This window comes from Streptomyces sp. NPDC102441, assembly GCF_044765585.1.
In the GTDB taxonomy this organism is placed as follows: Bacteria; Actinomycetota; Actinomycetes; order Streptomycetales; family Streptomycetaceae; genus Streptomyces.
This window is the reverse complement of the sequence record NZ_JBIWKH010000029.1, coordinates 1-57,671: the sequence shown is the minus strand read 5'-3', so window position 1 is coordinate 57,671 and position 57,671 is coordinate 1. Positions and strand designations below refer to the sequence as shown.

At 71.2% G+C, this 57,671-nt stretch carries 37 protein-coding genes (1 of these 37 running past the window's edge); 21 read left to right on the top strand and 16 right to left on the bottom strand.

Going from position 1 to position 57,671, the window contains the following annotated elements:
• The 5 genes in view from ACIREO_RS39260 to ACIREO_RS39240 are tightly spaced (at most 10 nt apart) and all read right to left on the bottom strand, a layout consistent with a single transcriptional unit that may run on beyond the window.
• Window positions 1-503 carry the 5' end (the start) of a DUF58 domain-containing protein gene (locus ACIREO_RS39260; RefSeq protein ID WP_404119776.1) on the bottom strand. It extends 811 nt beyond the left edge of the window, so 503 of the gene's 1,314 nt are visible here — the first part of the coding sequence; it begins with the start codon at window positions 501-503; its stop codon lies off the left edge, out of view.
• A gap of 10 nt (window positions 504-513) precedes the next feature.
• Window positions 514-1,533: an AAA family ATPase gene (locus tag ACIREO_RS39255; RefSeq protein ID WP_404119774.1), complete on the bottom strand. Its 1,020-nt coding sequence runs from the start codon at window positions 1,531-1,533 to the stop codon at window positions 514-516.
• Complete coding sequence (locus ACIREO_RS39250; RefSeq protein WP_404119771.1) at window positions 1,530-2,759, bottom strand: DUF4350 domain-containing protein; 1,230 nt, start codon at window positions 2,757-2,759, stop codon at window positions 1,530-1,532. Before ACIREO_RS39250 ends, ACIREO_RS39255 begins: the two co-directional genes overlap by 4 nt.
• The gene (locus ACIREO_RS39245; RefSeq protein ID WP_404119768.1) at window positions 2,756-3,448 is read right to left on the bottom strand and encodes a DUF4129 domain-containing protein; all 693 of its coding nucleotides are present in this window, start codon (window positions 3,446-3,448) and stop codon (window positions 2,756-2,758) included. Before ACIREO_RS39245 ends, ACIREO_RS39250 begins: the two co-directional genes overlap by 4 nt.
• Window positions 3,449-3,452: 4 nt before the next feature.
• A complete protein-coding gene (locus ACIREO_RS39240) occupies window positions 3,453-4,655 on the bottom strand; it encodes a glycerophosphoryl diester phosphodiesterase membrane domain-containing protein (protein WP_404119766.1) in 1,203 nt (400 codons plus the stop codon).
• Between the two features lie 140 nt (window positions 4,656-4,795).
• Between ACIREO_RS39240 and mtnA the strand changes: the two genes are divergently transcribed.
• From mtnA to ACIREO_RS39205, 7 genes are all read left to right on the top strand, one after another.
• Window positions 4,796-5,944, top strand: coding sequence for an S-methyl-5-thioribose-1-phosphate isomerase (mtnA, locus tag ACIREO_RS39235; protein ID WP_404119763.1), 1,149 nt, complete (start codon window positions 4,796-4,798; stop codon window positions 5,942-5,944).
• 4 nt (window positions 5,945-5,948) lie between these two features.
• Window positions 5,949-6,638: a two-component system response regulator MtrA gene (mtrA, locus tag ACIREO_RS39230; RefSeq protein ID WP_187281934.1), complete on the top strand. Its 690-nt coding sequence runs from the start codon at window positions 5,949-5,951 to the stop codon at window positions 6,636-6,638.
• A 1-nt stretch (window position 6,639) separates the two neighbouring features.
• Window positions 6,640-8,658, top strand: a complete 2,019-nt coding sequence (gene mtrB / locus ACIREO_RS39225) for an MtrAB system histidine kinase MtrB (RefSeq protein ID WP_404119760.1) — start codon at window positions 6,640-6,642, stop codon at window positions 8,656-8,658.
• A gap of 22 nt (window positions 8,659-8,680) precedes the next feature.
• On the top strand, window positions 8,681-10,510 hold the full coding sequence (locus ACIREO_RS39220; protein WP_404119778.1) for an LpqB family beta-propeller domain-containing protein: 1,830 nt from the start codon (window positions 8,681-8,683) through the stop codon (window positions 10,508-10,510).
• Window positions 10,511-10,699: 189 nt separating this feature from the next.
• Window positions 10,700-11,419, top strand: coding sequence for a ComF family protein (locus tag ACIREO_RS39215; protein ID WP_404119757.1), 720 nt, complete (start codon window positions 10,700-10,702; stop codon window positions 11,417-11,419).
• A 329-nt stretch (window positions 11,420-11,748) separates the two neighbouring features.
• Window positions 11,749-12,438 carry a ribosome hibernation-promoting factor, HPF/YfiA family gene (gene hpf, locus ACIREO_RS39210; RefSeq protein ID WP_404119755.1) on the top strand — a complete coding sequence of 230 codons (690 nt, stop codon included), beginning with the start codon at window positions 11,749-11,751 and terminating at the stop codon, window positions 12,436-12,438.
• Between the two features lie 194 nt (window positions 12,439-12,632).
• Window positions 12,633-13,385 (top strand): response regulator, encoded by a 753-nt coding sequence (locus ACIREO_RS39205; RefSeq protein ID WP_404119752.1) that lies wholly within the window; start codon window positions 12,633-12,635, stop codon window positions 13,383-13,385.
• On the opposite strand, the gene ACIREO_RS39200 is transcribed toward ACIREO_RS39205, so the two are convergent.
• Window positions 13,378-14,586 (bottom strand): winged helix-turn-helix domain-containing protein, encoded by a 1,209-nt coding sequence (locus tag ACIREO_RS39200; RefSeq protein ID WP_404119749.1) that lies wholly within the window; start codon window positions 14,584-14,586, stop codon window positions 13,378-13,380. The genes ACIREO_RS39205 and ACIREO_RS39200 overlap by 8 nt on opposite strands.
• A gap of 10 nt (window positions 14,587-14,596) precedes the next feature.
• Window positions 14,597-15,187 (bottom strand): GNAT family N-acetyltransferase, encoded by a 591-nt coding sequence (locus ACIREO_RS39195; RefSeq protein ID WP_404119746.1) that lies wholly within the window; start codon window positions 15,185-15,187, stop codon window positions 14,597-14,599.
• A gap of 241 nt (window positions 15,188-15,428) precedes the next feature.
• Between ACIREO_RS39195 and secA the strand changes: the two genes are divergently transcribed.
• The gene (secA, locus tag ACIREO_RS39190) at window positions 15,429-18,257 is read left to right on the top strand and encodes a preprotein translocase subunit SecA (RefSeq protein WP_404119743.1); all 2,829 of its coding nucleotides are present in this window, start codon (window positions 15,429-15,431) and stop codon (window positions 18,255-18,257) included.
• Between the two features lie 277 nt (window positions 18,258-18,534).
• Here the strand turns inward: secA and ACIREO_RS39185 are convergent, their stop codons facing one another.
• Entirely contained in the window at window positions 18,535-18,951 is a 417-nt protein-coding gene (locus ACIREO_RS39185) for an Rv3235 family protein (RefSeq protein WP_404119740.1), read from the bottom strand.
• A 280-nt stretch (window positions 18,952-19,231) separates the two neighbouring features.
• Here ACIREO_RS39185 and ACIREO_RS39180 point away from each other — a divergent pair, with 280 nt between their 5' ends.
• The 3 genes from ACIREO_RS39180 (at window position 19,232) to ACIREO_RS39170 (ending at window position 25,892) form a co-directional block, all read left to right on the top strand.
• Window positions 19,232-19,738: a DUF6912 family protein gene (locus ACIREO_RS39180; protein ID WP_404119737.1), complete on the top strand. Its 507-nt coding sequence runs from the start codon at window positions 19,232-19,234 to the stop codon at window positions 19,736-19,738.
• Between the two features lie 64 nt (window positions 19,739-19,802).
• Window positions 19,803-20,474, top strand: a complete 672-nt coding sequence (locus tag ACIREO_RS39175; protein WP_404119734.1) for an HAD family hydrolase — start codon at window positions 19,803-19,805, stop codon at window positions 20,472-20,474.
• 384 nt (window positions 20,475-20,858) lie between these two features.
• Entirely contained in the window at window positions 20,859-25,892 is a 5,034-nt protein-coding gene (locus ACIREO_RS39170) for an NAD-glutamate dehydrogenase (protein WP_404119731.1), read from the top strand.
• A 96-nt stretch (window positions 25,893-25,988) separates the two neighbouring features.
• Here the strand turns inward: ACIREO_RS39170 and ACIREO_RS39165 are convergent, their stop codons facing one another.
• Together ACIREO_RS39165 and ACIREO_RS39160 are read right to left on the bottom strand one after the other, a co-directional pair.
• A complete protein-coding gene (locus tag ACIREO_RS39165) occupies window positions 25,989-26,789 on the bottom strand; it encodes an ABC transporter ATP-binding protein (protein WP_404119728.1) in 801 nt (266 codons plus the stop codon).
• Window positions 26,782-27,723: an ABC transporter permease gene (locus tag ACIREO_RS39160; RefSeq protein ID WP_404119726.1), complete on the bottom strand. Its 942-nt coding sequence runs from the start codon at window positions 27,721-27,723 to the stop codon at window positions 26,782-26,784. Before ACIREO_RS39160 ends, ACIREO_RS39165 begins: the two co-directional genes overlap by 8 nt.
• Window positions 27,724-27,865: 142 nt before the next feature.
• Here ACIREO_RS39160 and ACIREO_RS39155 point away from each other — a divergent pair, with 142 nt between their 5' ends.
• Window positions 27,866-28,471 carry a TetR/AcrR family transcriptional regulator gene (locus tag ACIREO_RS39155; protein WP_404119723.1) on the top strand — a complete coding sequence of 202 codons (606 nt, stop codon included), beginning with the start codon at window positions 27,866-27,868 and terminating at the stop codon, window positions 28,469-28,471.
• Here ACIREO_RS39155 and ACIREO_RS39150 read toward each other — a convergent pair.
• Window positions 28,461-31,859, bottom strand: a complete 3,399-nt coding sequence (locus ACIREO_RS39150) for a CDP-glycerol glycerophosphotransferase family protein (protein ID WP_404119721.1) — start codon at window positions 31,857-31,859, stop codon at window positions 28,461-28,463. The genes ACIREO_RS39155 and ACIREO_RS39150 overlap by 11 nt on opposite strands.
• Before the next feature lie 100 nt (window positions 31,860-31,959).
• Between ACIREO_RS39150 and ACIREO_RS39145 the strand changes: the two genes are divergently transcribed.
• The 6 genes from ACIREO_RS39145 to ACIREO_RS39120 all read left to right on the top strand — a co-directional run bounded on the left by ACIREO_RS39145 (window position 31,960) and on the right by ACIREO_RS39120 (window position 43,296).
• On the top strand, window positions 31,960-33,969 hold the full coding sequence (locus ACIREO_RS39145) for a CDP-glycerol glycerophosphotransferase family protein (RefSeq protein WP_404119719.1): 2,010 nt from the start codon (window positions 31,960-31,962) through the stop codon (window positions 33,967-33,969).
• Between the two features lie 91 nt (window positions 33,970-34,060).
• Window positions 34,061-34,795, top strand: a complete 735-nt coding sequence (locus ACIREO_RS39140) for a methyltransferase domain-containing protein (RefSeq protein ID WP_404119716.1) — start codon at window positions 34,061-34,063, stop codon at window positions 34,793-34,795.
• A gap of 11 nt (window positions 34,796-34,806) precedes the next feature.
• The gene (locus ACIREO_RS39135; RefSeq protein ID WP_404119714.1) at window positions 34,807-35,730 is read left to right on the top strand and encodes a TylF/MycF/NovP-related O-methyltransferase; all 924 of its coding nucleotides are present in this window, start codon (window positions 34,807-34,809) and stop codon (window positions 35,728-35,730) included.
• A gap of 126 nt (window positions 35,731-35,856) precedes the next feature.
• Window positions 35,857-39,309, top strand: coding sequence for a CDP-glycerol glycerophosphotransferase family protein (locus ACIREO_RS39130; RefSeq protein ID WP_404119712.1), 3,453 nt, complete (start codon window positions 35,857-35,859; stop codon window positions 39,307-39,309).
• Entirely contained in the window at window positions 39,306-42,164 is a 2,859-nt protein-coding gene (locus ACIREO_RS39125) for a CDP-glycerol glycerophosphotransferase family protein (protein ID WP_404119709.1), read from the top strand. Before ACIREO_RS39130 ends, ACIREO_RS39125 begins: the two co-directional genes overlap by 4 nt.
• Window positions 42,148-43,296, top strand: a complete 1,149-nt coding sequence (locus tag ACIREO_RS39120) for a glycosyltransferase (RefSeq protein ID WP_404119706.1) — start codon at window positions 42,148-42,150, stop codon at window positions 43,294-43,296. The genes ACIREO_RS39125 and ACIREO_RS39120 overlap by 17 nt, the downstream gene beginning before the upstream one ends.
• Before the next feature lie 50 nt (window positions 43,297-43,346).
• On the opposite strand, the gene ACIREO_RS39115 is transcribed toward ACIREO_RS39120, so the two are convergent.
• The 5 genes from ACIREO_RS39115 to ACIREO_RS39095 all read right to left on the bottom strand — a co-directional run bounded on the left by ACIREO_RS39115 (window position 43,347) and on the right by ACIREO_RS39095 (window position 52,908).
• Complete coding sequence (locus ACIREO_RS39115; protein ID WP_404119703.1) at window positions 43,347-45,581, bottom strand: CDP-glycerol glycerophosphotransferase family protein; 2,235 nt, start codon at window positions 45,579-45,581, stop codon at window positions 43,347-43,349.
• A 180-nt stretch (window positions 45,582-45,761) separates the two neighbouring features.
• The gene (locus tag ACIREO_RS39110; RefSeq protein ID WP_404119700.1) at window positions 45,762-46,640 is read right to left on the bottom strand and encodes a carbohydrate ABC transporter permease; all 879 of its coding nucleotides are present in this window, start codon (window positions 46,638-46,640) and stop codon (window positions 45,762-45,764) included.
• Complete coding sequence (locus ACIREO_RS39105) at window positions 46,637-48,004, bottom strand: carbohydrate ABC transporter permease (protein WP_404119697.1); 1,368 nt, start codon at window positions 48,002-48,004, stop codon at window positions 46,637-46,639. Before ACIREO_RS39105 ends, ACIREO_RS39110 begins: the two co-directional genes overlap by 4 nt.
• Window positions 48,005-48,009: 5 nt before the next feature.
• A complete protein-coding gene (locus ACIREO_RS39100; RefSeq protein WP_404119694.1) occupies window positions 48,010-49,371 on the bottom strand; it encodes an ABC transporter substrate-binding protein in 1,362 nt (453 codons plus the stop codon).
• 204 nt (window positions 49,372-49,575) lie between these two features.
• The gene (locus ACIREO_RS39095) at window positions 49,576-52,908 is read right to left on the bottom strand and encodes an FHA domain-containing protein (RefSeq protein WP_404119691.1); all 3,333 of its coding nucleotides are present in this window, start codon (window positions 52,906-52,908) and stop codon (window positions 49,576-49,578) included.
• 419 nt (window positions 52,909-53,327) lie between these two features.
• Here ACIREO_RS39095 and ACIREO_RS39090 point away from each other — a divergent pair, with 419 nt between their 5' ends.
• The 3 genes from ACIREO_RS39090 to prfB all read left to right on the top strand — a co-directional run bounded on the left by ACIREO_RS39090 (window position 53,328) and on the right by prfB (window position 57,541).
• Window positions 53,328-54,980 (top strand): serine/threonine-protein kinase, encoded by a 1,653-nt coding sequence (locus tag ACIREO_RS39090; protein ID WP_404119688.1) that lies wholly within the window; start codon window positions 53,328-53,330, stop codon window positions 54,978-54,980.
• A 146-nt stretch (window positions 54,981-55,126) separates the two neighbouring features.
• Window positions 55,127-56,365 (top strand): serine/threonine-protein kinase, encoded by a 1,239-nt coding sequence (locus ACIREO_RS39085; RefSeq protein WP_404119685.1) that lies wholly within the window; start codon window positions 55,127-55,129, stop codon window positions 56,363-56,365.
• Between the two features lie 69 nt (window positions 56,366-56,434).
• Entirely contained in the window at window positions 56,435-57,541 is a 1,107-nt protein-coding gene (gene prfB / locus ACIREO_RS39080; RefSeq protein ID WP_404119682.1) for a peptide chain release factor 2, read from the top strand.
• Window positions 57,542-57,671: the final 130 nt, after the last annotated feature.

Below are 57,671 nucleotides of genomic sequence, written 5' to 3'. Positions count from 1 at the left end.
TTCCTGCTGGTGAAGGGGGGCAGCGTCCGGACCGTCCAGGGCACTCGGTGAGCTCCCTGGCGGGCCACGAGACCGAGAGGGCCGTACGACCGGACTGTGACGCGGTCGGCCTGGCGGTCCCCACGTCGCGACGGCCGTAGGAGCGTGGTGAGGCGGCGACTTTCCCCGGCAGGTACGGCGAGCTGGTGCCGTGACGAGATCTGTTCGGTCTCCGAGGTCCAGCTGCTGGGAGGCCAGGCGTCGCGGAGTTGGGCGCGGAGCCGGCGCCGAGACGGATTGGTCACTGTGAGTTGTACCGCTGCCGTCTCGCCGAGTCGAACGGATGTATCACCGGATCGGGTGAACTGCAGCGTACGCACTGGCGCGGCCAGGGCGTAGTCGCACAGAATTGCCAGTGAGAGCGGGACTTCGACCGCGAGCATGCCCGTCCAGCTCGGGGCCAGGATGCCTACGGGGAGTGACCCCAAAGCCGCCACGAGGGCGGCCCGTCCGGTGAGGGCCATGGTCACCGCCTCACCGGGGGACGGGGACGTGGGCGAGGACAGAGGTGATGACGGAGTCCGGTGTGACTCCCTCCATCTCCGCCTCCGGCCTCAGCTGGATGCGATGACGGAGTGTGGGCAGAGCGAGGGCTTTCACATCGTCGGGGATGACGTAATCGCGGCCGGTGAGCCAGGCCCATGCCCGCGCGGTGGAGAGCAGTGCGGTGGCGCCTCGAGGGGAGGCGCCGAGGGTGAGTGAGGGGGATTCACGCGTGGCACGACAGATATCCACGACATAGGCGGCGATCTCGGGGGAGACCGAGGTCTTGGCGACGGCGGCGCGCGCCGCTTCGAGGTCGGCGGGGCCGGCCACCGGCCGTATGCCTGCTGCCTTGAGGTCGCGAGGGTTGAACCCGTCCGCGTGTCGGGTGAGCACGTTGATCTCGTCCTCGCGTGAGGGAAGGGGGACTGTCAGCTTGAGGAGGAAGCGGTCCAACTGGGCCTCGGGCAGTGGGTAGGTGCCCTCGTATTCGACAGGGTTCTGGGTGGCTGCAACGAGGAAGGGGTCGGGCAGCGGCCGGGGGGTCCCGTCGATGGTGACCTGACGTTCCTCCATGGCTTCCAGCAAGGAGGACTGCGTCTTGGGAGGGGTCCGGTTGATCTCGTCGGCGAGCAGCAGGTTGGTGAAGACCGGCCCGGGCTGGAAGGAGAACTCGGCGGTGCGGGCGTCGTAGACGAGTGAACCAGTGACGTCGCTCGGCATCAGGTCGGGGGTGAACTGGACGCGCTTGGTGTCCAGTTCGAGGGAGGCGGCAAGTGCGCGGACCAGGAGGGTCTTCGCTACGCCGGGCACGCCCTCGAGGAGGACATGGCCCCGGCAGAGAAGGGCGACGACCAGTCCGGTGACAGCCGGGTCCTGGCCGACCACGGCCTTGGCGATCTCGGCACGCAGAGCTTCCAGGGATGCGCGGGCGCTGTCGGCGTCCGCCGGGGCAGCAGGGACTCCTGCGGTTGCCGCAAGCTCGGCGGTCTCCGGGGTCGGGGCGCTCATGACGTGCGTACCTCTCTTTCGAGGGCGTCGAGTTGATCGGTCAGAAGGACAAGCGCGGCGTCGTCGGCCGGCGCCGGGCCGAAGAGGAGGGTGCCGAGGTCGCTGCGCGGGTTGCTGAGGCGGGAGGCGACGGCGGGCAGGAGCACAGCGCGGGAGTCGGCGTCACGGGGGGACACACCGAGCAGGGGGGAGATGCGGTTCCGTGTGGCGGAGCGCAATGCGGCAGCCGCGCGGTCGCGGGCGTCGGCCTTGCGGTAGAGGCGGGCCCGCCCTTCGGTGGATTCGGAGGCCCGGATGGCCACCGGCAGCCGCTCGGTGACCAGCGGGCCGAATCGGCGGCCGCGCCAGACGGCGGCGAGGACTGCGGCGAGGGCCAGTTGGAGGGTGCCCCAGAGCCAGCCCGAGGGGATGAGATCGGTGAAGCCGCTCTCCCCTTCGGCTCCGGCACCACCGTTGTCGTCCCCGTCGGCTGAGTCGCCGTCGGTCGCGGAGGGATCGTCGAGCGAGGGGAGGTACCAGACGAGATGCGGGCGGGAACCGAGGAGTTGCAGGCCCAGCGAGGCGTTGCCCTGCTGGTCGATTCGGTCGTTGTGGAGGAAGTCGGGGGAGCCGAGCAGCACGGTGTCGCCGTCGCCTTGTCCCGGCAGGACGAGGAGAGGGGCGAATCCGGTGTCCGGGTAGCAGGCGGTGGCGTCGTCCGCGTCCGTCGCGTAGTGGATGCCGCCCATGTCGGCGGTTCCCGCGGCGCGGGCTGCGGGGAGGTCGCAGCGTGGAGGGCGGGCGGTCACCGGTCCCCGCGATTCCGGGTGCGCTCCGGGGGCGAGCCGGGCCGCGGAGGAGCTGTCAGGGGTGATGAGGACGGTACGGCCTGTGGAGCCGGTGGTCGCCTCGTGGAGGATCTGCTGCTGGTGAGCGGTGAGCATGTTGGGTGCGGCGACGAGCAGCGTGGTGCCTGGGCCCGCCTCGCCGGCGGCCTCGTCGAGGGTGGTGGCGACATCGACGGAGATACCGCGGTCCTTGAGGAGCTGAGCGACGGCCCGGCTGCCGTTCGGGTCCGAGGAGCGGGGATCGAGCCGGCCGTGCTCGCCGCCGGAGCGCACGGCGGCGAGGGCGACCCCGGCGACGACGAGGATGAGGAGGGCGAGCAGCAGTCCGCGGACGCGCTGCCAGATCTGGTGGGGGCCCTGGGATTCCGACGTGGTGGGAGTGGCCGCGGTGGCGGTCATCCGGCTCCCCCTCGGGCCGTGCCGGCGGTCAGCGAGGGCTTGGCGGCCTCGAGATCCAGGTCGAGCGTGCACAGTGTCAGGTATGCGGCTTCGTCGGCGGTGCGGCCGCCGTATGTGATGTCGTCGAAGACGCGGGCGGCGGCGCGGAGCCGGTCTGCCTGTGCGGGCATCAGCCGGCCCGCCTCGGCGGCCGCCTCGTCTGCGGTGCGGCCCGGGCGTGGGTCGAGTACGGCCCGGTCCTCCAGGGACCGTACGAGGGCGCGCATCCGTTCCTGGACGGCTTCGGTCCAGCGTCGGGCTTCGGCGTGTGCGGCAGCCGTGGTGCGGTGGTCGGGGGCGCTGCGGGTGGTGCCTCCGAGGAGCGTTTCCTCGGAGCGGGCGGTGCGCTGCGGTGTCCCGAGCCTCCACCACAGGGCGGTGCCCAGGCCGAGGACGGCCAGGACGAGCACGACGAGCCCCAGCGGGCCGCCGGGAGCGGCTCCGGCGGCGTCGGCGAAGAGGTCTCCGACCCAGTCCCAGAAGCGGTCGATGCCGCGTTCGATGAGGTTCGGGTCATGCTCGTGGTACATCGGGTCGGACAGTTCGTCCTGCGCCGCTTCACGGGCCGGCACCCGTGAGCTGTCCACGGGTATGTCCTCGCCTGCCCGGATGAGTCGTGCCGCTGCGGTGCTGCCCCCCGCCCCCGTCACCGCATCAGCTCCTGGGGGTGTCGTAGCCGGGGATGCCCGCGGCGCGGGCGAGTTCCAGGTCGAGGGCCTCGCGGCGGATGCGCTGGTCGACGTAGAGCAGGGCCATCACGCCGGCGGTGAAGGGGTAGGCGAGTGTCGAGACGATCACTTCGCCGATGCCCGTGATGATGAGGAAGGGCCAGCCGAAGTCCGTCGAGCTGCTGCTGAGGAACTCGCTCAGGCCGTCGCTGTCCACGGTCACGGCGATGATGCCGAACGGGATCGCGATGATCAGGGTCAGGACGATGACCAGCAGGTAGGTGAGCGCCAGGATGCCGAATGTGCGCCACCAGTTGCCTTTGACCAGCTTGGCGGACCGGCGCAGCGAGGCGAGTACGGACTGGCGTTCCAGCATCAGCGCCGGCGCGGCGAGCATGAAGCGGATCATCAGCCAGAGCACGACGCCACAGGAGGCGAGGAAGCCGAGGAAGGTCAGGGCGATCCCGCCCGCACCGCCGCCCAGGGCCAGGCCGGGAAGCAGGCCCACAGCCATGATCGCGGCGCTCATCAGGCTCAGCAGGAGGGTCAGCCCGAGCAGCGGAAGAAGCCGGGGCCGGGCTTCGGACCATGCTTCGGAGAGCGTGACGCGCCGTCCCAGCACGGAGCGGCTGATCACCACGGTGAGGACCGATGTGGTGATGAGTGTGGCGATCATCGCGACGAGGGTGCTGGGGCCGCTGTTGATCAGCTGGGACTGCGCGGAGTCCGTGGCCTGGCGGAGTGCCTCCGCCCCGGTCGCGTTCGGGTCGACCGATTCCTGATCGGGCAGGAGGTAGCGCTGCACGAGGATGATCACGATCTCGGCGATCACGGAGACGGTGAGACTGACGCCCAGCACCGTGCGCCAGTGGGTGCGCATGGTGGACACCGCGCCGTCGAGGATCTCGCCGACTCCCAGGGGGCGGAGCGGGATGACGCCGGGCTTCGCTGCCATGGGCGGGCGGCCCCGTCCGGGTCCCTGCGGCATGCCGCCCCAGCCCGGGGCGGGCGGTGGCGCGCCTGGACCGGTGCCGGGGGCGCTCGGCGGGGACCACTGCCCCGGAGGCGGCTGTGCGGGAGACCACTGTCCGGCGCTTCCGTCGACGGGGGCGGAGGGTTTGGGAATACCCGTCGCCTGGTCGTCGGAGGGGGCGGATCCGGGCGTAGCCCAGCCCGGAGAGTCGTTCATCGTCGCTCCTTCACAGTCCTGCCCGCTCATCGGGGCGGCAGGTTGCCAGCCATCGTGCCACGCGGCGGCCCGGTGCGGGCCAGGCGCTCTATCTCCCTCTTGCCTTCGTGCGCGGGCGGTTCAGCGGGCAGACTGGGCAGATGGCTGATCAGGACGCGCAATCGCCGGTGGGCATCGAGCCTCCGGCCCTCTCCGTACTCCGCTGGGACGAGCCTCCGGAAGGCCCTGCGGTGGTGCTCCTCGACCAGACACGGCTGCCGGCCGAGGAGACCGAGCTGGTGTGCGTCGATGTGCCCGCGCTGGTGCGGGCGATCCGGACTCTCGCGGTGCGCGGGGCGCCTCTGCTGGGTATCGCCGGGGGGTACGGGGTGGCGCTGGCCGCTGCCCGGGGTGAGGACGTGGCGCGCGCCGCGGAGCTGCTGGAACAGGCGCGGCCCACCGCGGTGAACCTCGGGTACGGAGCGCTGAGGGTGGCGCGGGTGTACCAGGCGGCTGTCGGGAGCGGTTCCGGCCCCGAGGCGGCTGCCGGGGCGGCCCTGGCCGAGGCACGGGCTCTGCATCAGGAGGACGCGGCGGCCAGTGAGCGGATGGCGCAGTACGGTCTGGAGCTGCTCGCGGAACTCCTGCCGGGGAATGGCGGGCATCGGCTGCTGACCCACTGCAACACCGGGGCTCTCGTGTCCGGTGGCGCGGGGACGGCCTTCGCCGTGGCTCTGAGGTCCCACCGGAAGGGCAGCCTGCGGCAGTTGTGGGTGGACGAGACCCGGCCGTTGCTGCAGGGTGCCCGGCTGACGGCGTACGAGGCGGGGCGGAACGGGATGCCGTACAGCTTGCTCACGGACAGTGCGGCGGGTTCGCTGTTTGCGGCGGGGGAGGTGGATGCCGTAATCATCGGGGCGGACCGTATCGCCGCGGACGGCTCGGTGGCCAACAAGGTGGGGAGCTATCCGTTGGCGGTGCTCGCGAAGTACCACCATGTGCCGTTCCTCGTCGTGGCGCCGACGACCACGGTCGATCTGGAGACGGCGGACGGCACATCGATCGTCGTGGAGCAGCGTTCCGCGGCGGAAGTGACAGAGTTCACATCGAAGCCGGGTGCTCCGGCCCAAGGTGAAGGCGGCAGGACGGTCGTCGCGCCTCCGGGAACCCAGGCGTACAACCCCGCATTCGACATCACGCCGCCCGAACTGGTCACGGCGATCGTCACGGAGGAGGGCGTCATTTCCCCGGTCACGGGGGTCGGACTGGCAGAGCTGTGTGCCAGGTCATCGCAGGTAACGATTAGCTAATGGGATGATGTCGTTTATGAAGGGACGCGTCCTTGTCGTCGACGACGACACCGCACTGGCCGAGATGCTCGGCATTGTGCTGCGTGGAGAAGGTTTCGAGCCGTCGTTCGTAGCGGACGGCGACAAGGCACTGGCCGCATTTCGTGAGGCCAAGCCGGACCTGGTGCTGCTGGATCTCATGCTGCCCGGACGGGACGGCATCGAGGTCTGCAGGCTGATCAGAGCCGAGTCAGGTGTGCCGATCGTCATGCTCACTGCCAAGAGCGACACGGTGGATGTGGTGGTGGGCCTGGAATCCGGGGCCGACGACTACATCGTCAAGCCGTTCAAACCGAAGGAGTTGGTTGCCCGGATCAGGGCGCGTCTGCGGAGGTCCGAAGAGCCCGCGCCGGAACAGCTGGCGATCGGTGACCTGGTCATCGACGTGGCAGGTCACTCGGTGAAGCGGGAGGGGCAGTCCATCGCCCTCACCCCGCTGGAGTTCGACCTGCTGGTCGCACTCGCCCGTAAGCCGTGGCAGGTCTTCACCCGTGAGGTGCTGCTGGAGCAGGTCTGGGGCTATCGGCACGCCGCCGACACCCGCCTGGTGAACGTGCATGTCCAGCGGCTTCGCTCGAAGGTGGAGAAGGACCCGGAGCGGCCGGAGATCGTTGTGACCGTCCGTGGCGTCGGTTACAAGGCCGGACCGAGCTGAGATGACCCTGGGCAGCGCTGCTCCGCCACCTGGGGTGCCCGGGGCCCGTACGGAGCGGGCTGCCGGTCAGGCGCGGAGCACTCCTCGTTTCGGCCGGGCTGCGCTGGGCGGCCGGTTGTTCCGCGACCGGGCGCCCGGCGGCCCGGTGCCGCGGCTGCTGATGCGGTGGATCCGCGGCCCGCTGCTGCCGGCTGTCCGCCTGTGGCGGCGCAATCTGCAGCTCCGCGTCGTGGCGGGAACGCTGCTGATGTCGATCGCCGTGGTGCTTCTGCTCGGTTTCGTCGTGATCGGGCAGGTCCGCAACGGCCTGCTCGAGGCGAAGGGCAAGGCCGCGCAGACACAGGCGGCCGGCGGTTTCGCGGCCGCCCAGACGAACGCGAACGCGCCTCTGGTCCCGGGGGACCAGACCGAGGAGGGCGCCGACGGTATGACGGCCAACACCTCCTGGCGCACCGAGCTCGTCGACCAGCTCGCCAGCGGGGGCACGAACGCCTTCAACGTGGTGGCGCTCAGCGACGACTCCGTGGGGCACGGCACCACCAGCCGCGCTCCACGTGGTTCGGGCAGCGTGGAGGCGTCCAGCATCCCGCAGAGTCTGCGGGACGACGTGGGAAAGGGAGCGGGTGCGTTCCAGACGTACTCGCTGATCCGGTACTCCCACGGGAAGGACCCGGAGCCGGGGCTCGTCGTGGGCAAGCGGCTCTACGACGTGGACCACAACCCGTACGAGCTGTATTACCTCTTCCCGCTCACCCAGGAGGAGAAGTCGCTGACCCTGGTCACGACGACCCTGGCGACGGCGGGCCTGTTCGTGGTCGTGCTGCTCGGTGCCATCGCCTGGTTCGTGGTGCGCCAGGTCGTCACACCTGTTCGGATGGCGGCCGGGATCGCGGAGAGGCTTTCCGCGGGCCGGCTCCAGGAGCGGATGAAGGTCACCGGTGAGGACGACATCGCGCGCCTCGGCGAGGCCTTCAACAAGATGGCGCAGAACCTGCAGCTGAAGATCCAGCAGCTGGAGGAGCTCTCCCGCATGCAGCGGCGTTTCGTCTCGGATGTCAGCCATGAGCTGCGCACCCCGCTGACGACCGTGCGGATGGCCGCCGATGTCATCCATGAGGCCCGTGTGGACTTCGACCCGGTCACGGCCAGATCCGCGGAGCTCCTGGGGGATCAGCTCGACCGCTTCGAGTCACTCCTGTCCGATCTGCTGGAGATCAGCAGGTTCGATGCGGGGGCCGCTGCGCTGGAAGCCGAACCCATAGATCTGCGTATGGTCGTCCGTCGGGTGATCGGTGGGGCCGAGCCCCTGGCGGAGCGCAAGGGCAGCCGGATCCGGGTGGTGGGTGACGAACAGCCCGTGGTCGCGGAGGCGGATGCGCGCCGTGTCGAGCGGGTCCTGCGCAATCTCGTCGTCAACGCCGTCGAGCACGGCGAGGGCCGGGACGTCATCGTGCGCATGGGCGTCGCCCAGGGCGCCGTTGCCGTGGCGGTCAGGGACTACGGCGTGGGGCTCAAGCCGGGCGAGGCGACCCGGGTCTTCAACCGCTTCTGGCGGGCGGATCCGGCACGTGCCCGCACCACCGGTGGCTCCGGTCTGGGGCTGTCGATCGCCGTCGAGGACGCCCGCCTGCACGGGGGCTGGCTGCAGGCGTGGGGTGAGCCCGGTGGTGGCTCGCAGTTCCGGCTGACCCTGCCGCGTACGGCGGACGAGCCGCTGCGCGGGTCGCCGATACCGCTGGAGCCGGAGGACTCCCGGCGTAACCGGGAGGACCGTGAACGGGCGGAGGCGGCACCGGCGGTGAGCGATCACCGGCTGGTGTCCGTGCCGAGCCAGACAGGTTCCACGGCGCGTTCCCACCTGGCCGTGCCGGCGCACGGGCCTGCGGCACCGCGGGCGGCGACGCCGGTCGATCCGGCCGCTCTGCCGGGCAGCGGAGCACGGGTGGTGTCGCGTCCGGCCGGGGGCACCGGCTCAGAGACGCAGAATCCGGAGCAGGAGGGCACGACTCGTGGACACTGACCGCCGTCGGGGCGGCCGGGGGGTGCGGTTGTCCGTGCTGCTCGGCTGTGGCGTCATGGTGCTCGCCGGGTGCGGAGCGATGCCGGTCACCGGCGACGTGAAGGCCGTCGACGCCTCGCAGCCGGGCGATTCCCAGGTACAGGTGTACGCCGTACCTCCGAGGGAGGGTGCCACGCCCATCGAGATCGTCGACGGTTTCCTGGAGTCGATGACCAGCGACGACCCCGACTTCCTTACGACCCGCAAATATCTGACCGCGGAAGCGGGCCGCACCTGGCAGCCGGGCGAGGGCACCACGGTGCTCGCGAAGGCGCCCAACCGCAACGGGCCCACGATCCACGACGAGGAACGCGGGACCGCCGAGACCACCTACACGCTGACAGGCGAACAGGTGGCCGCGGTCGACGCGCAGAGTTCGTACCGGCCGCTGGCCCCTTCGGAGTACTCCCAGATGCTTCATCTGGTCCGGAAGAAGGGGCCGGACGGCAAGCAGGAATGGCGCATCGACCTCGTGCCGGACGGCCTGGTGCTCGGGCAGTCCGACTTCAAGCGCCTCTACCGGTCCGTGAACAAGTACTACTTCGCCGCCGGGCGGACCGACGACGCGGCCGCCCTGGTCGCCGATCCCGTCTATGTGCGGAACCGCACGGACCCCGTGACACGGATGGACACCGCCACCCAGACGGTGCGGACACTGCTGGAAGGCCCGTCGAACTGGCTGCGGCCGGTGGTCGACTCGCGCTTTCCCATGGGCACGGCGCTGAAGAGCGGGGTCACCTCGCTGACGACTGACGACCAGAACGTCCTGAAGGTGCCGCTCAACAAGAAGGCCGACCAGGCAGGGCAGGGCGCCTGCCGGATGATGGCGGCCCAGGTGCTCTTCACGCTGCGGGACCTGACGTCCGCCCGGGTGGGGCAGGTCGAGCTGCAGGGTGAGCGAGGCCCACTGTGCTCGCTCGGGGCCGACGAGGCCGAGGACTTCGCCTCGGACGGTGGCTCCGGCGAGCCCGACAGCCAGTACTTCGTGGACGACAAGGGGCATGTGCAGCGCATCCCCGGCAGCAGCAAGGGCAGCGGTGATCCGGAGCCGGTGATCGGTCCGCTGGGCAGCGGGACTGTGGCCATGAGCGCCGTGGGTGTGGCCCGGGACGAAGAGCAGGCCGCCGCGGTCTCGGAGAATCAGCAGCATCTCTACGTCTCCTCCCTCACGGAGGAGAGCGAACCCGCCGGCCCCGTGGTGACCAGTCGAGCGAAGAAGGCCGCGGACCGGCTGTCAGCGCCGAGCTGGGACGGCAAGGGTGATCTGTGGGTCGCCGATCGTGATCCGTCGGATTCCAGGCTGCTGCGTCTGGTCGACGGCACCGGAGAACCGCAGGAGGTCTCGGTGCCCGGTCTGAACGGCGGGCGGATCGAGGCCTTGCGGATGTCGTCCGACGGGGTGCGGATCGCCCTGCGGGTGTCGTCGGGGGACGGGCACACGACGCTGCTCATCGGCCGGGTCGAGCGCCAGGGCTCCGGAGAGGCCGAGCGGGTCTCGGTGGAGGACCTGCGCCAGGCCGCGCCCCAGCTGTCCGACGTGACGGCTGTCTCCTGGTCCGGCCGCAGCCGTCTCGTGGTGGTCGGCAAGGAGGAGGGCGGAGTGCAGCAGGTGCGTTACGTCCAGGCCGACGGGTCCACGTCTTCCTCCGGGGTCCTGCCGGGCGTGAACCAGGTGACGGCTGTCGCGGCCGCCGACGACGACCAGCTTCCGCTGATGGCGGACACCGAGAGCGACGGGATAGTGAAGCTGTCGCCCGGGGACAACTGGCAGACGGTCCTCAAGGAGGGCTCCTCACTGGTCTACCCGGGCTGATCGCCCGGGCCCCGGCAGGGCCACACGCACCCGCCGTGTCCGGGACGGGCCCAGGGTTCGCCGTGTCCGGGACGGGCCCAGGGTTCGCCGTGTCCGGGACGGGCCCACAGGGTTCGCCGTGTCCGGGGCGGCCCACAGGGTTTTCCACAGGGGTGGCCGAGTGCCGGTCGTCCGAGTCACAGTGGGACCGTGCGGGGCTGGTGGCGCGAGATCGCGGGACTGGTGCTGCCTGTGGCCTGCGGGGGCTGCGGCAGGCCGCGGACAGAGCTGTGCGACGAGTGCGCCGCCGGTCTGTCGGCCGGGCCGAGCCGTGTGAGGCCGGCGCCCGAGCCTGCGGGTCTCCCCCCGGTCCACGCGGCGGCACCGTACGAGAACGCCGTACGCGCGATGCTGCTGGCCCACAAGGAGCGAGGGGTGCTCGGCCTCGCTGGAGTGCTCGGCGGGGCGCTGGCGGGTGCTGTGCGGGCCGGAGCGGGGCATGCGGGCGACGCGGACCCGCTGCTGCTGGTTCCCGTGCCGTCGGCGCGGCGGGCCACGGCAGGGCGTGGGCATGATCCGGCGCGCAGGATCGCTGCCGCGGGCGCGGCCGAGCTGCGTCGCGGGGGCACGCGGGCCCGGGTGCTCGCCGTGCTGCGGCAGCGGCGTGCGGTGGCTGACCAGTCGGGGCTGGGCGCGCGGGAGCGGCAGGCGAATCTGGCGGGTGCTCTCGTCGTCGCGGACGGCGGCCGGAGGCTGCTCGACGGGGGCCGGGTCGTGCTGGTGGACGACCTGCTGACGACGGGGTCGACGCTGGCGGAGGCGGCACGCGCGGTCCGTGCCACGGGCTGCGTGGGTGACGGCACGGCGGAGGGGTTCCGCGCGGCGGTTGTCGCAGCTTCTCCGTCTGCCTTCGAAATAAACCGGAACTGACAGATAACTTGCATCGTTGCAGGTAGCGAGTGGGTAGAGGGCCCCGATCGGAGGTACGCGTGAGTAGCGGGTGCCGACACGGTGGTGGTCAGGCTATGTTCGGTTGTGAGGGACGGTGAATTCCGTGCCTCCGTGAATGCGCCACCAGGTTTCGGGCAGGTAACTCACCGGTACGCCAGAAGCATGGAAATCGGTGGGATGCAGATCCTGCCGACGGGGGAGGAGGAGGTGACAGCCACCGAGTCCGCGGCTCCGGCGATCACCGGAGTCTGGTGCAAAAAGGAGTTGCTCCGCCGCCGAAGCGGAGCGATCCGGGAACGGAGTTCTGCGTGGACATCGTCGTCAAGGGCCGCAAGACCGAGGTGCCCGAGCGGTTCCGCAAGCACGTGGCCGAGAAGCTGAAGCTGGACAAGATCCAGAAGTTCGACGGCAAGGTGATCAGCCTCGACGTCGAGGTGTCCAAGGAGCCCAATCCCCGTCAGGCCGACCGTGCTGCAAGGGTGGAGATCACGCTCCGCTCGCGTGGGCCGGTCATCCGGGCGGAAGCGGCAGCAGGCGACCCGTACGCAGCGCTGGACCTGGCCACCGACAAGCTGGACACTCAGCTGCGCAAGGAGCATGACAAGCGCTACAGCAGGCGCGGCAACGGCCGTCGGTCCGCAGCCGAGGTCGGAGAGGTCGTGCCGGACGCCGCCTCGTTCAACGGGGACGGCGAGCTCATCCCCACGGAGCCGGAGCCTTCCGTGCCCACGACCAGGATCGGCTCGATCGAGGTCCAGGGCGAAGGGCCGCTCGTGGTGCGTGAGAAGACGCACGTGGCAGCGCCGATGACGCTCGACCAGGCGCTCTACGAGATGGAGCTGGTCGGGCACGACTTCTACCTGTTCGTCGACTCCGAGACCAAGGAGCCCAGTGTCGTCTACCGGCGGCACGCCTATGACTACGGTGTCATTCACCTGAGGACCGACCCGCTGGCCTCCGACGGGGCGGGCGGCGCGGGCGGCGCGCTCGGCGGCTGACACCCCACCGCTCACAGCCGATACGCGGTGCCCCTGGAGGCGTCTGGCGCCCCCAGGGGCACCGCGTGCGACCGCGGGGCGCCGCTTCGGCGGCCAGGCATGAAATCATGGTGCCCCAGGCCAATCAGTGCTCTGTGCACTGACGTTGGCGGACAGCCTGTGACCTCAGGCAGTGGCCTTCAGGGGGAGGAACGATGGCGGACACCTTCGGTCCCGTGCGCGGGACGAACGACGCCGACAGCACTGCCGGTGCGAATTCCGTTGCGGACGACGGAAGTTCCCGGAAGGAACCCATCAGAGTCCTGGTGGTGGACGACCATGCGCTGTTCCGCAGGGGTCTGGAGATCGTCCTCGCGCAGGAGGAGGACATCCAGGTCGTCGGAGAGGCGGGGGACGGGGCTGAGGCGGTGGACAAGGCGGCGGACCTGCTGCCCGACATCGTGCTGATGGACGTGAGGATGCCCAAGCGCGGCGGTATCGAAGCCTGTACCTCCATCAAGGAGGTGGCTCCCAGCGCGAAGATCATCATGCTGACGATCAGCGATGAGGAGGCCGATCTCTACGAGGCGATCAAGGCGGGGGCCACCGGATATCTGCTCAAGGAGATCTCGACCGACGAGGTGGCCACGGCCATTCGCGCGGTGGCGGACGGCCAGTCCCAGATCAGCCCGTCGATGGCCTCCAAGCTGCTCACCGAGTTCAAGTCGATGATTCAGCGCACCGACGAGCGCCGTCTCGTTCCCGCGCCGCGGCTCACCGAGCGGGAGCTGGAGGTGCTCAAACTCGTGGCCACCGGAATGAACAACCGTGATATCGCGAAGGAATTGTTCATTTCCGAGAACACGGTGAAGAACCACGTCCGCAATATCCTGGAGAAGCTTCAGCTGCACTCCCGGATGGAAGCCGTGGTCTACGCGATGCGGGAGAAGATCCTCGAGATCAGGTAGCGGGAGGGCGCGGTCCGTCCGGCGCCTGCGGAAGGGCGCGGGCGATCTCCGCCATGAGCGGCTCGCGCAGCTCCGGTGCGTCGACACGCTCCAGCCGTACGTCCGTGCAGCCGACCCAGGACGCCGCCTCCACGAGGGCCTCGGCCATGGGCGTCACGGACTTCCCGCCGTCCAGGGACACCTGGCGGGCGACCAGCGTGGCTCCGTCTCTGGCCGGATCCACCCGGCCCTGCAGCCTGCCACCGGCCAGCAGCGGCATCGCGAAGTAGCCGTGGATCCGCTTGGGCCGGGGGACGTACGCCTCCAGGCGGTGGGTGAAGCCGAAGATCCGCTCCGTGCGCGCTCTTTCCCAGATCAGCGAGTCGAACGGTGACAGCAGCGTCGTGCGGTGCCGTCCGCGCGGCTCCGAGGCGAGGGCCTCAGGGTCTGCCCAGGCAGGCTTCGCCCAGCCTCGCACCGACACCGGGATCAGCCCGGAATCCGCCACGACGGCATCGAACTGCTCGGCCTTGAGGCGGTGGTAGTCGGCGATGTCCGTCCGGGTGCCCACGCCCAGCGACCGCCCGGCCAGGGCCACCAGGCGGCGCAGGCACTCGGTGTCGTCCAGGTCGTCGTGGAGCACGGCGTCCGGGATCGCGCGTTCGGCCAGGTCGTAGACCCGCTTCCAGCCGCGCCGCTCGGTGCACACCACCTCGCCGTACATCAGGGCGCGCTCGACGGCGACCTTGGACGCGGACCAGTCCCACCACTCGCCGCCGTTCTTGGCGCCGCCGAGCTCCGTCGCCGTCAAGGGGCCCTCGGCGCGCAGCTGCTCGATCACCGTCCCGTACGCCCCGTCGGGCAGGTCGTGGTTCCAGTGCGGCCGGGCCCGGTAGGCGCGGCGGCGGAACGCGAAATGCGGCCACTCCTCGACCGGCAGGACGCAGGCGGCATGCGACCAGTACTCGAACGAGCGGCCACCCGACCAGTAGGCCTCGTCGACCGCGCGGCGGCCGAGCGCGCCGAGGCGTGCGTACGGCACGAGCTCGTGCGACCTGGCCAGGACCGAGATGGTGTCGAGCTGGACGGCTCCGAGACGGCGCAGCACTCCCGGGACCCCGCCCCGGCGGTCCGGAGCGCCCAGGAGGCCCTGGGCGCGCAGGGCGATACGGCGCGCCTGGTCGGCGGAGAGTTCCAGGGCGGGCGGCGGCACAGAGGTCATGCGTGAAACCCTAGAACCCGCCACTGACATCCGGGGCCGGCCTGTGGGGATGGGTGCCGGGCAGCCCCAGATCGGCCGGGAGCAGCGCCCCGGTCCAGGTGTCCCGCCGTATGCCCTTGTTGAACAGGGCAGACCGCTGCTCACCCTCCATACGGAAGCCCGCACGCAGGGCGACGGCCCGGGAGGGGGCGTTGCCGACCTCCGCCCGCCATTCGAGGCGGTCCGCTGCGAGGGCGGTGAACGCCCAGCGGCCCACCGCGAGCACCGCTTCCGTCATGAAGCCGGCGCCGCGGTGCTCCTTCGCCGTCCAGAAGCCCACCTCGTACGTGCCCGGCTGGATGCGGCGGTTGACGCCGACTGCGCCGGCGAGCGGCCTGCCGCCCCGCAGCAGGACCGCGAAGTTGTACATCGAGCCGTCCTCCCAGCCGGCGGGAGCGAGTTTCTGTGTGAAGAGCTCCGCGTCGGCACGGGTGTACGGCGAGGGGACAACCGTCCAGCGCTGGATCTCCGGATCCTGGCACGCGGTGTACACGGCGTCCGAGTCCTCGGGGGCGAAGGGGCGCATGAGCAGGCGTTCAGTGGTGAGTGTGGTGTGTTCCATGCGGGAATTCTGGTGACGGGGGCCACGGGATGCGAGCACTTTTCGGTGCTTCCCGGCACCTTCCGTCCACTCCGGCCGTTGTCCCGGAAGGGTGCGGAGGGGAGAACGCCGTGGGAGCCCTCCCGGCGTGGCGGGGTCCTCGCTTACGATGGCCGTTGCGGTGGGGCCCACCTGCCGTGCCCGCGCCAGAGTCCATCACACGACCCAGTGCCAGGCCCGACCGGCAAGGAGACCAGCCTCAGTGTCCGTCTTCAACAAGCTCATGCGTGCAGGCGAAGGCAAGATCCTGCGCAAACTGCACCGCATCGCGGACCAGGTCAGCTCCATCGAAGAGGACTTCGTCAACCTCTCCGACGCCGAGCTGCGGGCGCTCACCGACGAGTACAAAGAACGGTACGCGGACGGCGAGAGCCTGGACGACCTGCTTCCCGAAGCATTCGCGACCGTCCGTGAGGCCGCCAAGCGTGTCCTCGGACAGCGCCACTACGACGTCCAGATGATGGGCGGTGCCGCCCTGCACCTCGGCTATGTGGCCGAGATGAAGACCGGTGAGGGCAAGACCCTCGTCGGCACCCTGCCCGCGTATCTCAACGCGCTCTCGGGCAAGGGTGTGCACCTGATCACGGTCAACGACTACCTGGCCGAGCGTGACTCCGAGATGATGGGCCGGGTACACAAGTTCCTCGGCCTCGATGTCGGCTGCATCATCGCCAACATGACTCCGGCCCAGCGCCGCGAGCAGTACGCCTGCGACGTCACGTACGGCACGAACAACGAGTTCGGTTTCGACTATCTCCGCGACAACATGGCGTGGTCCCAGGACGAGCTCGTCCAGCGCGGCCACAACTTCGCCATCGTCGACGAGGTCGACTCGATCCTCGTCGACGAGGCCCGTACCCCGCTGATCATCTCGGGCCCCGCCGACCAGGCCACCAAGTGGTACGGCGACTTCGCCAAGCTGGTGACGCGTCTCACCAGGGGTGAGGCGGGCAACCCGCTGAAGGGCATCGAGGAGACCGGCGACTACGAGGTCGACGAGAAGAAGCGCACCGTGGCCATTCACGAGCCCGGCGTCTCCAAGGTCGAGGACTGGCTGGGGATCGACAACCTCTACGAGTCGGTGAACACCCCGCTCGTCGGTTACCTCAACAACGCGATCAAGGCCAAGGAACTCTTCAAGAACGACAAGGACTACGTCGTCATCGACGGCGAAGTCATGATCGTCGACGAGCACACCGGCCGTATCCTCGCCGGCCGCCGTTACAACGAGGGCATGCACCAGGCCATCGAGGCGAAGGAAGGGGTGGACATCAAGGACGAGAACCAGACGCTCGCCACGATCACCCTGCAGAACTTCTTCCGCCTGTACGGCAAGCTCTCCGGCATGACCGGTACGGCGATGACCGAAGCGGCCGAGTTCCACCAGATCTACAAGCTCGGCGTCGTGCCGATCCCGACGAACCGGCCCATGGTCCGTGCCGACCAGTCGGACCTGATCTACCGCACCGAGGTCGCGAAGTTCGCCGCGGTCGTCGACGACATCGCGGAGAAGCACGAGAAGGGGCAGCCGATCCTGGTCGGCACGACCTCCGTCGAGAAGTCCGAGTACCTCTCGCAGCAGCTTTCCAAGCGCGGTGTGCAGCACGAGGTCCTCAACGCCAAGCAGCACGACCGGGAAGCGCCGATCATCGCCCAGGCAGGCCGCAAGGGTGCCGTCACGGTTGCGACGAACATGGCCGGCCGCGGTACGGACATCAAGCTGGGCGGCAACCCCGACGACCTGGCCGAGGCGGATCTGCGTCAGCGCGGGCTCGACCCCGTGGAGCACGTCGAGCAGTGGGCGGCAGCCCTGCCCGCGGCGCTGGAGAAGGCCGAGCAGGCGGTCAAGGCCGAGCACGACGAGGTCACGGACCTCGGCGGCCTCTACGTCCTGGGCACCGAGCGTCACGAGTCGCGGCGTATCGACAACCAGCTGCGCGGTCGTTCCGGCCGCCAGGGCGACCCGGGTGAGTCCCGGTTCTACCTGTCGCTGGGCGACGACCTGATGCGGCTGTTCAAGGCGCAGATGGTCGAGCGCGTCATGTCGATGGCGAACGTGCCCGATGACGTCCCCATCGAGAACAAGATGGTGACCCGGGCGATCGCCTCCGCGCAGTCGCAGGTCGAGCAGCAGAACTTCGAGACGCGTAAGAACGTCCTGAAGTACGACGAGGTGCTCAACCGGCAGCGCGAGGTCATCTACGGCGAGCGCCGCCGCGTCCTGGAGGGCGAGGATCTGCAGGATCAGATCCGTCACTTCATGGACGACACGATCGACGACTACATCCGGCAGGAGACGGCCGAGGGCTTCGCGGAGGAGTGGGACCTCGACCGGCTGTGGGGCGCCTTCAAGCAGCTCTACCCGGTGAAGGTCACGGTCGGGGAGCTCGAGGAGGCCGCGGGCGACCTGGCCGGTGTGACCGCCGACTTCATCGCCGAATCGGTCAAGGACGACATCCACGAGCAGTACGCCGAGCGGGAGAAGACGCTCGGCTCGGACATCATGCGTGAGCTGGAGCGCCGCGTGGTCCTTTCGGTCCTGGACCGCAAGTGGCGCGAGCACCTCTACGAGATGGACTATCTCCAGGAGGGCATCGGCCTCCGGGCCATGGCGCAGAAGGACCCGCTGGTCGAGTACCAGCGCGAGGGCTTCGACATGTTCAACGCCATGATGGAGGGCATCAAGGAGGAGTCCGTCGGCTATCTGTTCAACCTGGAGGTCCAGGTCGAGCAGCAGGTCGAGGAGGTCCCGGTGCAGGACGGCGCGGAGCGGACCTCGCTCGAGAAGCAGGACGCGCCGGTGGCGGCCGGGTCCGGGCGGCCGGAGATCCGGGCCAAGGGCCTGGACGCGCCGCAGCGTCCCGACCGGCTGCACTTCTCCGCTCCCACGGTGGACGGGGAGGGCGGCGTCGTCGAGGGCGACTTCTCCAACGGTGACGGTGACGGTGCGCCGTCCGAGGGCGACGGGATGACGCGTGCGGAGCGCCGTAAGGCGCAGAAGAGTGCGAGTGGGCGGCGCCGTAAGAAGTAGCGCGGCTTGCCTGTACCTGGCCCGGACGCCCTTGGGGTGTCCGGGCCAGGTGCGTTTGGTGGCCTTCTGCGGGGTTTTCCGGGGTTGGGGGTGGTTGGGGGCCTCCTGGGCTCCCCTCGGGGCGGAGGGGCTCTCCTGTGGCCCTCTGTGGCCCTCTGGGGCCCTTGTGCGGGTCCGGCGCGGTGTGTCCTCAATCTCACCCGGACTCCGTCCGGAGGTACCCCCGACGGGCTTGATCTGGTTCCGCTCGGACGGTGGGTGCGGACCGGCCCCCGGGTTATCTCACCGCCGGGAGGCGTTCTCCGCCCAGGTCGATCGCGGCGCAGCGCCAGCGGAGGTCGGGGCCCTGTTCCAGGCGGAAGGCCATGGCGCGGACCTGCTCGCCCGTGGCGATGCTGGCGAACGCCTCGACCACGCCGTTGGCCGGCTGGCTGCCGTGGCAGGCGCGTACGACCGGGCGACGGCAGCCGGCGCCGAGCGGGGTGTCCGGGGCGAGCTCGGTGAGCTGGTCGTAGGCCTCGCCGATCGTGTGGCCGAGCATCCAGTGCACCGGGCGCTGACCGCTGAGGACGGCGAGCAGCCGTTCGGCGAACCACTGGTGCGGGCGCAGCGGCCGCCTGGGCCGTTGCGCCGGTACGGTGCCCGGCCTGCTGCGGTCGTGTCGTCCGGCCGGCCTCGTCCTGTCCGTGCTCATGTCGTAGCCCCCGTGGCTGATGTCCGGTGCCCGGGTGAGTACCGGGCGGTAACTTTTGCTGGGGATCTTCTACGGGGCAGGTCGCCGGCCCCGCAAGCGGCGGTGACGGGCGACCGGACATCCGACGAGATCACCTATCCGGGTGATGAGCCCCGCGCCGCAAGGGGAGCGGCGGGGGTGACGGCCGTCGCGCGGTGGACGACGGCGGGCGGATCGGCAACCCCGAAGGGGGACGTCGCACGTATCCTGAGGGCGTCATCGACTACGAAAGCGGTCAGCCATGCGTGTGTACGTCCCCCTGACTCTCTCCGGTCTTGCCGCGGTGCACGGGGCGGGCGAGATCGGTCCGGGGCCGCTGACCGCCTATGCCGTGACGCCCGGTCTGCGCGAGTGGTACGTCTCCGACGACATCGAGGAGCTGGAGTACGCGGCGCTGAACCGTGCCGCCTCCGCCTCGCTGCGGCTGATCGCGGGCCGGCCGCAGGAGGCCAGGCGCCGGGTCGTCGTGGCCCTCGACGTGCCGGACGGGGTGGCGGTCGCCGATCCGGACCACGTCCTGGACGCGTCGTCGCTCGGCGAGGTTCGGATCGCGGGCGCGGTGGCGCTGTCGAAGGCCGCCGCCGTGCACGTGGACGCCGACGACGCCGAGAAGGACGTCTCCGCGGCGGCAGCGGCACTGGGGGCGGCGGACCTCGGCGACGACGACGCCCAGTTCACCGTGGACGGCGCGGAGGACCACGAGCTGCTGTGGTTCGGGATCCAGGAGATCCCCGGCCTGATCGCCTGACCGGCCGGGCGCACGGCCACCTGGGCCCGGGTGACTGTCGTACCGGGCGAGTATTTTTCTACGCATGGCGACATCGGGGAAGCACCGCACACATCTGGTCTGGGACTGGAACGGCACACTGCTCGACGACATCCAGGCGGTCCTCGGGGCATCGAACGCCACCTTCGCGGAGGTCGACCTGGAGCCGCTCACCCTGGAGCAGTACCGCGAGATGTACTGCGTGCCGATACCCAAGTTCTACGAGCGGCTCATGGGCAGGCTCCCCACCCACGACGAATGGGAGCGGATGGATGGCCTCTTCCACCGCCACTACACCGAGCAGCGGACGGCCTGCGGGCTGACCGAGGGCGTCGAGGAGCTGCTGGCCCGGTGGCAGCGCGGGGGCCGCAGTCAGTCTCTGCTCAGCATGTACGGCCATGAGCACCTGGTCCCGGTGGTCCGGGGATACGGCATCGAGCGCCGTTTCGTCCGTGTCGACGGTCGTACGGGCCCCTCCGGCGGCAGCAAGGCCCAGCACATGGAACGCCACTTCGAGGTGCTCGGGGACATAGCCCCCGAATCCGCCGTGGTCATCGGTGACGCGGTGGACGACGCCGTGGCCGCGGCCCATGTCGGCGCGCGCGCCGTGCTCTACACCGGGGGTTCGCACAGCCGCAGCAGCCTGGAGGCGGTGGGCGTGCCCGTGGTGGACACCCTGGCCGAGGCGGTCGCACTGGCCGAGCTGATGGCGGACTGAGCGGATCTGCTCGCCTGTGTGTCCTTTGTGTGTCCGTACGTGCGGCAACGATTCGGTGCGATGTCCAGAGTGTCAAAGTTCGGGGTCTTCTTTTGTACATATGCGGCTCATGACGGTTGTGGGTGCAGGAGGGATAGCCTGGTGCGGTGATCAGCGCGATACGCCTCGGGGGCAGCGAAGCCCCCGGCCTGCGCCCGGAGTGCCACAGCACCCGGGCTATGCGTGATCTCCGCGTCCCGGGCCCTCCGCCGAAAATGGCCGATATGACCCCGGACATCTCCCCAGGCGGCATAGCGTCGAGTCAGACCGGACACCCCGCGTCGTGGCGGTACGTCGCCTTCTTCACCTACGTCACGCAACGGCGCGCGACAGGAGCCAGAGGACATGCAGACCAAGCTGGACGAAGCCAAGGCCGAGCTGCTCGCAAGGGCGGCCCGGGTAGCTGACAACAGTCCGGGCGGTGGTGTCGGTGGCCCGGGAGGTGGCCTCCGGGTGCACCTTGCCGACGGGACCGGCGGCGAAGCGGAGGAAGCCGCCGAGGCCGGCCCCGACGGGCGGTCGGGCAACAGGACGCTGCTCGCCTATCTCCAGCGCTACTACCTGCACACCGCTCCGGAGGACGTCAGCGACCGCGATCCGGTCGACATCTTCGGGGCCGCTTCGTCCCACTACCGTCTTGCCGAGAACCGCCCGCAGGGCACCGCGAACGTCCGGGTGCACACCCCGACCGTCGAGGAGAACGGCTGGACGAACAGCCACTCCGTCGTCGAGGTCGTCACCGACGACATGCCCTTCCTGGTCGACTCGGTCACCAACGAGCTGTCCCGGCAGGGCCGCGGCATCCATCTCGTCATCCATCCCCAGGTCGTCGTCCGTCGCGATGTCGCCGGCAAGCTGATCGAGGTGTTCGCCGACCCGGCCAGGAACAACGGGGCGAAGCGGTCGGGCGGACGTAAGGAGTCCGGGTCCGAGCTGCCCCACGACGCGCTCGTCGAGTCCTGGATCCATGTCGAGATCGACCGGGAGACCGACCGCGCGGACCTGAAGCAGATCACCGCAGATCTGCTCCGTGTCCTGTCCGACGTACGGGAGACCGTCGAGGACTGGGAGAAGATGCGCGACGCCGCCCTGCGGATCGCCGACGACCTCCCCTCGGAGCCGCTCGACGAGCTGGACGACGAGGAGGTCGAGGAGGCCCGCGAGCTGCTGCGCTGGCTCGCCACCGACCACTTCACCTTCCTCGGGTACCGGGAGTACGAGCTCCGTGAGTCCGACGCGCTGACGGCCGTCCCCGGCACCGGTCTGGGCATTCTGCGCTCCGACCCGATCCACGCCGAGGACGAGGCGCACCCGGTGAGCCCGTCCTTCGACCGGCTGCCCGCGGACGCCCGTGCCAAGGCCAGGGAGCACAAGCTCCTCGTCCTGACGAAGGCGAACAGCAGGGCGACCGTGCACCGTCCCAGCTACCTGGACTACGTCGGGGTGAAGAAGTTCGACGCCGACGGCAATGTCGTCGGCGAGCGCCGCTTCCTCGGCCTCTTCTCCTCCGCCGCGTACACGGAGTCGGTGCGCCGGGTGCCCGTGGTGCGCCGCAAGGTCGCCGAGGTGCTGGAGGGCGCGGGCTTCACGGCCAACAGCCATGACGGGCGCGACCTGCTCCAGATCCTGGAGACGTACCCGCGCGACGAGCTGTTCCAGACGCCCGTCGACCAGCTGCGTTCCATCGTCACCTCGGTGCTGTACCTCCAGGAGCGCCGCAGGCTGCGGCTCTACCTGCGCCAGGACGAGTACGGGCGTTACTACTCCGCCCTCGTCTACCTGCCGCGTGACCGCTACACCACCGGTGTGAGGCTCCGCCTGATCGACATCCTCAAGGAGGAACTGGGCGGCACCAGCGTCGATTTCACGGCCTGGAACACGGAGTCGATCCTCTCCCGGCTGCACTTCGTCGTCCGGGTCCCGCCGGGCACCGAGCTCTCGCACCTCACCGACGCCGACGCGGACCGTATCGAGGCGCGTCTCGTCGAGGCCGCCCGCTCCTGGGCCGACGGCTTCCAGGAGGCGCTGGGCGCCGAGTGCGGCGAGGAGCGTGCCGCCGAACTGCTGCGCCGTTACGCGCACTCCTTCCCGGAGGGCTACAAGGCCGACCACTCGCCGCGCGCCGCCGTGGCCGACCTGGTCCACCTCGAAGAGCTCAAGAGCGAGCGCGAGGACTTCGCGCTCAGCCTGTACGAACCGGTGGGCGCCGGCCCCGCCGAGCGCCGGTTCAAGATCTACCGGACCGGTGAGCAGGTCTCGCTCTCCGCCGTCCTCCCCGCGCTCCAGCGGCTCGGTGTGGAGGTCGTCGACGAACGTCCGTACGAGCTGCGCACTGCCGACGGCACGCACGCCTGGATCTACGACTTCGGGCTGCGCCTGCCGAAGAAGGCCACGGGCAACGGTGACTACCTCGCCGACGACGCCCGGGACCGCTTCCAGGAGGCGTTCGCGGCCATCTGGACCGGCGAGGCCGAGAACGACGGCTTCAACTCCCTGGTGCTGGGCGCCGGCCTCGACTGGCGTCAGGCCATGGTGCTGCGGGCCTACGCGAAGTACCTGCGCCAGGCGGGTTCGACCTTCAGCCAGGACTACATGGAGGACACCCTCCGCAACAACGTCCACACCACCCGGCTCCTGGTCTCCCTCTTCGAGGCCCGGATGTCCCCGGCCCGCCAGAAGGCCGGCACGGAGCTGACGGACGGGCTGCTGGAAGAGCTGGACGGCGCCCTCGACCAGGTCGCCTCGCTGGACGAGGACCGGATCCTGCGCTCCTTCCTCACCGTCATCAAGGCCACGCTGCGGACCAACTACTTCCAGCTGGCCGACGACCACGAGCCGCACAGCTACGTCTCGATGAAGTTCGACCCCCAGGCGATTCCCGACCTCCCGGCGCCCCGCCCGGCGTACGAGATCTGGGTCTACTCGCCGCGCGTCGAGGGCGTCCACCTGCGCTTCGGCAAGGTCGCCCGCGGCGGACTGCGCTGGTCGGACCGGCGGGAGGACTTCCGTACGGAGATCCTCGGCCTGGTCAAGGCGCAGATGGTCAAGAACACCGTGATCGTGCCGGTGGGCGCCAAGGGCGGGTTCGTCGCCAAGCAGCTGCCTGACCCGGCCGTGGACCGTGACGCCTGGCTCGCCGAGGGCATCGCCTGCTACAAGATCTTCATCTCGGCGCTGCTCGACATCACCGACAACATGGTGACGGGCGAGGTCGTGCACCCCGCGGAGGTCGTCCGCCACGACGAGGACGACACCTATCTCGTCGTCGCCGCGGACAAGGGGACCGCGAGCTTCTCCGACATCGCCAACGACGTCGCCGTCGCGTACGGCTTCTGGCTCGGTGACGCCTTCGCGTCCGGAGGCTCGGCCGGCTACGACCACAAGGGCATGGGCATCACCGCCCGCGGCGCCTGGGAGTCCGTGAAGCGGCACTTCCGCGAGCTGGGCCACGACACCCAGACCGAGGACTTCACCGTCGTCGGCGTCGGCGACATGTCCGGTGACGTCTTCGGCAACGGGATGCTGCTCTCCGAGCACATCAGGCTGGTCGCGGCCTTCGATCACCGGCACATCTTCATCGACCCGAATCCGGACGCCGCGACCTCGTACGCGGAGCGGCGCCGGCTGTACGACCTGCCGCGCAGCTCCTGGGCTGACTACAACAAGGACCTGCTGTCAGCGGGCGGCGGTATCCACCCGCGTTCCGCCAAGTCGATCCCGGTCAACGCGCACATCCGCGCGGCGCTCGGCATCGACTCGAAGGTCACGAAGATGACGCCCGCCGAGCTGATGCAGAACATCCTCAAGGCGTCGGTCGACCTCGTGTGGAACGGCGGCATCGGTACGTACATCAAGTCGACGGCCGAGTCGAACGCCGACGTCGGCGACAAGGCCAACGACGCGATCCGGGTCGACGGTGCGGACCTGCGGGCCCGTGTCGTCGGTGAGGGCGGCAACCTCGGTGCCACCCAGCTCGGCCGGATCGAGTTCGCCAGGGCCGGCGGCCGGATCAACACCGACGCGATCGACAACAGCGCCGGTGTGGACACCTCCGACCACGAGGTGAACATCAAGATCCTGCTCAACGGCCTGGTCCGGGACGGCGACATGACCGTGAAGCAGCGCAACAAGGTGCTCGCGGAGATGACCGACGAGATCGGACAGCTGGTGCTGCGCAACAACTACGCGCAGAACATCGCCCTCTCCAACGCCTGCGCCCAGGCGCCGTCGCTCCTCCACGCCCACCAGCGCTTCATGCGCAGGCTCGGCCGCGAGGGGCACCTGGACCGTGCGCTGGAGTTCCTGCCGAACGACCGTCAGATCCGTGAACTGCTGAACCACGGCAGGGGGCTCAGCCAGCCCGAACTGGCCGTGCTGATCGCCTACACGAAGATCACCGCGGCGGAGGAGCTGATCTCCACCAGCCTTCCGGACGACGCGCACCTGCAGAAGCTGGTGCACGCCTACTTCCCGAAGCAGCTGAGCGAACGCTTCCCCGAGGCGGTCGACGGGCACGCGCTGCGCCGCGAGATCATCACGACGGTGCTGGTCAACGACACGGTGAACAGCGGCGGTTCGACCTTCCTGCACCGGCTGCGTGAGGAGACAGGGGCCTCGCTGGAGGAGATCGTGCGGGCCCAGTTCGCCGCACGCGAGATCTTCGGCCTCTCCGGGGTGTGGGACGCCGTGGAGGCGCTCGACAACACGGTGGCCGCCGATGTGCAGACCCGGATCCGGCTGCACTCGCGCCGGCTCGTCGAGCGCGGCTCGCGCTGGCTGCTCGGCAACCGGCCGCAGCCGGTCGAGATCGCGGAGACCATCGAGTTCTTCCGGGACGGCGTCGGACGCGTCTGGAGCGAGCTGCCCAAGCTCCTCAGGGGCGCCGACATCGAGTGGTACCAGTCGATCCACGACGAGCTCACCGCCGTGGGTGTCCCCGACGAGCTGGCGGGCCGGGTGGCGGGCTTCTCGTCGGCCTTCCCGGTGCTGGACATCGTGGCGATCGCGGAGCGTACGGGCAAGGACCCGCTGGCCGTCGCCGAGGTGTACTACGACCTCGCCGACCGGCTGGGGATCTCCCAGCTGATGGACCGGATCGTCGAGCTGCCGCGGGGCGACCGCTGGCAGTCCATGGCCCGCGCCTCCATCCGCGAGGACCTGTACGCCGCGCACGCCGCGCTCACGTCGGACGTGCTGTCCGTCGGCAACGGCACGTCGTCGCCCGAGCAGCGGTTCAAGGCCTGGGAGGAGAAGAACGCGGCGATCCTGGCGCGTTCGCGCGCCACCCTGGAGGAGATCCGGGGTTCGGAGTCCTTCGACCTGGCGAACCTGTCGGTGGCCATGCGGACGATGCGGACCCTGCTGCGTACGCACGCCTGACCGAGGAGCGGCCGCTCCTCGGCACACAACCGTCCGCCGGACGGGCCCCATCGGCCCGTCCGGCGGACGGCGTTACCGCGTCAGCGCGTCAGTCCGTCATTTCTTGGGCTGCTTGCCCTTCGCGGGACCGGTGAACTCCTCGTACGCGGCCACGACCTCCTTGGCCGGGCCGTCCATCCGCAGGGTTCCCGCCTCCAGCCAGATCGCCCGGTCGCAGGTGTCGGTGATCGACCTGTTGCTGTGGCTGACCAGGAACACCGTGCCGGCCTCCTCGCGGAGCTCCATGATCCGGTCCTTGCTGCGCCGCTGGAACTTCGCGTCGCCGGTGGACAGTGCCTCGTCGATCAGCAGTACGTCGTGGCTCTTGGCGGCCGCGATGGAGAAGCGCAGCCTGGCACCCATGCCGGAGGAGTAGGTCCGCATGGGCAGGGTGATGAAGTCGCCCTTCTCGTTGATGCCGGAGAAGTCGACGATGTCCTCGTAGCGCTCGCGGATCTGTTCGCGCGTCATGCCCATGGCCAGGCCGCCGAGCACGACGTTGCGCTCCCCGGTCAGATCGCTCATCAGGGCGGCGTTCACGCCGAGCAGTGAGGGCTGGCCCTGGGTGTGGACCTGGCCCTTCGACGGGGGCAGCAGCCCCGCGATCGCTTTGAGGAGCGTCGACTTCCCGGACCCGTTGGAGCCGATCAGGCCGATGGCCTCGCCCTTGTACGCGGCGAAGCTGACGCCTTTCACCGCGTGGACCTGGCGCGCGCCCCGGGGCTGCCGGCGCGACACGATCCGGTTCAGCGCGGAGGTCGCGCTGCCCTTTCCGGTGCGGGCGCCGTTCACCGTGTAGGTGATGTGGACGTCGTCGACGACGACGGTGGGCACACGCGAATCGAGGGTGTCAGCCACGTCCGTACCTCTCCTCGGCCTTCCAGAAGTACACGAATCCACCGATGCCGCAGACGAGCGCCCAGCCCGTCGCGAGGGCCCACACGTGCGGGGGCAGCTGCGCGCCGGTGAAGCTGTCGATCAGGGCGTAGCGCATCAGGTCGATGTAGATGGCCGCCGGGTTGCACTCCAGTGCCAGCAGGACGAGCCGCGGTACCCGGTCGGCGGTGAGCAGGGTGTCGAGGCTCCACATGACGCCCGACGCGTACATCCAGGTGCGGAGGATGAAGGGCGTCAGCTGGGCGATGTCCGGGGTCTTGGAGGCCAGCCGGGCCATCACCATCGAGATACCGGTGTTGAACAGGGCCTGCAGGGCGAGCGCGGGGATCGCGAGCAGCCAGGACGGCTGCGGGTACTGGCCGAACACGAGGAGGATCAGGAACAGCGCGCCCAGCGAGAACAGCAGCTGCTGGAGCTGCTGGATGGCCAGGGCGATCGGCAGGGACGCGCGCGGGAAGTGCAGGGCCCGGACGAGCCCGGTGTTGCCGCTGATGGCCCGGGTGCCGGCCGTGATCGAGCTGGCGGTGAAGGTCCAGATGAAGACGCCGGTGACGAGGAAGGGCACGTAGTCGGGGACTCCGTGCTTGGTGTTCATCAGGACGCCGAAGATGAAGTAGTAGACCGTCGCGTTGAGCAGCGGGGTCATGATCTGCCAGATCTGGCCGAGCTTCGCCTGGCTGTACTGGGCGGTCAGCTTGGCGGTGGCGAAGGCGGTGATGAAGTGCCTGCGGCCCCAGATCTGCCGGACGTACGCGCCGAGGGCCGGCCGGGCCCCGCTGACGGTAAGCCCGTGCCGGGCGGCGAGCGCGGCCAGCTCGCCGGGTTCGTACACGGGGAGGAGTGCGGGAGGAGCGGTGTCCACCGGGGCCGGCGGGGCTGCTGTCTGGCTCACCACGGTCGCTTTCGACAGGGGGCGGGGGAATCAGGGCGGACAGATCCGGCTCGATGGGACGGCACCGTATCGTCGCAACGCTGACAGTAGGACGTTTGTACGTCGCAACGCAACCGTTTCGTCGTTACGGTCTATCATTCGGGCCATGACCACCGAACGGCGAACCGGGCGCCGCATCCCGGCAGGTGCCGCGGTGCTGCGGGAGGACGTGACCGACGCGATCCGTGGCGCCGTCTTCGAGGAGCTCGCCGCCGTGGGATTCGCGCGGATGTCGATCGAGGGCATCGCCCGGCGCGCGGGTGTGGGCAAGACCGCTGTCTACCGCCGCTGGAAGTCCAAGCTGCATCTCGTCCTTGACCTGGTCGCGGCCGTCGCCGCGCAGGGCATGCCGGCGCCCGCGACGGGTTCGCTGTACGGGGATGTGCGCGCCGTACTGGAACTGGCCGCGTACGCCCTGCGTCACCCCGTCGCCTCCCAGGTGATCCCGGACCTGCTGGTCGAGGCGGCCCGCAACCCGGAGATCTCCGACGCCATCAAGGCAGCCCTGCTGGACCAGCAGCAGGGGGTGGCCGCCGTGGTCGTACGGGCGGCGGTGGCACGCGGCGAACTGCCCGAGGGCAGCGATCCCGACCGGGCGCTGGACCTGATCGTCGGCCCGCTGTACTGGCGGCTCGTCGTGGTCAGGGGCGATCTGCCCAAGGGGTATCTGGACGACCTCGCGGAGTCGGCGGTCCGCGCGCTCAGGGCCTGACGGGCCGGCCCGGGTCCAGCAGCCGGTCCACGACGCGGCGGGCGGCCCCGCCGTCGGCGGGGCCGCAGTAGTCGCGGCGGAAGCTCTCGTACGCCTCCGCGTGAAGGTCCGCCGAAGCCGGCGCGGCCCGCAGGGCCTGAGCCACCTCATCGGTGGTGACGAGCAGCGGCCCGGGGGCGCGGGTCTCGAAGTCCAGGCAGAAGCCGCGCACCGTGTCCCGGTAGTGCTCCAGGTCGGGGGTGTGGAAGAGCATGGGACGGCCGGTGTGCGCGAAGCCGAAGGCCAGGCCTGAATAGTCGGTGACCAGCACATCGGCGATCAGCAGGAGCTCGGTGGCATCCGGGTGCGAGGACACATCACGCAGGGCGGGGTGCGCCGGCACGCTGCCCGTCACCCGGGGGTGCCTGCGGACCAGCAGGGTGGTGCGGCCGTCCAGCGACCTTGCCAGCGCGGGCAGGTCGAGCGCCGGATCCCAGCGGTACAGCGGGGCGGAGCCCGCGGGAACGGCGCCCGGCGGGTGTGCGAGATGGTCCCGGTACGTCGGCGCGTACAGCACCACCCGGTGGCCGTCCGGGATGCCGAGCCCACGGCGTACCCGCTCGGCCGTCCTGTCCCTGCCCGGTGCGAACAGCAGGTCGTCGGCGGGGGTGCCCGCCTCCAGCACCTCGCCCCGGTAGCCGAGGGCGCGGCGGAGACGCTCGGTGGCGAAGGCGCCGGGGGAGACCAGGAACGACCACTGGGCGGATCGGTGCTCCAGCGTGGCGAGGTGCTGGTGGTCGGCGTACAGGGTGCCGGTCAGGTCGAGGCCGAACCGGCCGAGCGGGGGACCGTGCCAGGTCTGGACGACCGTCTGGTCCGGGCGGCGCTCGAACCAGACGGGCAGATGGCCGGCCGTCACGATCCGCCGGGCCCGCGCCAGCGCCTCGTACCAGGCGGCGCTGTGCGCGACGACGGGGACGGCGGTGGACGGTACGCGGGCCGCTCCACCCGGGGAGCCGTCGGTGACCCAGAGGTGCTCGGCATCGGTGCTCCGGCGCACGAGCTCGGCGTGTACGGCGCGCGGGGAGCCCCCTCCCGTGTGGAGCACGACATCCCTGAGCGGCAGCCGCCGCTGCGCCGGGTAGTGCGCCGTCCGCAGTCGGCCCTGGCGGTACGCGCTCCGTTCCGTGTCGTCGAGCGCCGGCTCGCAGTGCACGGTCAGCCGGTCGCCGTGACGGCGGTCCAGGCGGAAGCGGGCGCCGGCGGCGCTCACCGCGCTCATCGGCAGGAGGGCGGCGAACGCCGCTCCCACGCGCACGGGACGGCCGTCCAGGAGCACCTCCCAGTCGCCTTCTCGGGGAGGCGGCGCGAGCACGGCGGCGAAGCCGCCCGCGTGCTGTTCGGCAGGGACGGTGACCGTCTCCCCGAGGGCACTGTGCCGCAGCACGAGTACCCCGGCCCCGGTCCCGTGGAGGCCGACGCGGAGCCCGCCGTCCGGTGCGGGCCCGGCGCCGCTCACGACGGGGTCACCGGACGTGTCCACCACCAGGTGGCCCGCCGCGTCCGCGAAGGCGGGCGGAGGCAGGTCCGGGGCCGCAGCGAGCGGCACGCGGACGCCGTCGGCCAGGAGGAGCGCCGCCCGCCACCTGCCCCGGGGCTCGGGGGACCCGGAAACGTCCTCGTGGGGCGCCCCCGGCGCGGGGATGGGACCGGCGGCGAGCGCCGCGAGCGGGATCCGGGCGCTGAAGCCGTCCCCGTCGCCGCACCGCACCGCGCAGACGTGTTCCGCGGCCCCGTCGCGGGTCAGGACGAGGGCCGTCGGCCGGGTGGTCCCGTACAGCCTGCCGGTCAGCTCCAGGGTGCCCGGACCGCCGTCGTGGCCGGTGGCCACCGCGGGCAGCCGGGACACGGCCAGTTGCAGCCGGCCGTCCCGGTAGCCGAGCACCGCGCGCCGTCCGCCGCCCAGGTCGTGGACCAGCGGTTGCGCGGCGGCCGCCTCCACGGCGCGCAGCGCAGCCCGCCGTACGACGCCGCGGCCGGCCACCACCACGCCCACCAGCCAGTTGCCCGGCCCCAGCCGCCCCGGGTCGAGGACCGTCTCGAAACCCGCGTGGTCGTAGGAGTGCAGCTCCTGGCCGGAGTCCGCCGTTGCCTGTTCCGTCCTGACGGTGCGCACCGGCACGGCCCGCGGCCGTCCGCCCGACGCCTCCCGCACCAGGACGGCCTTCAGCGAGTGCCGGGCCGGGAGGTTGCGGATGTACGCGTATCCGCGCAGTCGCAGCCTGCCGTCCTCGCCCCAGGACGACTCCACCAGCCGTGCCACGGCGGGCAGATCGCCCCGGCCGAGGCGCGCGGGGACGCCGCCGACGGCGATCCCCTGGTGCGCCGCGCGTCGCCGTCCCGGCGGGCCCGAGACGGCGAACGTGCCCGCCCCGTTGGCCCGTTCGAACTCCAGGACCGCCAGCAGCTCGTCCGTCCTGCGCTCCCGCACCAGCTGCCAGCGGATACGCGCCTCGGCCGGCAGGCCGGCCAGGGCCGCGTCGCCCGCCCGGTCGAGAAAGGCGCCCGCGTCCGCCATGAACGCGGAGCGATAGGCGGGGCCGCCCATCGGCAGCCCCTCCAGGAAGTACACGAAGTCGTCGCGCAGGCACGAGGTGTCGTAGCGCAGCCGCTGTGCTGCGTCGCGGTCCGCCAGGAAGGCGCTGACCTGTTCACAGGCGGCGATCCGGTCGCGCACGCCGCGCACGTCCGTACGCCGCCGGGTGATCGAACCCTCCCGCACCCGCCAGTAGTAGACGTGCTCGTGCAGCACGTCCACCGTCCGGGCGAGGTAGTGCGCCGGGATCATCACCGGGGTGTCCTCGTAGAGCTTGCCCACCGGGAAGGCGAAGGCGTGCAGGTCCCAGAAGGAGCGCCGGAACACCTTGTTCCAGGCGACGCGGTCGGCCAGCAGCCGGGGATCGCGGGTGATGTGCGTACGCGGACGGTCGGAGGTCAGCCAGCGGTACTGCCAGGCCTGCTGCCTTCCCTGCTCGTTGAGCCGCCACACATTGCCCGTCACCAGGTCCGAGCCGGTCGACTCCAGGGACGCCAGCATCCGTTCGTACGCGTCGGGGACGAGGATGTCGTCGCTGTCGGCGAACGCCAGGTAGGGAACGCCGGCGGTGGTGTGGGCGACACCCGTGTTGCGGGCGGCGCTCAGGCCGGCGTTGGGCTGGTGGACGCAGCGGAACCGGTCGTCCCGGGCGGCGAAGTCCTCGGCGATCCGTCGGCTCCCGTCCGTCGAGCCGTCGTCGACGAGCACCACCTCGATGTCCTTCAGGGACTGTCCCGCCAGCGAGGTGAGGCACTCCTGGAGATAGTCCTCGACGTTGTGCACGGGGACGACGACGCTGAGGAGTGGCTTCATGAACGGCTCAACCCGGGGGAGCGCCCCGGGTCACGCCGCTGACCCGAACGGGTGAAGAACCCTGGGGTGGGCCGTCCGGTCCCCGTTACCCTCGGCTGTCATGCTGCTCAGTGTCGTCGTGTCCGCCCACCGTGTTCAGGGATACCTGAGGGCGGCCCTGGAGTCCGTGACCGGGCAGGCACCGGCGGAGAACGGGCCGGCGGACCGGGAGCTGATCGTGGTCGGCGCGCCCGACGACGGGCCGGAACTCGCCATCGCACGGGAGTTCGCCGCGCACGACCCCCGGGTGCGCGTGCTGGCCCTCGACCGCCCCTGGGACACGGGCGCGGCCCGTAACGCCGGTGCGGCGGCGGCGCGCGGGACCTATCTGCTCTTCCTCGACGGCGACGGCCTGCTCCTTCCCGGAGCGATGGCGGAGATCTCCGTACGGCTCGCGGAGGACCGGCCCGACGTGCTGCGTCTGGGCCACGACCGCATCGACTGGTGGGGCAGGACGCGGCCGGGGGAGGCGCTCCCGGCCGCCGGGAACCAGCTCTTCCGCCGCGCCTTCTGGGACACCCACCGGCTCCGCTTCACGGACGGCCCGTACGACGACGTGCTGCCCGTCCACCGTGCGGCCTTCCTCGCCTCCGATGCGGGCGCCCTCGCCTCGCTCGACCGGACCTGCGTACGTCACCGGGTGCGCCGCACGGGGACCTTCGCCACGACGCCGGGCCGCGCGCACTTCGGGGTCATCGACGCGTACGAGCGGCTGGCCGCCGAGACCGGCGGCGACCCGCGGATCCCGGCCGCGCGCACCGCGCACCTGACGGCCGTGCTCGACGACCCGGGGCGGACCGCCCCGGGCGACCGCGCCGCGTTCTTCCGGGCGGCGGGGCTCCCCGGCCGGTACGCCGCGCACCGGCGCGGGAAGGCCGTACGCGCCGTGCGCGCCCGGGTGCGGGCCATCGCGCGCGCGGGCAGGAAGTCGCTGCGCGCCCGTGTGATGAGGGCCCTCTACCGCGTCGACCTGCACCGGCCGCTGGACCCCAACCTCGCCGTCTACGGGGCCTACTGGAACAGGGGAGTCGCCTGCAATCCGGCCGCCGTCTACGCCAAGGCCCGGGAACTGGTCCCGCACATCCACGGCGTCTGGGCCGTCTCCTCGCGTCACCGCGACCGGATGCCCCCCGGGGTGCCGTACGTCATCGAGGGCTCCAGGGCCTACTGGCGGACCATGGCCACCGCGACGTACCTCGTCAACAACTCGAGCTTCCCCGGCGGCTTCACCAAACGGCCCGGTCAGGTCTACCTCCAGACCCATCACGGGACCCCGCTGAAGACGATGGGCCTGGACCAGCTCCCGTACCCCGCTCTCACCAAGGGGGTCAGCTTCGAACGGATCGTCGCCCACACCGACCAGTGGGACTTCAGCCTCTCCGCCAACCCGCACAGTACGGAGATCTGGGACCGGGTCTACCCCTCCTCGTACGAACAACTGCCGTACGGCTACCCGCGCAACGACATCCTGTGCGGCGCCACCGCTGAGCGGACCGGCAAGGTCCGTGCCGAGCTCGGCATCGCACCGGGATCGACCGTGCTGCTGTACGCGCCGACCCACCGCGACTACCGCGAGGGCTTCCTCCCCCGGCTCGACCTGGAGCGTCTCGTCCGCGAACTGGGTCCCGGCTGTGTGCTGCTGGTGCGCGCCCACTACTTCTACGGGCGGTCGGCCGGGACGGCGGCGGGGGACCAGGTCGTCGACGTCACCGGTCATCCTCACGTCGAAGAACTCTTCCTGGCCGCCGACGGGTTGATCACGGACTACTCGTCCCTGATGTTCGACTACGCCTGTCTGGACCGCCCGATCATCACCTACGTGCCGGACTGGGACGCCTACCGCGCGGCGCGCGGGGTCTACGTCGATCTGCTGTCCGGCCGTCCGGGCGACACCCCGGGCGCGGTCGCCACCACGGAGGACGAGCTGCGTGAGGTGCTGCGGAGCGGCGCCTGGAGGTCGCCGGAGGCCGACGCGCTGCGGGCCGCGTTCCGCAGCCGTTTCTGCCCGTACGACGACGGACGCGCGGCGGAGCGTGTGGTGCGGAAGGTCTTCCCGGTGCGTTCGAACTGAACACCGGGGTCACTCGTACGGGGCGATCCCTCCGTGCGCCGCCGTCGTTGTGTTCAACAGTGCGCGCACACCGCAACGTTGGGAGAAGCTCATGCACCGGTCCGCCTACGAGCAGATGCAGCTCTGCATCGAGGAGTACCTGCCCAGGACCCGCAGGCACCGCGTCGTGGACCTCGGCTCACGGATCTCCGGCAAGCAGGCCCGCACCCACCGCGGGCTCCTGGCGGACCACGACATCGACTACTTCGGGGTGGACGTCCTCGACGGGCCCAACGTCGACGCGGTCATGGAAAGGCCCTACCGGATCCCCGCGAAGTCACGCAGCGCCGATGTGGTGCTGTCCGGCCAGGCGTTCGAGCACATCCCCTTCTTCTGGGTGTCGATGATGGAGATCGCCCGGGTGCTCAAGCCCGGCGGCTACGCCTTCATCACGGCCCCCTCGCGCGGCCACGCCCACGACGCGCAGGACTGCTGGCGCTACTACCCCGACGGTTTCCGGGCGATGGCCGCCCACTCCCGCCTCGAACTCTGCGAGGCGTACACGGACTTCCCGCCGGCCAAGGGCATCTGGCACGACTACGCCTCCATCGACGCCAAGGCCGCCTACTGGGGCGACTCGGTGGGCGTCTTCCGCAGGCCCCGGCCCCACCGGCGCCCGGTCACCCGGCTGAAGAACGGACTGGCCGACCTCGCCGTACGGGAGACGGCGGTCTGGTGGGCCAACCGGGCCGGCGGAGTGGACCGGGTGCCGCTGCCGCGCCCGCTGGACGGACGCGAGCGGTGCGGGCGTCCGGACACTCGTGCGGGTGCATCAACCAAAGGTTGACGAAAGATGACATGAGCCGCAAAGCGCGCGTACTGTCCGGCCCCATGGCTTGGCGCAACGCCGTCAACGGCGTCCTTCAGCAACTCACCGGGTACGAGCTCAGGCGAGCGACTCTCCCCGCTCCCCGCTCCGCCCCGGCGGAGCCTCCGGCGGCGGCCGGGAAGCAGCAGGCCGGGAAGCAGCAGGCCGAGAAGCAGCCGGCCGCGGAGCAGCCGGCCGGCAAGGCGCCGGCCCCGAAAGCCGCGGCCAAGAAGCCGCCGCAGTTCCCCGCGGACTACGACGACGAGGCGAAGGACGTCATCCGCGCGGTCAAGCCGTACACGATGACCTCCCCGGAGCGGCTCAACGCCTTCGTCCTCGCGACCCGGCACATCGTCAAGCACGGCATCCCGGGCGACATCGTCGAGTGCGGGGTCTGGCGCGGCGGTTCCATGCAGGCCTGCGCCAGGACACTGCTGTCGCTCGGGGAGACGGAGCGCGACCTCTACCTCTTCGACACGTACGAGGGCATGACCCCGCCCACCGCGGAGGACCTGCGGCGGGACGGCAGGCCGGCGCAGGAGCTCCTGGACGCCCAGGGCAAGGACCGCCCCATCTGGGCCGTGGCCTCCCTGGAGGACGTACAGGCCGGGTTCGAGCAGGTCCCGTACCCGAAGGAGCGCGTCCACTACGTGCGGGGCAAGGTCGAGGACACCGTCCCGGAGCAGGCGCCGGAGCAGATCTCCATCCTCCGGCTGGACACCGACTGGTACGCGTCGACGAAGCACGAGCTCACGCACCTGTACGGGCGGCTGGTGAGCGGCGGGGTGCTGCTGATCGACGACTACGGCTACTGGCAGGGCTCGCGCCAGGCCGTGGACGAATTCCTGGAGGAGACCGGCGAGCAGCTCCTGCTGCTGCGCATGGACGAGGGCCGTATCGCCGTCAAACCCTGAGCGGGCCGCGCCCGCCGAACCCCGGGCGGGCAGCGCCCCGTTGTGAGCCCCGTGCCTCCCCGGCACGGGGCTCGTTCCATACAGAGGAAGTCAGTTCGTCCGTCCGGAAGGATCGTGCGCAGCGCCATGGCACCCCGTCTCACCGTCGTCGTCCCGCTCTACAACGTCGAGGATTACCTCGGTGCCTGCCTGGACTCGCTCGCCGGGCAGACCATGGCCGACCTGGAAGTCGTCATGGTCGACGACGGTTCGACGGACGGCAGCGCCGATGTGGCACTGGAGTTCTCCCGGCGGGACTCCCGTTTCCGGCTGATCCGGCAGAGGAACGGCGGTCTGGGGGCCGCACGCAACGCGGGCGCCGCACAGGCCCACCCGGACGCGGACTTCCTGGCGTTCGTCGACAGCGACGACGTCGTGCCGCCGGGCGCCTTCGCCGTAATGCTCGGCGAACTGGACGCGTCGGGATCGGACTTCGCGACCGGCAACGTCCTCAGGCTCCGGGCGAACGGGGCGCTCGAACAGTCCCCGATGTTCCGCAGGCCGATGGAGAGGTCCCGCCGGGCCACCCACGTCACCCGGGACTGGATCCTGCTCGGCGACCGCATCGCGTGCAACAAGGTGTTCCGCAGGTCCTTCTGGGACCGGCACGCCTTCGCCTTCCCCACCGGTGTGCTCTACGAGGACATCGCAGTGGTCCTGCCGGCCCACTTCCTGGCCCGGAGCGTCGACGTCGTGGCGGAGCCGGTCTACCACTGGCGGGACCGCGACGGCTCGATCACCACCCGGCGCGCGGTCCCCCGGGGCATCCGTGACCGTGTCACGGCGGTCTCCACGGTCAGCCGGTTCCTCGCGGACCAGGGCATGACGGAGGCGAAGCGGCGCTACGACGAGCATGCGCTCTCCGGTGACCTGTGGCTGTTCATCGAGGCGCTCCCGGGCGGTGACGAAAGTTTCCACCAGGCCTTCCTCACCCACGCCAACGCCTTCGCCGCGACGGTCGACCCCGCCGTCCTCGACGCGCTTCCCCTGCATCTGCGGGTCAAGTGGCAGCTCATCCGCGAGCGCAGGACGGCGGAGCTGCTCGCACTCCTGGCCCACGAGTCCACCGACCGTGACACCTTCCACGTCCGGGGGCGACTGCGGCCGCACGCCCAGTACCCGGGTGTCGACGCCCCTCTCCCACGCAAGGCCACCGCGCTGTCCGCCGAGGACCTCCCCGTCCACGCGCATCTCACCGAGGCGGTGTGGAGGGACGGGCTGCTGCACATCAAGGGGTACGCGTACGTCCGCAACGCCCCGGGAGGGCCGGCCGGGGCCGGCTGGCTGAGGTCGGGCCGTCGGCTGATCCCGCTCCGGCTGCGCAGGACGGTGACGGACGAGGCGACGGCCGCGTCCGGCCGCTCGCTGCACCACTACGAGCGGTCCGGCTTCGAAACGGTGATCGACCCGCGCCGCCTTGTCACCCGGAGCACCGCACGGGGCACCCGGACCCTCTGGAAGCTGGAGTCCCTCGTCATCGGCGCGGGACGGCCGCGCCGTGGCCCGATGAGGCTGCTCGGCAATCCGGCCGCGCCCGCCGTGCGTTACGTCGACGAGCGGACCCGGGTCGTCCCGCTGCTCTCCGGCAACAAGCTGGAGCTGCGCGCCGAGCGGGTCGACGCCGTGCTCGCCGGACACGGGCCGACGGAGGCAGGGGGCGGGATCCGGATCGCGGTGCGACTGCTGGGCCCGGACGCGCCCACGGCCCTGCGCATCCAGGAGTGGCGTACGAAGGAGACCCGCGAGTTCCCCCTGGCGGCCGACGAGGGCACGGACGGCCGTTCCTTCTTCGCCGAGGTCCCACTGGCCGTGTTCAAGGGATCCGACGGCGACTGGGGTGTCCAGCTGACCGGCGGGGCGCGGCGGCTGACGGTCGCGGCGCGTCCGGAGACCGACGCGGGGCGGTATCAGCTGCCCGGCGGCCGTGAGGTCTACGCCGCCGCCAATCCCTCCGGGGACCTGGTGCTCAGCGACCGGGACGTGCGGCCCGTCGTGACGCGCGTGTCATGGACGGAGGAGACCGGCCCGGTGCTGGAGGGGACCTTCCCGGCGGTGCGGTACCACCCCGTCGAGCTCGTCCTGCGTCACAGCGGCCACCAGGAGGAGCACACCTTCGCCGTGGAGCGCACGGGCGCCGGTTTCCGTACGGAGCTGTCCCCCGGGGCGGTCGACGGGCCCGGGGGAGCGCTGCCGCTCGCCGAGGGCCGGTGGTACCCCTTCCTCAGGGAGCGGGGCGAGACCGACCCGGAGCTCTATCTGCCGCTGCGCGTGGTGCATCAGCTGCACGCGGAACTGCCGCTCGGGCGCTCTTCGGGAGGGCGCGACTTCACCCTGGAGCGGCGCTTCCACGACCGGCTCTCCCTGCGGTCGGGCAGCGCGCTGTCACCGGAGGACCGGGGGGCGTACGGCCGGCGCCGGCTGCGCGAGTGGTACGGCGGCCTGGTCGGACGGGAGCTGCGGGACACCGTGCTGTACTCCAGCTTCGACGGGCGCCAGTACTCGGACTCGCCCCGCGCCGTCCACGAGGAGCTGGTCCGGCGCGGCACGGGCGTCGAGCACCTCTGGGTGGTGCGGGACCAGCAGGCGGTCGTGCCCGCCGGGGTGCGTGCCGTGGCCCTGCACAGCGCCGAGTGGCACGAGGCGCTCGCCCGCAGCCGGTGGATCGTCACCAACACCCAGCTGCCCGAGTGGTTCGAGCGGGCGGAGGGGCAGTTCGTTGTCCAGACCTGGCACGGCACCCCCCTCAAGCGCATCGGCCGTGACCTGGCGGGCACCGCTTTCGCGGACACCGCGTACATGGAGTCCATGCCCCGGCGGGCCGCCCAGTGGAGCGTCCTCGTCTCGCCGAACCGCTTCTCCACGCCCGTCCTGAGCCGTGCGTTCGGGTACGAGGGCGAGGTGCTGGAGTGCGGCTATCCGCGCAACGACCTGCTGTACGCCCCCGACCGGGCGAAGGTCGCCGCAGCCGTCCGGCAGTCGCTCGCCGTGCCCGAGGGCAAGCGAGTCGTCCTGTACGCCCCGACCTGGCGGGAGGACCGGCCCAAGCAGAGCGGGCTGTACGGCCTCGACCTCCAACTGGACCTGGAACAGGCACGTAAGGCGCTCGGCGACGACCACGTCCTGCTGGTGCGCCGCCACTACCTGGTCGGCGGGAGCATCCCTTCGAGCGACTTCGTACGTGACGTGTCGCGCCACCCCGATGTCGCCGAGCTGATGCTGATCAGCGATGTGCTGGTGACGGACTACTCGTCCCTGATGTTCGACTTCGCGCAGACGGGCCGCCCGATGCTCTTCCACACCTACGACCTGGAGCACTACCGCGACACCCTGCGGGGCTTCTGCTTCGACTTCGAGAACCGGGCGCCGGGCCCGCTGATCGCCGACTCCGCCGCCGTCGTCGAGGCGCTGCGCGACCCGGAGGCCGCGACGGCGGGCCATCGCGAGGCGTACGCCGCCTTCCGCGAGTCGTTCTGCGATCTCGACGACGGGACGGCGGCCGCCCAGGTCGTGGACCGGATGCTGAAGGGGGCGCAGGCATGAGTACGCCCGACCTCAGCTGTGTGATCACCGCAGCGCACGGCGGGGAGGAGGCACTGGCGGCGTCCGTGGAGTCCGTGCTCGACCAGAGCCTGCGCGCCGTCGAGGCCCTCGTCGTCCTGCCTGCCGGAGCGTCCGCCGCCCTGCGGAAGGCGGCCGGTTCGCTCGCAGGGCGCTCCCCGGACCGTGTCCGCGTGCTCGACCCCGGTTCGGACCCCGTCGCCTCGCTGCGCAACGCCGGCCTGGACGCGGCGCGGGGCACGTACGTCCTCGTTCTCGACGTCGGCGAGCGCCTCCAGCTCCACGCCTGCCGCAACCTCTGGGAGGCCGGGGAGCGGACCGGTGCCGACCTGGTCGCCGGCCGCTGGGCCCGGCTCACCGGGGACGGGACGAAGGAACGGGAACCCTCCTGGCAGCAACCGCTGTTCCTCCGCTCCCGTACGGTCACCCGGTTCGCCGAGGCTCCCGAACTGGCCGTGCGTGACGCCCTGGTGACCGGATTCTGCCTGCGGCGCGCGGCGCTGGAGCGGCACGCCCTGCGCTACGACGAGGACCTCACCCACAGCGGGATCCTGTTCGGCGCCCTGGCGGCGTCCGTGGTCGGCCGGATCGCACTCGTGCGCCGCCGGATCGTCTCCGGGCGGGCAGTGCCCGACGCCGGCGGGGACCTCGCGGGGCTCGTGGAGGCGCACCGGCGGGTGTGTCATGTGCTGGTGGCCCAAGGGCTCGCAGAACTGCGTGAGGAGCGGGACCGCGCCTTCCTGCTGGACCACCTCGTGCCGCTGGTGCGCACCTTCCCCGAACTGCCCGCCGCCGGACGCGACCGCATCGCGGCGACGGCGGCCCGGGTGCTGCCCGGCTGTGTCCCCGAGCCGGCCCTGCTCACTCTCCCGCCCGTCGAGCGCGTCGGCGTCCGGCTGCTGGAGCGGGGCGACGCGGACGGGGTGCTCACCGCGGCGTACGCGCTGCGCAGGAGGGGCGCAGTGGCCGCGCCACTCACCACGGCGGACGACGGACGGGTGTACTGGCAGGGCGGCCCCGACCCCGTGCTGGACGTGACCGGACTCGGCCACCAGTACCGGGCGTTCGGTGAGCTGAAGCTGATGAACAGGCTCACCCGCTACGAGGCCGAGGGCCGCCGGGTCCTGCTCGAAGGGAGGCTCGTCCTGCCCGCGCACACCGGGCCCGACCCGGAGGGCGACCTCACGGCCCGTCTGGAGTTCCGAGTACGCGACGGCTCCCGCACCTTCCGCGCACCGGTCGACGAGCTGCGGCCCGACGCCACCGGGATCAGCTGGTCCGCCCGCCCCGACCTCACACGCCTGCTGCGCCCCCTCGGCCCCCGGGACACGGTGTGGGACGCGCGGATGGTGGTCGAGGACGGCAGCACCCGCTCGGTGAGCGACCTCTTCGCCGCCCACGACCTCGTCGGCCCGGCCGACCGTTCCCCGGCACTGCCCCGGCTCGGCAGGACGACCGGGGACACCTGGCAGCCCTACATCACGCTCCGGGACCATCTGGCGCTGCGGCTCGAAGCGCGCCGCCGGCCCGCCCGTACGGCCCGCCGGCTGGTCCACTACGCCACCCACTTCCGCCCCGCCCGCGGCACCAGGCTCCTGCTGCGGGCCCTGGGCAGGCGCCGGGACCGGCTGCACGCCAGGGGCTTCAAGGTCTCCGTCTACCGCTCGTGGCTGCTCCGGCTGCCCGTGCGCAAGGGCTCCGTGGTCTTCGAGAGCCACATGGGCACCTGCTACGGCGACAGCCCCCGGGCCGTCCACGAGGAGGTGCGCGCCCGGGGGCTCCCGCTGCGCTCCGTCTGGTCGTACGCCGATTCCCAGGCCGGCTTCCCCAGGGACGCCAGGCTTGTGCGGCGCTGGTCCTGGCGCTATCTGTGGGCCCTGGCGCGGGCGGAGTACTGGGTCGACAACCAGGGATTCCCGCTCCACCTCGACAAGCCCTCCGGCACCACCTATCTCCAGACGTGGCACGGGTCGGCGTACAAACGTATGGGGTTCGACGAGACCCGGGTGCGTCTGCAGAACGCCCCGCAGCGTGAACGGCTCCAGCAGGCCGTGCACCGCTTCGACCACTTCCTCGTACGGTCCGGCCACGACGAGCGCACGCTGGCCCGCGCCTACCGGCTGCCCGAGAAGGCACTGCTGCGCACCGGCTACCCGCGTAACGACGTCCTGGTCGCCGCGCGGGCCCGGGACGAGGCGCAGGGGAGGCTCCCCCGCCCGGTGCTCGCGGCGGAGCTCGGTCTGCCCGACCACCGCAAGGTCGTGCTGTACGCGCCGACCTTCCGGGGCGGGCCGGGCAAGCGCAAACGGCAGCGGCTGCTCCTGGATGCGGCGCGCTTCGCCGAACGCTTCGGCGACACGTACACGCTGCTTGTGCGGGCGCACTACCTGGAGGCCGCGAGTCTGCCCGCGTGCCCGCCGGGGACGGTCGTGGACGTCTCGGACCACCACGACGTCAGTGAACTCCTGGCGCTGACCGACGTCCTGGTCACCGACTACTCGTCGATCATGTTCGACTACGCCCTCCTGGACCGCCCGATCGTCCTCTTCGCGCCCGACCTCGACGCCTACGCCGCCGAGCGGGGCAGCTACTTCGATCTGCGGGAGAAGGCGCCGGGACCGGTGACGGCGACCGAGGAGGAGTTGTTCGCCGCACTGGCCCGGCTGAAGACCGCCGACACCGGATTCCAGGAGCGGCGCGGGGCCTTCGCCGAGGAGTTCGGAGCCTACGACCGGGGGGACGCGGCCCGGGCGGTCGTCGACACCGTGTTCGCCCGGCATCTCGTCCCGTCCCGTACCGCCCGCACCGGGGAGCCCGTCGATGAACCGCAGCCGTGATGTCCTCATCGTCTCCAACAGCACCGACGAACTCGGTGGTGTGACCGGCTGGATGCACCGGACCGCCCAGCTGTTCCAGGAGGCCGGCCACCGGGTGCACACCATCGGCATCCATGCGGCGGAGCGGAAGATGGCCCTGCCCGAGCCGCCCGGCTATCCCGTGACCGCCCTGTATCCGGCGCATCCTCCGACACCCTGGGCGCCCAAGGGCGTACGGGACCGCTTCCGGGTCCCCGCACGGCGCGCGGAGGCCGCACGGGCGGCCCGGAAGAGGCAGGCCGTCGACCGGCTCTCGGAGATCTTCCGGGCGGCCGGGCCCGGCGGGGTGGTGATCGTCAGCCAGGTCTGGGCGATGGAGTGGGTCGGCGAGGCGGACACCGCCGGGCTGCGGGTCATCGGCATGAGCCACGAGTCCTACGACTACTCCCGGGCGAGTCACCGCTACCGCTGGATCAAGAACCACTACCCGCCGCTCGACCGCTGGCTCGTCCTCACGGAGGAGGACGCCGACAAGTGGGCGGGCGACGGGATGAACAACGTGGGCTTCATGCCCAACGCCCTGGCCGCGCTGCCCGATGTGCCCTCCCCGCGCGGCGAGAAGTCGGTCGCGAGCATCGGCCGGCTCACCGACCAGAAGGGCATCGACATGCTCCTGGACGTCTGGGCGCTGGTGGCTCCCCAGCGCCCGGACTGGCGGCTGGACGTGTACGGGACGGGCGAGGACGAGGCGGACCTCAGGGCGCAGTGCACAGGGCTGGGGCTCGACGCCTCGGTCCGGTGGCGGGGGCGCACGGACGATGTCCCCGGCGCGCTCGCCGCCTCCTCCGTCTTCGTCCAGTCCTCACGCGGTGAGGGCTTCCCGCTGGCGCTGCTGGAGGCCATGGCGAGCGGCGTGCCGTGCGCGGCGTTCGACTGCGCGCCGGGCGTACGGGAGATCGTGCGCGACGGAGAGGACGGACTGCTCGCGCCCGCCGGTGACATCGGCGCGCTCGCCGACCGGCTGCTCCGGCTCACCGGGAACCCCCGGATGCGGGACGCGATGGGGGACCGGGCACGGACCAACGTCCAGCGGTTCTCCGAGGCGGAGATCATGGACCGCTGGGAAGAGCTGTTCGCGGTCCTGGAGCGCTGAACGCCCCGGGGCGCCCCGGCGGCCCCGGGGTAGCGCCCCGGGGCCGGGCCTCACCCGTTGGTGTACTCCCGTACAGGCACCTGACGCGGGACCCCGCCGGTGCCCGAGTCCGTCAGCGGGGCGGGCAGCGGCAGGCCCGAGGTGTCGTCCAGGAAGACCCGGCGCACCACCCGCTCCGCCGCGTGCCCGTCGTCGTACGGACAGAACCGGGCCCGGAACGCCGCCCGGCGCTGCGTGGAACGGGGCCCGCGCCAGTGGTCCGTGGCGAAGATCTCGTGCAGCTCCTCCTGGTCACGGGCCACCGCCCCGGGAGGGAAGGCCGCCGGATCGAAGTACGTGCCACGGGCCGCCTCGTAGGCCTGCGCGTCCTCTAGGTGCAGGACGACCGGCCGGTCCAGGTTGACGTAGTCGAACATCAGCGACGAGTAGTCCGTGATCAGCCCGTCGGAGGCGAGACAGAGCTCCTCGACCGACGGATGGTCGCTGACGTCGATGATCCGTGGATGCCGGGTGTGGCCGGCGGTGGCCCCGGCCGTCGCGTCCAGGTAGTGGGAGCGGGCCAGGACCACGAAGCGGGGACCCAGGACGCGCACCAGCTGTTCCAGGTCCAGGGAGTGCCGCTGGGTACGCAGGTAGTCGCGGTACGTCGGTGCGTACAGCAGGGCGCTGCTGCCCTCGGGGACGCCCAGGAGCTCGCGCAGCCGCGCGGTCTCGTCGGGGCCCGTGCGATGGAACACGTCGTTGCGCGGGCTGCCGTACTGCAGCGTGGTGTAGCCGGACGGGTAGGTCCGCTCCCACACCAGGGTGGAGTGCTGGTTGGCCGAGAGGGAGAAGTCCCACTTGTCGACGTTGCGCAGCAACTGGCCGAAGTCCATGGAGCCCGCCGCCGCCGGGCGGTGCACGAGGTCGGTCCCCATGGACTTCAAGGGGGTTCCGTGGTGGGTCTGGAGCAGCACCTGGCCGCGTCTCTTCACGAGCCTGCGGTCGAAGTTGACGTTGTTCACGAGGTACTTGGAACGTGCCAGAGCCGTCCAGTACGCGGCCGTCCCCGGGTGCAGCACACGGGTCGCGTCCGGAACCGTGCCCGCGTCCTCCGGGCGGCAGATCCAGGAGGTGCGCAGCCCGGGTACGAGGGCCCTGGCCGTGGCCTCCAGCGCCGCGGGGCTACAGGTGTAGCCGCGGTGCCAGTAGGCGGCGAACACGGCGTCCTTGCTGCGGACGGGCAGCCGCAGCTGGACGCGGTAGTGCAGCTGGAGCGCCGCCCCGCGCACCGCCCGGCGTGTGGTCGCGGCCGCGCGTGCGAGCCTGCCGTGCAGCCGCTGCGCGGCCCACAGGGCGCGGTAGGTGCGGTGGGCGCCCAGCCGGAACAGCGCGTGCCGCAGCCGGGTCCGGCGTGGCACCGGGGCGCCGGCGGCGCGGTAGCGGCGGCAGTGCGCGCGGGCGCGTCGGAAGAACTGGGCCCGGGTGCCGCGCGGCAGCCGGTCCCGGGAGGTGAAGAGGGTGGAGAAGTGGTCGAGCATCCGGCGGAATATCACCGGGCGCCAGAGAGCGAGTTCGGGGCGGGCGTCGATGAAGGCGAAGACCCGGTCGTACTGGTCGAAGACGTCGAAGTGCCGGCGGGTGGTGGTGGACAGGATGTTGCCCCGGCGCCGCTGGCGGTAGCCCACGCACACGGCGTCCAGCACGGCGATCGATCCGGCCGCCATCAGCACCGGGTAGGTCCAGGGAGTGTCCTCGTAGTAGCCGGGCGGGAAGGTGAAGCCCTCGGCCTCGACGAACTCGCGGCGGTACGCCTTGTTCCAGACGACCATCAGGACCTTGAGCAGCTCGGGCCGCTCCGTCAGCCGGAAGGTGGCGGGGCCGGTCTCGGCGAGATGCCGGGCGAAGGTGTTGCGCACGCTCTCGCCCGACCAGTACGTACGGGCGTAGTCGTAGACCAGGACGTCCGGGCCGCCGGTGGTGTCCAGACGGTCGGCGATGGTCTGCAGCGCCTCGTGGGTGAAGGTGTCGTCGCCGTCGAGGAAGAGCAGGTAGTCCCCGGCCGCCCTGGCGATCCCGGCGTTGCGGGCGGGGCCGAGGCCGGAGTTGTGCGGCAGGTGAACGGCGCTGACCCGGGGGTCGCGCACGGCGTACTCATCGGCGATCTGGCCGCAGGCGTCCGGTGAACAGTCGTCGACCACGATGATCTCGTAGTCCTTGAAGGACTGGTTCAGCACGGAGTCGAGGCACGCGTGCAGATACGCCTGAACCCGGTACGCGGGCACGATGACACTGAACCGGGGCACAACACATCCAGGGGTCGCTCGCGGGAGGGCAGGTGGCCCGCAAACGGCCGATGGGGTGACTTGGTTACGTGGCGTGTGGCATTCGGGGGAAATACGAGGTAGGGCGGCCCGATCGGGAGTGAACGGGCCGCCCGGATGTTGACGAACGTATGTGCTGACGTGTCGTTTCGCAGCCGTGCGCTACTTCACTGCGCCCGCCATCACACCGGACACGAACTGCCGTTGGAAGGCGAAGAACACCGCCAGCGGAATGACCATGGACACGAAGGCGCCGGGCGCCAGCACGTCGATGTTGTTGCCGAACTGCCGGACCTGCTGCTGCAGGGCGACCGTGATCGGCGGGGACTCCGAGTCCGCGAAGATCAGGGCGACCAGCATGTCGTTCCACACCCAGAGGAACTGGAAGATCCCGAGCGAGGCGATCGCGGGACCGCCGAGCGGCATGACGACCCGCGTGAACAGCCGGATCTCGCCCGCGCCGTCCAGCCGTGCGGCCTCCAGCAGTTCGCGCGGGATCTCGGCGAAGAAGTTCCGCAGCAGGAAGATGGCGAACGGCAGGCCGAACGCCGTATGGAACATGATCACACCGAAGGTCGTCTCGAAGATCCCGATGGTGCCGAAGAGCTCGGACACCGGGATCAGGGCGACCTGTACGGGTACCACCAGCAGGCCCACGACCACCAGGAACCACCAGTCGCGGCCGGGGAAGTCCATCCAGGCGAAGGCGTATCCGGCGAACGAGCCGATGACGACCACCAGGAACGTGGACGGGACGGTGATCATGACCGTACTGAAGAGGGAACCGGTGATCGTCGAGTTGTCCAGCAGACGCTGGTAGTTGTCGAAGGTGAGCTCGGAAGGGGCGGTGAAGACCTTCCACCAGCCGGTCGCCGCGATGTCCTCGGCCCCGCGCAGCGAGGAGAGCAGCAGTCCGATGGTGGGCATCAGCCAGAACAGGGCCACCAGGACGAGGAAGACCCTCATGGCACCACCGCCCGCCCGGGAGGCGATCCGCGCCCCGAGGGACTGCTTGGCCTCTGTGATTCCGGTCGTCGTCACCGGCGCCCCTCCTTCCGCATGCGGCGGACATTGAACAGCATCACCGGGATCACCAGCAGCAACAGGAGTACGGCGATGGCGCTGCCCACCCCGAGATCCGCGTCCGTGCCGAACGAGGAGCGGTACAGCTGGAGGGCCAGGACGTTCGCGTCGTCCTGGGAGGAGCCCGGGGCGATGATGAAGACCAGGTCGAAGATCTTCAGGACGTTGATCATCAAGGTGACCAGGACCACCGCGAGCACGGGGGCCAGCATCGGGACCGTGATCCGGCGGAACACCTGCCACTCGTTCGCGCCGTCCACCCGCGCCGCTTCGAGGAGTTCCCGCGGCAGCCCCGCCAGGCCGGCGGCGATCAGCACCATCGCGAAACCGGCCCACATCCAGACGTAGCTCCCGATGATCCCCGGTGTGACGAGGGACGGCCCGAGCCAGTCGACTCCGTTGTAGGGCTCCCGGAAGTTGTCCGCCGGCAGCCGGAGCAGGGACCCGTCCGCCGAGGCGGGCAGGGTGAACACCCCGTCCGCACCGGCCGTCGCCGAGGCCACGACCTTGCCGTCCTTCACCGCCTCGACGGTGATGCCCTTGAGGCCGAGCTCCTTCGGATCGACGGCGTTCGGTCTGCCGCCGCCGCCCTTGGTGAAGTCGAGCCAGGCGGTCCCGGTGATGCCCTCACCCGACGCGGCGGGCGCCTTCGCGGGTTCCGCGTCGCCCGGCATCTTCGCCGGCACCACACCGACGAGCGGCAGACTCACCGGCTCACCGGCCCGCACCGTCTCCTTCGTCACGAAGGCACCGCCACCGTCCGCCTTCAGCGGATGGACGGGCAGCGGATGTGCCTTCGGGAAGCCCGAGGACTGCGCGAACGTGTCGTGCACCCCCACCGCGACGGCGTTGGCGACACCGCGCTCCGGTGCCTGCTCGTAGACCAGGCGGAAGATGATGCCGGCGGCCAGCATGGAGATCGCCATCGGCATGAAGACGACCAGCTTGAACGCCGTACCCCACCTGATCCGTTCGGTGAGCACCGCGAAGATCAGGCCCAGGACGGTGGCGACCGTCGGCGCGAACACGACCCAGATCGCGTTGTTCTTGACCGCCGTCCGGATGGTGTCGTCCGTGAACAGCGCCTTGTAGTTGTCGAAACCCACGAAGCCGGTGCCGGCCTGGTCGAGGAACGAGCGGTAGACGGAGTACACGATCGGATAGACGACGAGTGCGCCGAGCAGCACCAGGGCCGGCAGCAGGAACGCCGCCGCGACAGCCCTCCGGGTGCCGGTCACGCTCCCGCGCGGTCGCTTGCCCGTGGCAGGACGCTTGTCGGCGGGGGGCGCACTTCCGGCGCCCCCCGCTGTCGCTGTGGTCATCCCCGTCAGCTCGTGAAGGCCTTGGCCGCGTCGGACTCCAGCTCGGCCTGAGTCCCCGCGATGTCCTTCGGGTTCTTCAGGAAGTCCTGGAGCGTCTTCCACTCACCCTTGCCGGGCGTCCCGCCGAACGACTGCGGGGCCTGGTCGGACATGTCGAACCGGACGTCGTCCCCGGCGTCGATCAGCGCCTCGGCGATCTTCCGCTGCACGTCGTTCGGATACGCGGCCGCGTCCAGCGCCTTGTTGGGCGAGACGAACCCGCCGGCCTCGGCCCAGATCTTCGCCGCGTCGGTCGAGGCGAGCCAGGTCAGCAGCGCCTGGGCGCCCTTGCTGTCCTTGAGCGCCACAGCCGCGTCGCCACCCGTCACCACCGGGGAGTCCGCGCCGACCGCCGGGAACGGGAACACCTTGGCGTCCGTACCGATCTTCGCCTCGGTCTGCGCGATGTTGATGGAGACGAAGTCACCCTCGAAGACCATCGCGCCCTTGGGCTGGTCACCGCCGGTGAACGTCTGGGTGACCGATACCGGGAACTCGGTCTGCAACGCGCCGTCGGCGCCGCCGGAGATCAGGCTCGGCTTGCCGAAGAGCTCGGCGAGCGTGGTCAGGGCGTCCTTGACGGAGGGGTCCGTCCACTTGATCTCGTGCTTGGCCAGCTGGTCGTACTTCTCCGGGCCCGCCTGCGAGAGGTAGACGTTCTCGAACCAGTCGGTGAGCGTCCAGCCGTCCGCGCCGCCGACCGAGACCGGGGTGACGCCGGAGGCGGAGACCGTCTCGGCCGTGGTCAGGAAGTCCTTCCAGGTCTTCGGCTCGCTCGCGCCCGCGTTCTCGAACGCCTTGGCGTTGTACCAGACCAGGGACTTGTTGGCGGCCTTGAAGTAGACGCCGTACTGGGTGCCGTCGACCGCGCCGAGGTCCTGCCAGACCTGCGCGTAGTTCTGGCCGAGCTGGGCCCGTGCCTCGTTGCCGACCGGCTTGGCCCACTTCTTGGCCACGGCCTGCTGGATCGCGCCGACCTGCGGGAGCATCGCGACGTCCGGGGGCTGGCCGCCCGCGATCTTCGTACCGAGGAAGTTGACGATCGGGTCCTGCGCCGGGACGAAGGTGACCGTGGCACCCGTCCGCTTCTCGAACTCGTCGAGGACCTTGGTGAAGTTGGCCTGCTCGGGTCCGGTCCAGACCGCGGCCACCGATATCTTCTCGCCGTCGAGCTTCGGCAGATTGACGCTCGACGCGGGGTCCTCGCTCTTGCCGGCGTCGTCGGCGGGCTTGTCCTTGCCGCTGTCGCCGCTGCACCCGGTGAGGGCCAGCGCCCCGATCGCGGTGAACACCAGTGCGGCCCTACGCATGCGAAGGGTTCTGCGCATCCCTGCCCCGTCTCTCCTGCGCGCGCATGAGCGTCGAGCGGCACCAACGGCGGGACTCTGCGGTGCCGTTCACGTCTCACATCGTGCGGTTCACGTCGTCCGTGCGCACAGTCCTATGCCCGGCGCACCGGAGCCGCAATACCGCGGCCTGTGCCAACTCGGTGATCGTGATGGGCTCGTGACGTCGTGGCCGGCGGCAGAAGTCTAGGGAATCAGCGGAGGGAGCGGCTCCGCGTTCACCGAACGGGCCGCCCTCTCCAGGGCGCTGGCGAGCAGGGCCAGGTCGGTGGGTCCGTTGCCCAGCTCGCGGACCGGCCGGCGGGTCGGCGGATCCCCCATCCGCTCCCACTCCAGGGGCACGACGGTGGGGCGCAGGGTCGCCGTGCGCGGGATGCGGCCGGTGACCCGGCCGCCCTGGAAGGGCGTCACCCGGCCGTCCGGATGCCCCAGCCGCCCCCGGCCCGGCGCGGCCTCGTCCGGGGACGGGGGGACGACGGGCGGGTCGAGCACGATGCGCAGCCGGGCGCCCCTGGCCAGCTCCGTGTCCTCGGTGCGGTCCGGGCGGGCGGACGTGGCGACCAGATGGACGCCGAGGCGTCCGCCGCCCCTGGCCACGGCCTCCAGCACCCGGACGACGGACCCGGCGGACGGGCGGCCGGGGCTGCCGAGCGCCGGGGCCACCAGGGCGTCGAAATCGTCGGCCAGGACGACCAGCCGGGGGAGAGGGGAGGGCCCGGGGTCCAACGGGCGGGCCGCGGTGGTCCGTAGCCGGAGAGTGCCGCTGGCGGGCGATTCGAGGTCGCCGCGCTGTTCGGCGGAGTCGGCGGCACGACGTCCGGTCAGCCCCTGTGACTCCTCGTACCGCGCGTGCCATTCGGTGAAGTCCAGCGTGCCCAGCAGCTCCGCCCGGCGCTTCAGCTCGCCGCCCAGAGCCTGGGCGAACTCCCGCATCCGTACGGGATCGGAGGCCACCAGGTGTGTGAAGACATGCGGCAGCTCCGTGCAGGGGCGCAGCCCCTCGCCGCGCTCCCCGTGCTCGCCGCCCGCCCCGTCGATGAGGAGGATGCCCAGCCGGTCGGGGCGTGCGGCGGAGGACAGGGAGGCTGCGGCGGCGCGCAGCAGCTCCGTGCGGCCGCTGCCTGCGGGGCCCTCGACCAGCAGATGGGGTCCCTCGTCGGCCAGGTCTACGGAGAGCGGGCCCCGGGGGCCTGCCCCGAGGACGATCACGGGCCGTCCCGCGTAACCGGAGGACACGGCTGTGGGGCCGGTCTCCATGGTGGAACTGTCGCGTCGCTGCGCGCCGATCCGGGGCGTGGAGCCGCCTCCGGCCGCGGGCGGGTAGGCGGAGCGGCCCGAGCCCGAACTGGTCGGACCGCTGCTCCGGAACGGGGTGTGCCCGGAGTCGGGGGACTCACGCTGCGCGCCCACCCGGGGCCCGGTGCTCAGGGTGCGGCCGGAGCCCGCCGTGTCCAGGTCGGCGGAGCCGGATGCGGCCGTGCGCACCGTCGCCCCTGGCTGGTTTTCGGCCGTGGAGGCCCAGCGCGCCATCAGGGAGGCCGGGGTGGCTCTGGCGAGGCCCAGCTCGTCCAGCAGCCGGGCGGAGGGCGGCAGGGCCGCCGCTATGGGCCGGCCGGGCAGGACGGCCGTGCCCTCGTCCCGCAGCGGGGCCAGGGCACGGCCGAACCGCTCGGCCCAGGCCGCCGACACCGCGTCCACCGCGGCGACCGTGCCATGGCCGGCGGCCTGGCCGCCCGCCGTGCGCAGCAGCCGCAGCGCGGTCGCCACGTCGCCGCTGAGCATCGCGACCGCACCGCACTCGCGGAAGGCGATCGAGGCCAGGCACGCGGCGTCGTACGTCGCGGCGACCGGGGAGGTCGGGGAGGCGGCCGGGGTCTCGGCCAGGCAGATCAGATGGATTCCGGCGGCGGCTCCGGCACCGGCCAGGCCGGCCGTGGTCTCGCGCAGGGCCGCGGACCCGGGATCGCCGTCCACGATCACCACGGTGTACGGCCCGGTGTGCTGCCGGGCCGCCTCGGCCACGGAGCTCCGGTCGGCGCTTGCCCAGCCGTGCCCCAGCGGCCCCTCCTCCATGCGGCGCACCAGCTCCGCCGCGCGGGCGCCCGCCTGCTCACGGTCGTACGCGACGAGCAGGCGGCAGTCCTGGCCGTGCATGGGGCGCAGATGGGGCAGCCAGCCGAGCCAGGACCACTCGCGCCGCCGCTCCTCCAGGCTCCGGGTCCGGTCCGTGCTGATCAGCACGATCTCCACGTCGAAGGGGGAGTGCAGCGCGGCGAGCTGCGCCACCGTCGAGCGGGCGAGTCCGGTCAGCCGCGACCTGGGGCCCGCGAGCCCGAGTGAGCCGGCCTCCCGCAGCCCCACGGTGACCGGCACGGCGGGCAGGTCGGCCCGCTCCGTCGTGCCGAGCCGCACGACCAGGGCCTCGGGGTGCGCGGTGTCGCGCTCCCACAGGCGGGGGCCGGGGCCGAGCGCCGTGAGGAGCACGGTCGCGGGGTCCGGCCAGGTGCCTGCCGGGGCGGAGGGGGAGTGAGGGGGTACGGAGGGGGAGCGCGGGGCGGAGGCGGGCTCGGGTCCGGTCGCCGGCGAACCACCGGACGGCGTCCCCTGCGTCTGTTCCCCCTTGCCGCTCGCGAGCCGTCGCGCCCAGGCACCTATGCCGCCGCGTCTGGGGGGCTCTCCGGGCGCGAGCGCGGAGCCGCGGCCGTGGGTGACCCGCGCGAGGGGCTCGCCCTCATGGCCGGACGGGCCGTCTCCGTACGCCTCGTGTCCTGTGGGGCCGGAGACGTAGCTGTGGCTGTGCTCCCCGGGGGCGGCAGGATCCGTGTCGGGTTCTCCTTCTCCGGCCGGCGCCGGGGTGGTGCCCGCCGCGTCCGGGCGGGCCACCCGCAGATGGCCCTCGCCGTCCGGCGTCGTCGTCAGCGCGGGTGTGCGGGTGCCTGGCGTGAGCCGCAGCGTGGACTCGCCGAGCCGCAGCAGGGCGCCGGGGACCAGCCGGACCGGGCGGTCGTGGACGTCGGTGCCGTCCAGCGAGGTGCCGTTGGTGGAGCCAAGGTCGGCGACGGACACCCGGCCGTCGTCCGACACCGTCACCGCGCAGTGCAGCCGTGAGACGTCGGGGTCGTCGAGGGGGACGTCCGCGTCGGCGGAGCGGCCGATCCGGATCTGTCCGCCGTGCAGCAGGTGGACCCCGCCTGCGTCGGGACCCGCGATGACATGCAGCCGGGCGGGAACGGCGTCGTCGGCCGCCTCGTCCTCGCCGGGCACCTGGAGCGAGAGCACCGTGCCGTCGATCAGGGGCGGCTCGCCGAGGGCGCAGCGCTGAGGATCGAGCCGGTCGCGCCCTGCGTACAGCACGGTGGCGCCGCCGCCGAGGGAGCCCTCGGGGCCGGAGACCGCCGAGGCCAGGCTGGAGGCGACGGCCGCGAGAGCCGTCCCGGCGGGGGCGGTCACGAGCACGTCGCAGGCGCGCGCCGGGGTCTGGCCGCTGTGCGGCGCGAGGACGGTCAGCCGGATCTGCATCGCCGTCAGCGGTCCCTTCTGCGCGGGGCGCCCGGCAGGGGAAATGCCCTGTGATTCCCCCCACCCGGCGCGGACGCGTCGTCCGGTACAGGTCGTCACGGAACATGAGGCTCCCGACCCCACAGTTCTGTGCTGGAGGCATCCTCGCACCTGCCACTGACAACACGCCCGAGGGTGACCGCTTAGTGATCTTGAATGGCCGAGTGTGGGTGTAAAAGTGCCTGCTTGGTCCTGCCGGGGACGTGCTGCACACTCGTTCGGCAACCAACTCTTCCGTGTGGGCGTCTTCCCGTGAACACAGCGGCAACACGACCGGAGGACGACCGACCGGTGCCCCGTACGGCGGCATTAGAGTGGGTCGGAACATCCGGCGGGCCCCGGGGGACCGCGAGCACAACGATCAGCAGGGAGCGCGTGACGTGCGGCCAGTCGGCAGCAAGTACCTGCTCGAGGAGCCGCTGGGACGCGGCGCCACGGGCACCGTCTGGCGAGCCCGCCAGCGGGAGACCGCGGGCGCCGAGGCGGCCGTCGCCGGGCAGCCCGGCGAGACCGTTGCGATCAAGGTCCTCAAGGAGGAGCTCGCCAACGACGCGGACGTCGTGATGCGCTTCCTGCGTGAGCGCTCCGTGCTGCTGCGGCTCACCCACCCGAACATCGTGCGCACCCGGGACCTCGTCGTCGAGGGCGATCTCCTCGCCCTCGTGATGGACCTGATCGACGGTCCCGACCTGCACCGCTATCTACGCGAGAACGGCCCGCTGACCCCGGTCGCCGCCTCGCTGCTCACCGCCCAGATCGCGGACGCGCTGGCCGCGAGCCACGCCGACGGCGTCGTGCACCGCGACCTGAAGCCCGCCAACGTGCTGCTCGACGAGCGCGACGGCGGCATGACGCCGATGCTCACCGACTTCGGCATCGCGCGCCTGGCGGACTCCCCGGGCCTGACCCGGACCCATGAGTTCGTCGGCACGCCCGCCTATGTGGCGCCCGAGTCCGCCGAGGGCCGTCCGCAGACCTCGGCCGTGGATGTCTACGGCGCGGGGATCCTGCTGTACGAGCTGGTCACCGGCCGTCCGCCGTTCGCCGGCGGCACCGCGCTCGAGGTCCTGCACCGGCACCTCAGCGAGGAGCCCCAGCGCCCAGGCAACGTCCCTGAACCGCTGTGGACGGTCATAGAGCGCTGCCTGCGCAAGGACCCGGACCAGCGGCCCAGCGCCGTGAGCCTCGCCCGTGCGCTGCGTGCGGTCGGCGCCGGCATCGGTGTGCACGCGAACTCGGCGCAGATCGCGGCCGCCGAGGGTGTGGGCGCCCTGCTCGCCCCCGACCCGGCCCCCGCCGCCGTCCCGGACACCCCGGACGCGGCGGACCCGACCCAGGTGCTGCCGAGCAACGCGGGTTCGTACGACCCGTCGGCCGCGACCAGCGTGATGCAGCAGACCCCGGGCGGGGGCGGCCAGGCCGACCCCACCGCGATGATGCCGCCCGTGCCGCCGCGCCCCGACGGCTCGCCGGGGCCCGACGAGCCGCACCCGTGGCAGTCCCAGCTCAGGGCCGCCCGGGACCGCAACGAGCAGACGCAGGTCCAGTACCTCGACCCGAGCCAGGACCCGCTGCGCCGCCGCCCTCAGCGCCAGCAGCCGCCGCAGGACAGGCAGCCACAGCGCCAGCAGCCGCCGCAGGACAGACAGCCGCAGCGCGCCCAGCAGTACCCGCCGCAGCAGCAGCCCCAGCGATACCAGCCGCAACCCCAGCAGCAGCGGCCCCCGCAGCCGCAGCAGCAGCAGCACGCGCCCCCGCAGCAGCCCCCGCCCCAGGCGCCGGCCCCGCGCCAGCCCCGGCAGCGCGGCGCCAACCCGATGCGCATCCCCGGCCTCGGCTGCCTCAAGGGGTGCCTGTTCACGGTGGTGCTGCTGATCGTCGCCGGCTGGCTCATCTGGGAGCTGACACCGCTTCAGGACTGGGTCGCCCAGGGCAAGAGCTTCTGGGACGCCATAGGGGACGGCATCGACACGGTCACCGGCTGGTTCGAGGACCTGGGCGGAAGCGGCTCCGACGGCACAACCGGTCAGTAACGTCGCCCAGTCTGTGTCTTTGTCGACTTCTGCGGGCCCAATTCGCCCGCAGAAGTCTAGGTTGGCGCCATCCAGGGCACGCAACACCCCGTTCGCCGCGTAACTTTGTCGACCGGGGGTCAACGCCAGCCGCTGAGGGAGCAGTCTTGGCACGGAATATCGGCAGCCGGTACACCGCCCACCAGATCCTGGGGCGCGGCAGCGCCGGCACGGTGTGGCTCGGCGAGGGGCCCGAGGGCCCGGTCGCCATCAAGCTGCTCCGTGAGGACCTCGCGTCCGACCAGGAGCTCGTGGGCCGCTTCGTGCAGGAACGCACCGCGCTGCTCGGGCTCGGGCATCCGCACGTCGTCGCCGTCCGCGACCTCGTGGTGGACGGCACCGACCTGGCACTGGTGATGGACCTGGTGCGGGGTACCGATCTGCGCACCCGTCTGGACCGGGAGCGCCGTCTCGCGCCCGAGGCCGCCGCCGCGATCATCGCGGACGTCGCCGACGGTCTCGCCGCCGCGCACCGCGCAGGAGTGGTCCACCGGGACGTCAAGCCGGAGAACATCCTGCTCGACATGGAGGGCCCGCTCGGCCCCGGCGGTTCCCATCCCGCGCTGCTCACCGACTTCGGTGTCGCCAAGCTGATCGACACCCCGCGCCGCACCAAGGCCACCAAGATCATCGGTACGCCCGACTACCTGGCCCCCGAGATCGTCGAAGGCCTCCCGCCGCGTGCCGCCGTGGACATCTACGCCCTGGCGACCGTGCTCTACGAGCTCCTCGCCGGCTTCACCCCCTTCGGCGGCGGCCACCCCGGGGCCGTCCTGCGCCGCCATGTGACAGAGACGGTCGTCCCGCTCCCGGGCATCCCCGACGAGCTCTGGCAGCTCCTCGTGCAGTGCCTGGCCAAGGCCCCGGCCTCCCGGCTGCGCGCCTCCGAGCTCGCGACCCGGCTGCGGGAGATGCTCCCCCTGCTGTCCGGGATACCCCCGCTCGACGTCGACGAGCCGGACAACGAGGCCGAACCGCAGGCGTACGACGACCAGCAGTACACCCCGGCCGCCGAGGAGCCCCGCCGTCGCGGCGCGGTCCCACTGGTCCCCGGCGCCTCCCCGGACTCCAACCGGGACACCCATACGAGCATGCGCGTCCCCGCCCCCGACGAGCTCTCCGGAGGCCCCCTCGGCACGGCCCGCGCCCCGCGTGCGCCCGGCCGGCCGCGCCCGGGTTCGGCCCGGAACAAGTCGGCGGCCATCCGGAAGCGGAGGATCACCCTGGGTGTCGCGGCGGTCGCCCTGTGCGCGGCGATAGGGGTGGGCGGCTGGCTCGCCACGAGCGGCGACGACCCGGGCGCAGCCCCCGAGGACACGCGGAATTCGGCTCCTTCGACCCCCTGAGAGCAGCCCGTGAGGGGCCTGGATCCAGGGGAGGGGCATGTTCACTCGTCCAGCCGTTACGCTGGACCCGTGGCAGTCGTCGATATTTCCGAAGAGCTGAAGTCCCTCTCCTCGACCATGGGGTCGATCGAGGCCGTCCTGGACCTTGATGCGCTGAGGGTCGACATCGCCGCGCTCGAGGAGCAGGCGGCGGCGCCGTCCCTCTGGGACGACCCGGAGGCGGCGCAGAAGATCACCAGCAAGCTTTCGCACCTCCAGGCCGAGGTCCGCAAGACCGAGGCCCTGCGCAGTCGCATCGACGACCTCGAGGTCCTCTTCGAGCTCGCCGAGGACGAGGGCGACGCCGACGCGCGGGCGGAGGCGGAGGCGGAGCTGGAGTCCGTCCGGAAGGCGCTGGACGAGATGGAGGTCCGCACGCTCCTCTCCGGCGAGTACGACGCGCGCGAGGCCCTGGTCACCATCCGCGCCGAGGCCGGTGGCGTCGACGCCGCCGACTTCGCCGAGAAGCTCCAGCGCATGTACCTCCGCTGGGCCGAGCGGCACAACTACAAGACCGAGGTCTACGAGACGGCCTACGCCGAAGAGGCCGGCATCAAGTCGACCACCTTCGCGGTGGAGGTTCCGTACGCCTACGGCACGCTCTCCGTCGAGCAGGGCACCCACCGGCTCGTCCGGATCTCCCCCTTCGACAACCAGGGCCGCCGCCAGACGTCCTTCGCGGGTGTCGAGGTGCTGCCCGTGGTCGAGCAGACCGACCACGTCGAGATCGACGAGTCCGAGCTCCGCGTCGACGTGTACCGCTCGTCGGGCCCCGGCGGCCAGGGCGTCAACACCACGGACTCCGCGGTGCGTCTGACCCACCTGCCGACCGGCATCGTCGTCTCCTGTCAGAACGAGCGCTCGCAGATCCAGAACAAGGCGTCCGCGATGAACGTCCTCCAGGCGAAGCTCCTCGAGCGCCGCCGTCAGGAGGAGCAGGCGAAGATGAACGCGCTCAAGGGCGACGGCGGCAACTCCTGGGGCAACCAGATGCGTTCCTACGTCATCCATCCGTACCAGATGGTCAAGGACCTGCGTACGGAGTTCGAGATCGGCAACCCTGAAGCGGTCTTCAACGGCGAGATCGACGGCTTCATCGAGGCCGGCATCCGCTGGCGTAAGCAGAGCGAGAAGTAGCGGCAGCCGCAAGGCTGTTGGGCCCGGGCAGGGATACCCTTAGGTTCTAGTGGTTGTCGCAACACCCCAGCTCAAGGGGTGCGATGGACTTCGAGATCCGCAAGGTGCGGACCACGGCTCAGGGGCCGGT

Excerpts from the sequence above, each read along its gene's own strand:
- ACIREO_RS39150 (WP_404119721.1), bottom strand. The coding sequence starts at position 31,859 with ATGAAGCCACTCCTCAGCGTCGTCGTCCCCGTGCACAACGTCGAGGAC.
- ACIREO_RS39135 (WP_404119714.1), top strand. The coding sequence starts at position 34,807 with ATGAGCCGCAAAGCGCGCGTACTGTCCGGCCCCATGGCTTGGCGCAAC.
- ACIREO_RS39255 (WP_404119774.1), bottom strand. The coding sequence starts at position 1,533 with ATGAGCGCCCCGACCCCGGAGACCGCCGAGCTTGCGGCAACCGCAGGA.
- mtrB (WP_404119760.1), top strand. The coding sequence starts at position 6,640 with ATGACCCTGGGCAGCGCTGCTCCGCCACCTGGGGTGCCCGGGGCCCGT.
- ACIREO_RS39240 (WP_404119766.1), bottom strand. The coding sequence starts at position 4,655 with ATGAACGACTCTCCGGGCTGGGCTACGCCCGGATCCGCCCCCTCCGAC.
- ACIREO_RS39155 (WP_404119723.1), top strand. The coding sequence starts at position 27,866 with ATGACCACCGAACGGCGAACCGGGCGCCGCATCCCGGCAGGTGCCGCG.
- mtrA (WP_187281934.1), top strand. The coding sequence starts at position 5,949 with ATGATGTCGTTTATGAAGGGACGCGTCCTTGTCGTCGACGACGACACC.
- ACIREO_RS39200 (WP_404119749.1), bottom strand. The coding sequence starts at position 14,586 with ATGACCTCTGTGCCGCCGCCCGCCCTGGAACTCTCCGCCGACCAGGCG.
- ACIREO_RS39250 (WP_404119771.1), bottom strand. The coding sequence starts at position 2,759 with ATGACCGCCACCGCGGCCACTCCCACCACGTCGGAATCCCAGGGCCCC.
- ACIREO_RS39125 (WP_404119709.1), top strand. The coding sequence starts at position 39,306 with ATGAGTACGCCCGACCTCAGCTGTGTGATCACCGCAGCGCACGGCGGG.
- ACIREO_RS39145 (WP_404119719.1), top strand. The coding sequence starts at position 31,960 with ATGCTGCTCAGTGTCGTCGTGTCCGCCCACCGTGTTCAGGGATACCTG.
- ACIREO_RS39140 (WP_404119716.1), top strand. The coding sequence starts at position 34,061 with ATGCACCGGTCCGCCTACGAGCAGATGCAGCTCTGCATCGAGGAGTAC.
- mtnA (WP_404119763.1), top strand. The coding sequence starts at position 4,796 with ATGGCTGATCAGGACGCGCAATCGCCGGTGGGCATCGAGCCTCCGGCC.
- ACIREO_RS39175 (WP_404119734.1), top strand. The coding sequence starts at position 19,803 with ATGGCGACATCGGGGAAGCACCGCACACATCTGGTCTGGGACTGGAAC.
- ACIREO_RS39170 (WP_404119731.1), top strand. The coding sequence starts at position 20,859 with ATGCAGACCAAGCTGGACGAAGCCAAGGCCGAGCTGCTCGCAAGGGCG.
- ACIREO_RS39180 (WP_404119737.1), top strand. The coding sequence starts at position 19,232 with ATGCGTGTGTACGTCCCCCTGACTCTCTCCGGTCTTGCCGCGGTGCAC.
- ACIREO_RS39195 (WP_404119746.1), bottom strand. The coding sequence starts at position 15,187 with ATGGAACACACCACACTCACCACTGAACGCCTGCTCATGCGCCCCTTC.
- ACIREO_RS39120 (WP_404119706.1), top strand. The coding sequence starts at position 42,148 with ATGAACCGCAGCCGTGATGTCCTCATCGTCTCCAACAGCACCGACGAA.
- ACIREO_RS39100 (WP_404119694.1), bottom strand. The coding sequence starts at position 49,371 with ATGCGCAGAACCCTTCGCATGCGTAGGGCCGCACTGGTGTTCACCGCG.
- ACIREO_RS39130 (WP_404119712.1), top strand. The coding sequence starts at position 35,857 with ATGGCACCCCGTCTCACCGTCGTCGTCCCGCTCTACAACGTCGAGGAT.
- ACIREO_RS39205 (WP_404119752.1), top strand. The coding sequence starts at position 12,633 with ATGGCGGACACCTTCGGTCCCGTGCGCGGGACGAACGACGCCGACAGC.
- ACIREO_RS39185 (WP_404119740.1), bottom strand. The coding sequence starts at position 18,951 with ATGAGCACGGACAGGACGAGGCCGGCCGGACGACACGACCGCAGCAGG.
- ACIREO_RS39095 (WP_404119691.1), bottom strand. The coding sequence starts at position 52,908 with ATGCAGATCCGGCTGACCGTCCTCGCGCCGCACAGCGGCCAGACCCCG.
- ACIREO_RS39105 (WP_404119697.1), bottom strand. The coding sequence starts at position 48,004 with ATGACCACAGCGACAGCGGGGGGCGCCGGAAGTGCGCCCCCCGCCGAC.